Here is a 57,671-nt window from a genome sequence, read left to right on the forward strand (position 1 = left end):
CGCCGAGCTCTATGATGGCCTCGAAGCGGCCAGCCAGAACCGCTGGCCGTCGCTCAACTTCGACGTCATGTCGGTCAACCAGCTGTTCGCGCCGATCTTCGTCGCCGGCTTCTACTACAAGACCTTCATGTGGCCGGCGAAGTTCTGGGAAGCGATCTACGAACCGGCGATCCGCCGCGCCGCCGGCCTCGGCCGTGCCGCCGTGGTTCCCGACCCCGACCACTATGACAAGGCCTGGGCGCATTGCGACGTAGTGATCGCCGGTTCGGGGCCGGCCGGCCTGGCTGCGGCTTTGGCTGCCGGTCGCAGCGGCGCGCGGGTCATCCTGTGCGAAGAGGATTTCGTGCCCGGCGGCCGCCTGCTTGCCGATGGCGGCACGATCGACGGACTGCCGGCGGCAGAATGGCTGGCGCGAACGCTAGCCGAACTCGCCTCGCTGCCCGACGTGCGCATCATGAGCCGCACGACGCTGTTCGGCGTCTATGACGGCGGCACATATGGCGCGATCGAGCGGGTCAACGATCATCTGCCGCAGCCGCCCGAGCATCAGGTGCGGCAGCGTCTGTGGCGGATCGTGGCCAAGCGCTGCGTCGTCGCGGCAGGTGCGCTCGAACGGCCAATCGTCTTTGCCGGCAACGACACGCCCGGCGTCATGATGGCGTCCGCGATGCGCAGCTACATCAATCGCTACGCCGCAGCGCCGGCCAAGCGCATCGCGCTGTTCGCCAACAATGAGGATGGCTGGCGCACGGTCGAGGTAGCACTCGGCGCCGGATTGCAGGTCGCGGCGGTGATCGACGCCCGTGCGGAGATCTCGCCGGCGCATCGCTCGCTTGCCAGCAAGGGCGGTTTCCCGGTGCTGCACGGCTCCGTCAGCGGCGTCGACGGCGGCAAGACCGGCGTGCGCAAGCTTTCCGTTTCGCTGGCCGGCGGCGCACGTGCCGAGGTCGAGGCCGACGGACTTGCCGTGTCCGGTGGCTGGAACCCGACGGTCGGGCTCACCTCCTACCATCGAGGCCGGCCGAAATGGCGCGACGACATCGCCGCCTTCGTGCCAGATGGCGCCCCGCCCGGCATGGTTGCCGCGGGTGCCGCCAACGGTGCCTTCGGCCTCGGCGCCTGCCTTCGCCAAGGGTTCGAGGCTGGTGCTGCCGCCGCGCGCGATGCTGGACGCAGCAGCGGTGCGGGATCGATGCCGGTCGCCGACGACGAGGCCTTTTCGCTGACGCCTCTGTGGCATGTCGCAGGCAAAGGCAAGGCGTTTGTCGACCAGCAGCATGACGTCACCGCTTCCGACATCGAGCTGGCGCAGCGTGAGGGCTTTGAATCGGTCGAGCACCTGAAGCGCTACACCACGCTCGGCATGGCGACCGACCAGGGCAAGACCTCCAATGTCGCCGGCCTCGCCATCATGGCGGCGGTCACGGGCAAATCCATTCCCGAGACCGGCACGACCATCTATCGCCCGCCTTACGTGCCCGTCGCCATCGGTGCCTTTGCCGGCCACCATCGCGACGAGAATTTTCATGCGACGCGGCTGACGCCGTCGCATCACTGGGCAGCCGAACAGGGCGCTATCTTTGTCGACACCGGTTTATGGAAACGGGCACAGTGGTACCCCCGCGCGGGCGAGAAGGACTGGCTGGAATCGGTGACCCGCGAGGTCAAGGCTGTGCGCGGCGGCGTCGGCTTCTGCGATGTCTCGACACTCGGCAAGATCGACGTGCATGGCGCGGACGCCGGCGCCTTCCTCGACCGCGTCTACATCAACACCTTCTCCAATCTTGCCGTCGGCAAGGCGCGCTATGGGCTGATGCTGCGCGAGGACGGCATCGTCTATGATGACGGCACCACGTCGCGGCTGGCCGAGGACCACTATTTCCTGACCACCACGACGGCCAAGGCCGGGCTGGTGATGCAGCACCTCGAATTCTGCCGGCAGGTGCTGTTTCCGAAACTCGACGTGCAACTGACTTCGGTCTCCGACCAGTGGGCGCAGTTCTCCATTGCCGGACCCAAGACCCGCGACCTGTTGAAAGAGATCGTCGATCCTTCGGAAGATCTCTCCAACGAAGGTTTCCCCTTCATGGGCGTGCGCGAAGTCGCGTTGCGCGGCGGCGTCAAAGCGCGGCTGTTCCGCATCTCCTTCTCCGGTGAAATGGCGTTCGAGATTTCGGTGCCGGCGCGCTACGGCGAGGCGATGGCGCGCAATCTGATGATTGCGGGCCAGCCGTTCGGCGTGACGCCTTACGGCACCGAGGCGCTCGGCGTCATGCGCATCGAAAAGGGCCATGTCGCCGGGCCGGAACTCAGCGGCACGACAACCGCGGCCGATCTCGGCCTCGGCAAGATGATGTCGACTAAAAAGGACTTCATCGGCCGCGTCATGGCCGGCCGCGAGGCGCTAGTGGCGCCGGACCGGCAGGTGGTGGTCGGCATCAAGCCGACCGACAAGGCCCGGCGCTTGCGTTCCGGGGCGCACATCATTCCGAAAGGCGAGATCGCCGGCCCGGACAATGATCAAGGCTATGTCACCTCGGTCTGCTTCTCGCCGACGCTGGACCAGTGGATCGGGCTGGCGCTCATCGAGCGCGGCCGCGAGCGCATCGGCGAGACCGTGCACGCGCACGATCCGCTGCGCGGCGAGGACTATGATGTCGAGATTTGCACTCCCGTCTTCTACGATCCGGATGGAGGGCGCCAGCGTGGCTGAGTTTTCCTGGGAGACCCGCGGCCCGCTTGATCGCGCGCTCGTCACCGGCCGCCACGGCGCGCAGGGTGACGCCGGCGTGTCGCTGACCGAGATCCGCGATTTCGATCTCGTCCAGGTGATGGCGCGGCGCGGCAAGGCGGGGGAGATGGCCGAGGCAGCACAGGTGCGGTTCGGCGTCGCGGGGCCGGAGACGCCAAAGGCGGTCGGCACGGCGGACGCCACGCTGATCTGGTCGGGACCGGATCAATTCATGGTGCTGTCGAAGGGCGGCAAGCACACGATGGAGTCGCTCGCTCCCGTTTTCGCATCCTGCGCCTCGCTGTCGGACCAGTCGCATGCGCGCGTGCTGATCAGCATCTCCGGCGCGAAGGCGCGCGCGATGTTGGCCAAGCTGTCGTCTATCGATCTGCATTCCGATGTGTTTGGCGTGGGTGCCGCCGCAGCGACCTCGATGGATCATACCAGCGTTACGCTATGGCGAGGTGCGGATCGCGACGGACAGGTGGTGTTCAATCTGCTGGTCTTCGCGACTTTCGCCGAGAGCCTGTGGCACACGATGCTGGATTCGGCGGCGGAGTATGGCGTGGCTATCGGGCATTCCGTGGAGCTTTAGCTGCCAATCAGCAGAACTCGGCGCTGCCCCTCACCTGCCTGCCGGCATCTTCTCCCCGTATAGTGACGGGAGAAGGGGCTGTCCGCAACGGCGGCGCTCCGATCTGTGACGTTGGCGATTGGCGAAATCGACGGCGACAGCGCCCTTCGCCCCGTTTACGGGGAGAAGATGGCGGCAGCCAGATGAGGGGCAGCGCTGACGTTCGAAGACCAGGCGACCGGCAAGGATGCACCAAAACGATAGCACCAGTAACGGCGCCTCCGCTTGCCAAACTCACCGACACTGCTATTCTTGTCGCTAAAATAATTTCACACACAGGCAAACTTGTTTCTCGAACCGCAGGGCTGAGATGAGCCAGTCGCCCTACCCCACAGTCGCAGCCGGACCGCCCAGGCCAAGCCTCATCTTGAGGCCCGGCCAGATCACGCTGCCGCCGGGGATGGAACGGTACACGATCCAGGGCAATGGCGCGGTGCTGATCGAAGTCGAGGCCGGCGATACGATTACGGTGCGCAACGTCGAAGGCGGCCAGGCCTGCGAGTTGCTGGCCTGGGACAAGTCAGGCGTCACCGATCCAGGCATTCTCGGCGAGGAACCCAACAGCAATGCCGCCGGCATCAAGGCGCTGCTCGCCGAGGGCGATGACAGCATCGCATCGCTGCGGCGCGGGCTCGAGCGCCGGCAGGTTCAGCTTGATCAGCCCAAGGCGGTGCGCGTATTCGGCGGCTCGACGCCTGCCGGTACCGAGCAAGCGTTTTCCGTCCAGCGCGATGGCGCGATGCTGATTGCCGCGCCCGGCGGGCCGATGCTGGTCGACGGGCATGACACGGCGACGCCGCTCAGCATCATCGTGCGGCGCAACACGATCCGCCTGAAATTAAGATCCCGGCTTGCCGATCCGCTCGCCGATCCGGTGCTCGACCTGCGCGTCCATTCGGCGACGGCGGAATCCTATTTCGTCAAGGCCGGCGATTATCTGCAGATCATCGATGTCGACGGGCGCCAGTGCACCGACTTCCAGTGTTTCTCGGCGCGCAAGCTCGACAAGGGGCTCGACCATCCGCTTGATGTGACGACGACGCGCACGCTGATGGGCGCGAGCTATCCGATGCCCGGCCTGCATTCCAAATACTACGACCAGGACATGGAGCCGCTGGTCGAGGTGGTGCAGGACACGTGCGGCCGGCACGACGCCTTCGCGCTCGCCTGTGCGGCGAAATATTACGACGACATCGGCTATCCCGGCCACACCAACTGCTCGGAGAATTTCAACCGCGCGCTCTCCGATAAGGGGGTGAACGCCCGCGCCGGCTGGATGGCGATCAACTTCTTCTTCAACACGGCGATCGACGCCCATGGCGTGATGGTGTCGGACGAGCCATGGTCGCGCGCCGGCGACTATGTTCTGCTGCGCGCGCTGACCGACATCGTCTGCGTTTCCTCCGCCTGCCCCGACGACACGACGCCGGCCAATGGCTGGGACCTGACCGACATCCACGTGCGGACCTATTCCGGCCAGCACAAATTCTCGCGAGCGATCGCCAGACGCATGACGCCCGATTCGGAACCGAAAATGACCCGCGAGACAGCCTTTCACCAGAGCTTTGCCAAGCACACACGCGACTTCGTCGAGTACAGGGGTTACTGGCTGGCCAATTCCTTCGCCAAGGAAGGACCTATCGCCGAATACTGGGCCTGCCGGCAGGACGCGGTGATCATGGATTTATCGCCGCTGCGCAAATTCGAGGTCACCGGCCCGGATGCCGAAGCCCTGCTGCAATACACGCTGACGCGCGACGTCAGGAAACTCGGCGTCGGCCAGGTCGTCTACTCCGCCATGTGCTACGAGCATGGCGGCATGATCGACGACGGCACGCTGCTCAGGCTCGGCAAGGACAATTTCCGCTGGGTCGGCGGCGACGATCTGTCCGGCGAATGGCTGCGCGAGACGGCGACAAAGCTCGGCCTCAACGTGCTGGTGCGCTCGTCCACCGACCAGATGCACAATGTCGCCGTGCAGGGGCCAAAGAGCCGCGACATCCTGAAACAGGTGATCTGGACCTCGCCGCTGCAGCCCTCGATCGAGGAACTCGAATGGTTCCGCTTCGCCGTGGCGCGCATCGGTGGCGGCAACGGCATTCCCATCGTCGTCTCGCGCACCGGCTATACCGGCGAACTCGGCTATGAGGTCTGGTGCCATCCGCGCGACGCCGAAAAGGTGTTCGACGCCATATGGGAAGCCGGCCAGCCGCATGGACTGAAGCCGATGGGTCTGCAGGCGCTCGACATGGTGCGCATCGAGGCCGGACTGATCTTCGCCGGTTATGAATTCTCCGACCAGACCGACCCGTTCGAGGCCGGCATCGGCTTCACCGTGCCGCTGAAGAGCAAGACCGACGACTTCGTCGGCCGCGAGGCGCTGATCCGGCGCAAGGACCATCCGCAGACGAAGCTGGTCGGCCTAGATATCGACAGCAATGTCGCCGTCGGCCATGGCGACTGCGTCCATGTCGGCCGCGCCCAGATCGGCGTCGTCACGTCGGGCATGCGCTCGCCGGTGCTGAACAAAAACATCGCGCTGGCGCGGTTGGACGTCACCCACGCCGCCATCGGCACCGAGGTCGAAATCGGCAAGCTCGACGGCCATGCCAAGCGGCTGCCGGCGCGGGTCGTCGCATTTGCCCACTACGATCCGCAAAAGACCAAACCACGTTCGTAGAGCGGCAACCCTTGCCTTCTCCCCTTGTGGGAGAAGGCAAGAGCATGTTTCGCAAGCGTGATGTGCACGGTTTCACAAATCGCTTGACGTGAAAGCGCGCCGGATCAATCTTCACTCTTAAGAAAAAAATACGACTGAGTGGAAACACCGCAGCCGGAACGATCATTTGCCGGGGAGCAAGCTTCGCATAGCCGAGGCATCGCTGGCGGGGAACATCGAAAAAGGGGAACTCATCGACATGAGCACGATAAGCACGGTCCTGGACCAGCCTGCCGAAAGCAAGCTGCTCAGGCATATCGACTGGCGCGGCGCCTTCTGGGTGGCGAGCGGCGTTCCGGCACTGGTCCTGTTCTCGATCGGCGGCATCGCCGGCACGACGGGAAAGCTGGCCTTCCTAATCTGGACGGTGTCCATGATCATGGGCTTTCTTCAGTCCTTCACCTATGCTGAGATCGCCGGCCTGTTTCCGAACAAGTCCGGCGGCGCTTCGATCTACGGCGCCACGGCGTGGCTGCGCTATTCCAAGTTCATCGCGCCGCTCTCGGTGTGGTGCAACTGGTTCGCCTGGTCGCCGGTGCTGTCGCTCGGCTGCTCGATCGCCGCGGCCTATATCCTCAACGCGCTGGCGCCGTTGCCGATCTTCACCGACACCTCGCCCGAGGTGGTGGCCTACATCGCCGCCCATGCCGGAACGGTTCCCGCCGATGCCGTCACAGCGGTTACCGCCGCCGCGACGCCGGCGATCCGCAACTGGACGCTGTGGAGCCACACGCTGGGTCCGGTGTCCTTCACGCTCAACGCCACCTTCTTCATCGGCGCGGTGCTGATGCTGATCATCTTCTCGATCCAGCATCGCGGCATCCTGGGCACCGCCAATGTGCAGAAATATATCGGCCTTTTGGTCATCATCCCGATGCTGATCGTCGGCGTCGTGCCGATCGTTACCGGCCAGATCGACTGGGCGAACTTCTCGCCGCTGGTGCCGCTGGCGGCCGCCTACGCGCCGGACCCCGGCTCCTGGAACATCGCCGGCTGGACGCTGGTGCTCGGCGGCATGTTTATCGCCGCATGGTCGACCTACGGTTTCGAGACCGCCGTCTGCTACACGTCGGAGTTCAAGAACCCCGGTACCGACACGTTCAAGGCCATCTTCTATTCCGGCCTGCTGTGCATGCTTCTGTTCATCCTGGTGCCCTTCACCTTCCAGGGCGTGCTGGGCCTGAACGGCATGCTGGCAACGCCGATCGTCGACGGGTCAGGCGTGGCCGATGCGCTGGCCGGCATGGTCGGCGGCGGCAAGATCATCCATAGCCTGCTGGTGATGCTGATGATCCTGGCCCTGGTGCTATGCATCATGACGGCGATGGCCGGCTCCTCGCGCACGCTCTATCAGGGTTCGGTCGATGGCTGGCTGCCGCGCTATCTCAGCCACGTCAACGAGCATGGCGCCCCAACGCGTGCCATGTGGACCGACCTCTGCTTCAACCTGATCGTGCTGGCGATCGCTTCCGCCGACGCGACGAGCTTCTTCTTCATCCTTGCCGTGTCGAACTGCGGCTACATCATCTTCAACTTCCTCAACCTCAATGCCGGCTGGATCCACCGCATCGACAACGGCCATATCGCCAGGCCGTGGCGGGCGCCGTCCTGGCTGCTCGGCATCGGAGCGATCTTCGCCTATGTCAACGCCATCTTCATGGGCGCGGGCGCCAAGGTGTGGAACCCGATGGCGCTGTGGGCCGGCCTGATCACAGCGGCACTGATCATCCCGGTGTTCTGCTTCCGTCACTACATCCAGGACAAGGGCAAGTTCCCCGACCACATGCTGGCCGACCTCGGCATGGCGGGCGCCGATCTTTCGGTCAAGAAGGCGGGCATGCTGCCCTATCTGACCCTGATCGCCGGTGTGGCGGTCATGCTCATCGCCAATTGGGTGTTCGTCATCTGATGGCCTGATCCGCCAGCGGCCCAAGCCGCTGCATCAAAAAGAACCGGCCGGTCGCAAATCGACCGGCCGGTTTTTTCTTATTCCGCCGCCAACGCCAGTTGCGGCCGCTCGATGCCTTCGATCTCTCCTGGCTCCGGCGCCTGCTCATCGGTTTTCGCCTTCTTCGGCTCGCGGCCGAAGAACAGGGCGTAGCCCGCCGGCAGCACCAGGATGGTGAGCACGGTGGCGACCAGGATGCCGCCCATCATGGCGTAGGCGAGCGGACCCCAGAAGACGGCGCGCGAGATCGGGATCAGCGCCAGCACCGCCGTCATCGCCGTCAGCACGATCGGCCTGAAGCGGCGCACGGCCGAACCGATGATGGCCTCCGAGCGTTCCATGCCCCTGGCGATGTCCTGGTCGATCTGGTCGACCAGGATGATCGAGTTGCGCATGATGATGCCGAGCAGCGCGATGACGCCGAGGATGGCGACGAAGCCGAACGGCGCGCCGCTGATCAGCAGAGCGGCGGCAGCACCGATGATGCCGAGTGGGCCAGTCGCCAGCACAAGCATCGCCTTGCCGAAGTTCTGCAGCTGGATCATCAGCAGCACGACGATGATGGCCAGCATGATCGGTGCCTTGGCGGCGATGGAGGCCTGGCTTTCAGCCGAGTCCTCGGCCCCGCCCTGGATCTCGATCTTGTAGCCGGGGGCGAGGCCATCGCGCAGGCCCTGCATGTCCTTGTACATCTTGGTGACGACGTCGTTGGACTGCACGCCGTCGGGCAATGTGGCGCGCACCGAGATGGTCGGCAGGCGGTCGCGGCGCCATTCGATGCCTTGCTCCAGCACAGGCACCACCTTGGCGACCTGCGACAGCGGCACGAAGCCACCGAAATCAGTCGGGATATAGACCGAGTCGACGGAGGACAGCAGGCTGCGGCTGGCGTCCGGCTCGCGGGCGACGATGGACACCGTCTCCTCGCCGTCGCGGAAGTCGTCGAGCGGCGCGCCGGACATAGCGGCCTGCAGCATCTGGCGGATGCGCTGCGAGGTGACGCCGAGCGCACGGGCACGGTCCTGGTCGATGACCAGCTTCATCGCCGGCACCGGCTCCAGCCAATCATCATGCACGGCACCCAGCAACGGATCCTCCCGGAACTTCGCCTTCACCTGGTCGGCGATGCGGCGCACTTCCTGGCGGTCCGGACCCATGATGCGCATCTGTACCGGCCAGCCGGTTGGCGGTCCGAGGAACAGGCGGTCGACCTTGGCGCGGATCGACGGGAAATCCTGGGCCAGGATGGTGCGCAGCTTGACGATCAGCCGCTCGCGCGCCGGTTCGTCATTGGCCATGACAAGCATCTGGGCGAAGTTCGGGTTACGCAGTTGCTGGTCGAGCGGCAGGAAGAAGCGCGGCGCGCCCTCGCCGATATAGGTGGCGATGAACCGCTTGTCCTTGTCGTCCATCATCTTGGCTTCCAGCGTCTTGGCCTGCGCCTCGACCTCCTTGATCGAGGTGCCCTCCGGCAGCCACAGATCGACCAGGATTTCCGGCCGCGACGATTGCGGGAAGAAGTTCTGCGGAATGAACTGGAAGGCCCACAGGCTGGTGCCGAAGGTCACCAGCGTCATCACCAGCACGATGATGCGGTGGCGCACCGCCCAGCCGACGGTCGAGCGAAGCCGGCGATAGAAGCGCGTGTCGAAGGCGTCGTGATGGCTGCCCGCGTGCTTGCGCTGTTTGAGGATCATGTTGCCCAGCCACGGCGTGAAATAGACCGCCACGAACCACGACACGATCAGCGCGATGCCGACAACGTAGAACAGGGTGCGCACATATTCGCCCGCGGTCGAAGCGGCGAAGCCGACCGGGATGAAGCCGGCGGTGGTGATCAGCGTGCCGGTCAGCATCGGGAATGCGGTCGAGGAATAGGCGAAGCTCGCCGCCTCAATCTTGACCAGCCCCTCCTCCAGCTTTCGCTCCATCATCTCGACGACGATCATGGCGTCGTCGACGAGCAGGCCGAGCGCGATGATCAAGGCACCCAGCGAAATGCGCTGCAGATCGATGCCGAGCTCGTACATGATGGCGAAGGTGGCGGCCAGAACCAGCGGTATGGCAATGGCGATGACCAGGCCCGAACGCCAGCCGATCGACAGGAACGAGACGACGAGCACGATCAGCAGCGCTTCGCCGAGCGCATGCATGAACTCGCTGACAGCATCCTTGACGACTTCGGGCTGGTCGGAAATCTGGTCGACCGAGACGCCATAGGGCAGCGCCTCCTCGAAGCGCTTGTAGGTCGCCTCGACATCCTTGCCGACGTCGGTGACTTTAAAGCCCTTGGCCATGACGACGCCAAGCTGCACGCTGTCGTGACCATTGAAGCGGTATTTGCGCTGGAAGGGATCTTCGAGCCCGGAGGTCACGGTGGCGATGTCGCCGAGCCGGGTGACCTGGCCGCCGGCGCGCAGGCGCAATTCCCTGATGTCGGCGGCCTTGGCGACGTCGCCTTCGACGGAGATGCGCACCGAATTGACGCCGGTGTCGACGGAGCCGGCCGGGTCGACATTGTTCTGGCCCTTGATCGCGTTCTGCAGGTCGGTCAGCGTCAGGCCGCGTTCGGCCAGCGCCTTGGACGAGACGTCGATATAGAGTTTTTCCGGCTGGTCGCCGATGATGACGGCCTTTTCGACGCCAGGCGTCGTCAGAAGCATGTCGCGCGCCTGGATGGCGAACTTCTTCAGCTCCGGATAGGAAAAGCCGTCACCGCTGATCGAATGCAGCGTGATGAAGGTGTCGCCGAACTCGTCGTTGAAATAGGGGCCGAGCAGGCCCTGCGGCAGGTCGCCTGATATGTCGCCGACCTTCTTGCGCACCTGATAGAAGGCGTCCGTCACCTCGGCGGCGTTGGTGTCGCCCTTGATCTGCACGGTGATGATGGCGCTGCCGGCGCGGGTGAAGGAACGCACGAAATCGAGATGCGGCGTCTCCTGCAGCTTGCGCTCGATCTTGTTGACGACCTGGTCCTCCATCTCCTGGATCGAGGAGCCGGGCCAGATCGCCTGCACGACCATGACGCGGAAGGTGAAATCGGGGTCTTCCTTCTGGCCCATGCGCATCAGGCCGAGCCCACCGGCGATGATGATCAGCCCGAACAGGAAGCGCGCGATCGAGGGATGGCCGATCGCCCAACGCGACAGATTGAAGGGCCGCTTTTCTTCAGTGGAGGTCGTCATCGGTGCTGGTCCACGTTGCTTGGTTGCCGGCGCTCTTGTGCTTCGAGGAAGGTGCTTCGAGGAAGCGCGGCGCGCGGAACGAAATCATCTGCATTCGATACTGGCTTCCGGGCGGCGAGCTTTCCGAGCGCGGAGACACTCATCGCGGTGGGACGCGAGGATCGATGCGGGGGAACATCGGCCTTGACGTCTCGACCTTCGGGCACGCCGCCCGGAAACCTGCGGCCGCGGGAACGCGCGGCCGACCTGTCTGTCGTCAGCGCAGCTGGCTGGCGTCGTCGCCCTCGGCCGAGGCGGACTGCTGCGTCGTGCCTCCGGCGAGCTTCACCTTCAGATTCTCGGTCATGAACTGCGTGCCGGCGGCGACCACGACATCGCCGGGTTTCAGCCCCTCGGCGACACGCACGCCGTCGGCGGCGAACTCGGCGACCTTGACCGGACGGGCATGAACCGTGTCGGCGCCACGATCGACGGTCCAGACGATCGACTGGCTGCCTTGCTCGGCGAGCGCACTGAGCGGGATGGAGACGAGTTGCTTTTCGTTGGCCGCCGACGCCTCGATATTGGCGGTCATGCCGAGCAGCACGCGCGGGTCGTTGGGCAGGCTGACGCGGACGGCAAAGGTGCGCGACTGCGCATCGGCGCTGCCGGCGACCTCGCGGACCTTGCCGTCGAGCGCCAGCGCCGCGTCGGACCAGAAGCCCGCCTTGACGTCCTTGCCCGGCTTGAACTCCGCGATCTCCATTTCCGGAACCGCGATCAGCACTTCCTTTTCGCCATCGACCGCGACGGTGACCACCGGCGTACCCGAGCCGACCACCTGGCCGACATCGGCATTGACCGCCGTGACGATGCCGTCCCTGTCGGCCTTGAGGTCGGTATAGCCGACCTGGTTCCTGGCCTGGGCGAGCGTCGAGCGGGCGGAGTCGCGCGTGGCGACGGCCTGGTCATAGGTCAGCGTCGCCTGTTCGAGCTGCGATTTCGGCGCGAAATTCTTGGCGAAAAGCTGTTCGGCGCGCTTGCGGGCGAGTTCGACCGTCTCGACCTGCCGTTCGGCGGCATCGAGTGCTGCCTGCGCGCTCTTGACCGACAGTTCGTAGTCGGAGGGATCGACGCGGACGAGCACATCGCCGGGCGCCACGCGCTGGCCAATATCGACGAGACGCTCGGTGATCTTGCCGCTGACGCGGAAACCCAGCGTGCTCTCGGTGCGGGCGCGCACCGATCCGGAATAGGACAGCGTGCGGGTGTCATGCGCCTTTGCGATCTCGACGACCTTGACCGGTCGGATGATGTCCTTCACCTCCGCTTTTTCCTGGGAGCAGCCGGCAAGCCCAAGCGATGCGACGATCAGGCCGGCAACCGGCAGCTTGCGAAGGATGGAACTGGACAAAAACATCTTGGTATTCCCGACTGGAGACGGACTGTCGACACCGGTTGGCGGCGGCTATTTCAAGGCTCTGATGGCGTAATCGATGAGCTCGTCGGGCATCGCCCGGTTGGTCTTGGCGAGGCACTGCGCCACCATCTGCGGATGGCACAGGATGACGGTGGCGGCACCGAAACAGCGCGACGCGATCACCGGGTCCTGTTTCCTGAACTCGCCGGCCTCGATGCCATCGCGGATCGTGTCGGCGAAGAGATCGTGGATGCTGTCGACATGCTTGTCGATGACGCCCCAGTCGCGTTCGAGCGCGACGATGACCATCTCGTGGACCTTCTGGTCGTCGAGCATGACCTCCATCGTCATCTTGTACTGCGCATGCACGTAGCGCCGCAGCCGTTCCTCGGCACTGACCGGCAGGTGCATGATCTCGTAGGCCATCTTGTAGCTGGCGCCGAGCATACGGCCGCAGACGGCCTGGTGGATTTCGACCTTGGACGCAAAGAAACGATAGATATTGGCCGGCGACATGCCGAGTTCGCGGGCAATGTCGGCGACGTTGGTCTTGCCGTAGCCATAGTGCCGGAACAGGCGCTCGGCGCAATCGAGGATGCGCGTCACATTCTCCTGTCGGGCGGCATCGGCGACAATGTTGGCGGCTTCGGACATGGCGCTTTCGTTTGATGAGTGACGAATTTCAATTTTCGTCAGTCGTAAATCGAACGCCTTGAGGAGTCAACGCCAAATCGACGTACACGTATAATTGGTGACAGATGGTGACAGTGACAAGGAGGGCAATGAGCGACGTTGGCGATTGGCCAATGACGCCCGTACCGTCGTCATCCTAGGCGGAGCAAGGAGCGCAGCGGCGCGGCGCAGACCCTAGGATCCATGCCGTGACGTCTGCCGAATAACGAGGCGAATCAAAGAGTTACACAGATCAGCGCCGACAGCCTGCGGGGAGCCGTTGAGCACGGCCGAGAGGCACGGAATGGATCCTAGGGGTTTCCGCGACGTCGCTTCGCGACTGCTCCACCCTAGGATGACGAAGTCACGGAGGTCCGCGGTAAATTGTCGAGGCCATGGCAAGGAGGTCAGCAGAATGACGGTGCAGCTACGCCCCCTTCGCCATTTCCCGGAGCCTAAACTTCTGGATCTTGCCCGTCGAAGTCTTCGGTATCTCCGCAAACACCACTGCCTTCGGCACCTTGAAGCGGGCAAGCAGCGCGCGGCAGTGCTCGAGGATCTCGGCCTCGGTGGCAGCTTTGCCCGGCTTCAGCTCCACGTAGGCGACAGGCACCTCGCCCCACTTTTCATCCGCGCGCGCCACGACGCCGCAGGAGGCGACCGACGGGTGCTTGTAGAGGGCGTCCTCGACCTCGATCGAGGAAATGTTCTCGCCACCGGAGATGATGATGTCCTTGGAGCGGTCCTTGAGCTGGATGTAGCCGTCCGGGTGCATGACGCCGAGATCGCCGGAGTGGAACCAGCCGCCGGCGAAAGCCTCGTCCGTCGCCTTGCGGTTCTTCAGATAGCCCTTCATGACGATGTTGCCGCGGAACATGACCTCGCCGATGGTCTCGCCGTCGGCTGATGTCTCCGTCATCGTCTCGGGGTCCATCACCGTGAGGCCTTCGAGCGCGGCATAGCGCACGCCCTGCCTCGCCTTCTTGCCCGCCCTCGCCCCCTTGTCGAGCGCGTCCCAGCCATTATGCCATTCGTTGACGACAGCGGGACCATAGGTCTCGGTCAACCCGTAGAGATGGGTGACGGCGAAGCCAGCATCGGCCATGCCCGACAGCACCGCCTCTGGCGGCGGCGCGGCAGCCGTGTTGAAGGTGACCGTCTGCGCAAACGCGCGCTTGTCTTCTTCCCTGGCATTGATCAGCACCGACATGACGACCGGCGCGCCGCAGAGATGAGTGACGCCATAATCGGCGATGGCATCATAGATCGGCTTCGGCCGCACCCAGCGCAGGCAGACATGCGTGCCAGCCTGGACGGCGAGCGTCCAGGGAAAGCACCAGCCGTTGCAGTGGAACATCGGCAAAGTCCAGAGATAGACCGCATGCTTGGCCATGCCGGCATGGATGGTGTTGGTGTAGGCCATCAGCGCAGCACCACGATGGTGATAGACGACGCCCTTGGGATTGCCCGTCGTGCCCGAAGTGTAGTTGAGCGAGATGGCGTCCCACTCATCGTCCGGCATCGACCATGCGAAATCCTCGTCGCCCCCGGCGACAAACGCCTCATAGTCCACCTTGCCGATCCGCTCGCCTTTGCGATAAGGCGCGTCGGCGGCGTATTCGGGATCGTCGTAGTCGATGACCAGCGGCTTGACCTTGGCCAGACCGAGTGCTTCTCGCACGACATCGGAAAACTCGCGGTCGACGATCAGCACCTTGGTCTCGGCGTGGTCGAGCTGGAAGGCGATGACCGCGGCATCGAGGCGCGTGTTGAGCGAATGCAGCACCGCCTTGGTCATCGGCACGCCAAAATGCGCCTCCAACATCGGCGGCGTGTTGGAGAGCATGACCGTCACCGTATCGCCCTTGCCGATGCCGTGTTTTGCAAGCGCCGAAGCCAGCTTCAGCGAGCGGCGCCAGAAATCGCGGTAGCTGATGCGCTGACTGCCATGGATGATGGCGATATGGTCGGGATAGGTTTTCGCCGCGCGCTCCAGATAGGTGAGCGGCGTCAGCGGCTGGTGGTTGGCGGCGTTCCTGTCGAGATCCTGTTCGTAGGGATTGGCCATCCCGTCCTCCCCAAAGTCTTTTCGAGCTTTCTAACCCTAGGTTCGTCGTCACGCTATCCCCCCTGAATGGCTGAAAATGCTATGCTGCGCCGACTTGCTGGAATGGTGATCTCGATTGAGACGCGCCGGCGGGAGATCGCTTCCTGCTCATGCAAATTTGACTTTTGTCGAGAGCCGTGACTATTGTCAGCCGAGGAGGCGGCATGGCGATCCGACCGGCAGAACAGCTCATTCACAAGGCGGCCTGGCTTTACTATGCCCATGGGCTTCGCCAGGACGAAGTGGCCAATCAGCTCAATATTTCGCGCGCCTCGGTCGCCATGTATCTGCGCAAGGCGCGCGAGACAGGCATCGTCAACATCTCGACCTCGACGCAGCTCTTCACCGACGACGTCATGGCGCGCAGGCTGGAAGACGCCCTGAAGCTCGACGCCGTCTGGATCGCGCCTGAAAACGCCTATCTCGCCGACCCGTCGACCGATATCGCGGTGCTGGCGGCAAGCGTGTTCCTGGAACTCGTCGGGAAAGGCGACCGCATCGGCGTCGCCTGGGGCCGCACCGTCTACACCATCGCCGACATCATGTCCTATGCCGACCTGCAGGACGTCACCGTGGTGCAGCTCTGCGGCAATCTCGGCGCACCGTATTCCTACCGGCCCGATCAATGCACGATGGAAATCGCGCGACGGCTCAATGCCAAGGGCCTCAACTTCTACGCGCCCCTGGTGCTGTCGACCGAGGAACTGGCGCAAGGCCTGCGCGCCGAGCCGGTGATCCGCGACCAGCTTGCCGGGATCAGCGACTGCGATCTTGCGCTCTACTCCATCGGCGCCGTCGATGCCGACAGCCATCTGGTGAAGTGCGGCGCGCTGACGGCGGCCGAGATGGCGGCGCTGCGCAGGGAAGGTGCCGCGGGTGTTATTGCCGGGCAGATCATCGATGCCGGTGGCGAGTTGCTCGACTGCAGCTACAACCGGCGGGTCATCTCGGCGGGGCTTGCTTCACTGCGCGTCATCGGGAAGCGGCTGATGGTCGTGCAGGAAGACAGCAAGTTCGAGCCGCTGCTCGCGGCGATCGCCGGCGGCCTCTGCACGCATCTGGTGGTCGGCGCGCATATGGCGCAGCGGCTGCTCGATCATGCCGGAGCGTCAGCAGAAAAGGCATCCTGAAAAACCCTTTGCCGACGCATTGTCATCAAGGCGTCGCGGCATTCCTGTTTCACCACCTAAACACAGCAACTGGACGAAGCGAACATGAAGAATCTGTGGAACGACGACACGGCCGAAAAACTCGTTGCCGACTATGCGAAGAAAGGTATCGGCCGCGACCTCGCCTTGCGCGTCTACACGACACGGCTTCTCGGTGGCGTGCCGCAACTGGTCCTGCATGGCGGCGGCAACACCTCCTGCAAGATCAAGGCGACCGACCTTGTCGGCGACGAGTGGGACGTGCTGTGCGTCAAGGGCAGCGGCTGGGACATGGCCATCATCGAGCCGCAGGGCCTGCCGGCGGTCAAGATGGGCGCCCTGCTCAAGGCGCGCAAGCTGGACAGGCTTTCCGACGAGGACATGGTTGCCCTGCAGCGGGCAAACCTGATCGACCCCGCCTCGCCCAACCCTTCGGTCGAGACGCTGCTGCATGCCTTCCTGCCGCACAAATTCGTCGACCACACCCACTCGACCGCTATCCTGGCCATTGTCGACCAGGAAGACAGCAAGCCGCTGGTGGCAAAGGTGTTCGGGACGAAGATGGGCTATGTGCCCTACATCATGCCGGGCTTCGATCTCGCCAAGGCGGCGGCCGATGTGTTCGACACCGACCCAACGGTAGAAGGCCTGATCCTCGACAAGCACGGCATCTTCACCTTCGGCGACGATGCCAAGCAGGCCTATGACCGGATGATCCACTACGTGAACGTGGCGGAAGACTATGTGGCCAAGCACGCCAAGCCGCGGCCGGCCAAGGCAGCATTGCCGGCAAGGCTGGCGACGCCGGCTTCCATCGCGCCCATGCTGCGCGGCGCTGTCGCGGCACCACGCGGCGAAGGCCGCTTCGACCGCATGATCAGCGATTTCCGGACCTCGGACGCGATCGTCGATTTCATCAATTCGGCTGACATCGCCGACTATGCCGGGCGTGGCGTGTCGACGCCGGACCTGTCGATCCGCATCAAGACCGGACCGATGGCCGTGCCGGCGCCCGATGCCGACAAGGCCGGCGACTACAAGGCCGTCATCAAGAGCCATGTCGACGCCTTCGCCAGCGATTACCGCGCCTATTTCGAGACCAATGACGCGCGCGACGACGTCAAGCGCATCATGCTCGATCCGATGCCGCGGCTGACGCTGGTTCCGGGGCTCGGCATGTTCGGCCATGGCCGCACGCTGAAGGATGCCAGGATCGCATCCGATGTCGGCGAGATGTGGATCGAGGCGGTGCGCGGCGCCGAGGCTGTCGGCCGTTTCCATCCGCTCTCCAAGGCCGACCTGTTCCCGCTCGAATACTGGTCGCTGGAACAGGCCAAGCTCGCCTCCAACAAGCCGAAGCCGCTGACCGGCCAGGTCGTGCTGATCACCGGCGGCGCCGGCGCGATTGGTGCGGCGACCGCGAAACTGTTCGCCGACAATGGCGCGCATGCGGTGGTCGTCGATCTCGACGCCGAAAAGGCCGCCGATGCCGCCAAGAAAGCCGGCAACAATTCAATCGGTGTCGGCGCCGACATCACCGACCCAGCCCAGGTTCGTGCTGCCTTCGACAGCGCGGTCGTCGTGTTCGGCGGCGTCGACATATTGGTGTCCAATGCGGGCGCGGCCTGGGAAGGCCGCATCGGCGAACTTGACGATGCGCTGCTGCGCAAGAGCTTCGAGCTCAATTTCTTCGCCCACCAGTCGGCGGCGCAGAACGCGGTGCGCATCATGCTGGAACAGGGAACGGGCGGCGCGCTCCTGTTCAACACCTCCAAGCAGGCGATCAATCCAGGCCCGAAATTCGGTGCCTATGGCATACCGAAAGCGGCGACGCTGTTCCTGTCGAGGCAATACGCGCTCGACTACGGCGCCCATGGCATCCGCTCCAACGCCGTCAACGCCGACCGCATTCGCTCCGGCCTCTTGACCGACGCCATGATCGCGAGCCGTTCCGGCGCGCGCGGCGTATCTGAGAAGGAATACATGTCCGGCAATCTGCTCGGCCAGGAAGTGACGGCGCAGGACGTGGCTCAGGCCTTCCTGCATCACGCGCTGGCCGATCGGACGACCGCCGACGTGACGACGGTCGACGGCGGCAACATCGCCGCGGCGCTGCGTTAGGCAAAACGTTGCCGCTCACTACCTCCTGCACGTGGCAGGGGGTAGTGAGGCCCTAACAAAGATTGTTAGCTTTTGTGGGGCGTGATATAAGGCTGGGATGAAAACCGAACCGATGCGCACCTTGACCATATCGCTCACGCCTCAGCAGGCCGCCCGCCTGCAGAGGGCCGTTGACGCTGGCGGATACGCCTCCAACAGCGAGGTTGTTCGCGAAGCCTTGCGCCTGTGGGAGCAGCGCGAAGAGCTGCGTGTCCTTGAACTCGATCAGTTGAAACGTGCCTATGCCGACGGCATGGCCAGCGGCAAGCCGGTGGATGTCGAACCGGCTGAATTCTTGCGCAGCCTGAAGGCAGAACGCCGCGCCCGTGGCTAGATACCGGCTCACTCCGCGCGCTTCGCAGGATTTGCGGGACATCTGGAACACAATTGCAATCGACAATGAAAAGGCAGCGGACAAGCTGCTGATACGCATCTTCGACAAACTAGAACTGGCGGCAGAGCATCCCAGGATGGGAACCGCCCGGCCCGAGTTGAGCGTGACCGCCCGCGTGCTCATCGAGGGCCGCTATATCGTCATCTATGAACCGCAGACAGATGGCATCCTGGCCGTGGCGATTGTCCACGGGATGCGCGATCCGGAACACTGGCTGTAACCGGAAAGGCTGCGCGTCAAGCAAAAAGGGCGGCTCGTGGCCGCCCTTTTGCTTTCCTATTGGAGCCGCGCTTACTTCGCGTTCGGGTTCGGCATCCAGGCCGGCATGGCGACATCGGCATGGGCGAACTGCGGCAGTTTGGCCGACAGGTCTTCCATGTTCTTGATGTCCTTGTCGATCAGCTCTTTCTGCGTGATCAGCGTCGGCGGCACGATGACGTTGTGGCCGGGATCTTCACCGGCGAGCAGTTGCGCCAGAGCGCGCACCGAGACCTGGCCGACGACGGCCGGGTTGGTTGCGGCGGTCGCCGCCCAGGCGCTGTCGGGCTCGCGCATCGCTGATATGTCGGACGTCGAAATGTCGGCCGAATAGATCTTGATCTTCTTGTTCAGGCCGGCTTCGTCGACCGCGATCTTCACGCCCTTGGCGAATTCGTCATAGGGCGCGAACATCACGTTGATGTCGGGGTGCGCCGACAGCACAGAGCGCGCTTGGTTGGCGACCGAATTGGCGATCGGATTGTCCAGCGTGCCGAACATCGCGGCTTCCTTGATGCCGGGATATTTCTTCTTCACGTCGACCCAGGTCTCGTTGCGGCGGTCGAGCGGCGCGATGCCGGCGACATAGACATAGCCGGCGTTCCAGCTTTCGCCATTGTCCTTCACCGCCTGCTCGAGGGCGAGCCGCGCCAGATCCTTGTCCGACTGTTCGATCTGCGGAATTTTCGGGTTTTCGACGTTGACGTCGAAAGCCACCACCTTGATGCCGGCGTCGACGGCGCGCTGGGCGGCATCCTTCATCGATTCCGTCAGGCCGTGCTGAATGATGATGCCCTGCACGCCAAGCGCGATGGCCTGGTCGACCATGTCGGACTGGAGGGCGGCGTCCTGGCGGCTATCGAGCACGCGCAGGTCGATGCCGAGCGCCTTTGACTGCGCCTCGACGCCCGACAGATAGGCCTGGAAGAAGTCGCCGGTCGAGAGATAACGCACCAGCGCGATCTTGACGCCGGGCTTGTCGAACGGCGCCGGCTTGTCGGCGGCCAACGCCGGGACCTGCATCAGCATGGTTGCGCCGGCCAGCCCGAGCGCCACTTTCCCCAGAAGTCGTCGTGTGATGTTCACCTTGTTTTCCTCCACTTTTGTTGAGCCCAAAATCAATCCGGCCGAATGCTAGCCCCTGCCCCTGCCCGAAAGGGCAAAGGTGAAGACAAGGGCGACGACCAGAACCACGCCCTTGACGAAATCCTGCGTGTAGTAGGGCGCGTTCATCATCGTCAGGCCCTGCAGCAAGATGCCGACGAACAGCGCGCCGACGGCGGTACCGAAGGCGTTCGGCTTGGCGGCGCCAAGCACCGCGTAGCCGATCAGCGCCGCGGCGACCGCATCGAGCAGCAGATTATTACCCGAGGCGATGTCGCCGCGTCCAAGCCGGGCAGCGAGCAAAATGCCGCCGATCGAGGCAAAAACGCCTGAAATAACGTACGCCCAGATCTTGTATGCCTTGACAGGCGCGCCGGCGAGTTCGGCGGCGCGCTCATTGGAGCCGACGGCATACATCATGCGCCCGAAGCGCGTGTATTCGAGGAAGAACCAGATCAGCAGCGCCAGCACCAGAAGCACGACCACCGACACCGGAATGAGGTTCGGGATGAAGAAGTCGAAGCGGTGGCGACCAAGCGCCAGGAAGGCGTCGGAGAACTTGCCGTTGGCGACCGAACCATCGGGCATGGTCATGCCGGTGGCGATCGAGCGGCCTTCTGTCGGGATACGCTGCAGGCCGACCAGCAGGAACATCATGCCGAGCGTCGCCAGAAGATCGGGCACGCGCATGTAGACGATCAGCCAGCCATTGATCAGGCCGACAAGAGCGCCGATCAAGAGACAGGCGATGACCGCGACGAGAGCGTTCTGCTCCAGCACCACCATGACATAGGCCGCCGCCATCATGGCCGAGGTCGCGACCGAGCCGATCGACAGGTCGAAGCCGCCGACCACCAGCGTGGCGGTGACGCCGAGCGCCAGCACGCCGGTGATGGCGACCGACTGGAAGATGAAGACAGCACTTTGCGGCGAGACGAACCCGTCGGCGGCGATCGCGAAATAGGCGACCAATCCGAACAGCAGCACGATGAACCCATAGCGGATGGCATAGTCGCGCAGCGTCATTCAGCGCACCCCAGCGCCGCTGCCGTTTTTACCCAACTCGAAGCCATTGTCTCTCCATTCCAATTCCGTTCACCGCCACGCTCAGGCAGCGTTGTGCAGCGGTCCGCCGGCGACCTCGGCCAACAGGCGGTCGAGGTCGACATCGGCATTGCGGTGCTCGCCGACGATCGTGTGCTCCGACATCACCAGGATGCGGTCGGCCGTCTCCAGCGCCTCGTCGAGTTCGGTGAGGAACAAAAGCGTGGCGCGGCCATTGGCGCTTGCCCTCAGCTTGGCTGCGATGTCGCGCCTTGCCGAAATGTCGACGCCCTGGAACGGCTCGTCTAGGATGAACAGCGCGGCATTCTGGGCCATCCAGCGGGCGACCATCACCTTCTGCTGGTTGCCGCCTGATAGCGCCGACATCTCGTCCTTCTCGGAACGGCAGACGATGCCGAGTTGCTCGATCTGCCGGCGCGCGGTGGCGCGCTCGAGACGGCGTTTGAGCACGCTGAAATTCGACATACGCTTCAGGAACGGCAGGCTGACATTGCGCTCGATGTTGAAGCCACCGATGATGCCGCTGGTGGCGCGATCCTTGGCGACGAGGAACACGCCGGCGGCGATCGCGTCGCCCGCCGAGCGCGGCGCGTAGGGCTTGCCGTTCATCGTCATGGCGCCATCGAGCGGTCGGCGCACACCGAACAGCGTTTCGGCAAGAGCGGTCTTGCCGACACCGACGAGACCGGTGATGGCGACGACTTCACCATCACCGAGCGTCAGCGAAATCGGCTTGGCGCCGTGGGCGATGCGCAGCCCTTCGACGCTCAGGACCGCCCTGGCCGAACTCCTGGCGACGATCTGGTCGAGATGGATCTTGCGGCCAAGCATGGCGTTGACCGCGCCTTCATAGTCGAGCGGCTTGGTGTCGAAGGCGCCCGAGACGACACCATCGCGCATAGAGACGATGCGGTCGGCGAGCCGCCTGATGTCCGACATGCGGTGCGAGATGTAGAGGATCGCCACACCCTGCTCGCGAAGGCGGTCGACCAGCGCGAACAGCCGGTCAGCCTCGGCACTGGAGAGCGAGGAGGTCGGCTCGTCGAGGATCAGCACCTTTGGCTGATGGGCGAGCGCACGCGCAATCGCCACCATCTGGCGGTCGGCCAGCGACAGATCGCTGACGCGCGCCTTGAGATCGATGGCCAGTCCCATACGGTCGGCGACCGCCTTGGCCTCGCGGCGCACGCGGGCGGGATTGAACAAGGTTGGCGCGCCACGGCCGCTCAGCCTGTCCAGAGTGAGATTGGTGGCGACATCAAGGTCGGCGACAACACCGTCATTGATGTTCTGGTGCACGGTGACGACGCCTGCGCGGATCGCTTCCGCCGGCGTGTTCGGCGCGAACTCCGCACCCGCCAGGGTCATGGTGCCGCCGCCACGCTCGTAGACGCCGCTGACGATCTTGACCAGGGTGGATTTGCCGGCGCCGTTGGCGCCCATCAGCACGGTCACTTCACCGGCATGGAGGTCCAGCGCGATGCCGCCAAGCACCTCGTTGCGGCCAAAGGATTTCCTCAGTCCCTCTACGCGGAACACGGCATTGCCGACCATGCGTTCCTCCCTGACGCCGACGCTATGGTCAATATCGGCAATTGTCAACACGATTGACAATTGCCAGACAGCTTCCTAGCTTGGCCCCGCCGCCAAGGCTCCCCTATGATCGGAGCACACAGGCGGGAGGGACGAGGATGACTGGAAAATTGCCGTTCGAAGCATTGTCGGTGGAGACGCTCGCAACGCGTCTCGGCACGAACGAGGCGTTGTGCGCGAAGATCGGCAAGGACGCGAGCGCCTGGAAAGTCCGCGAAGTCGGGGACGGCAATCTGAACCTGGTGTTCATCGTCGAAGGCGCCAGTGGCGGCGCCATAGTCAAGCAGGCCCTGCCCTATGTCCGCCTCGTCGGCGACAGCTGGCCCCTGCCGCTGAAGCGCTCTTTCTTCGAATACCACGCTTTGACCCGGCAGGAGCGCAGAGCGCCCGGCTCGGTACCGGCGATCTATCATTTCGACGAAGGCCAGGCGCTGATCATCATGGAGTATCTGGCGCCGCCGCACATCATCCTGCGGCGGGCGCTGATCGAGGGCCGGCAGCTGCCCAACATCGCCAGGGATATCGGCCTGTTCATGGCCCGCACGCTGTTCCGCGGCTCGGACCTGTCAATGGTGGCTCGGGAGCGCAAAAACGACCTGGCGTTGTTCGCCGACAACGTCGAACTCTGCGACATCACCGAGAACCTGGTTTTTTCCGATCCCTATTTCGATGCCAAGCTGAACCGGCACACATCGCCGCAACTCGACGGCCTCGTCGCCGAACTGCGCGCCGACCGCGACCTCAAGGTGGAGGCGCAGCGGCTGAAGCATATCTTCGCCGCGAACGCGGAGACGCTGCTGCATGGCGACCTGCATTCGGGCTCGATCATGGTCACCGATACCGAGACCCGGATGATCGATCCGGAGTTCGCCTTCTACGGCCCGATGGCGTTCGACGTCGGCATGTTGCTCGCCAATTTCTGGATGTCCTTCTTCTCGCAGCGCGGTCATGAGCAGAACGGCAAGCGCGATGCCATGCGCGCCTATCTGCTCGGCGTCACGACCGAAACCTGGGCCGTGTTTCGCGCCGAGTTCTCGCTGATGTGGCGCACCGAGCGGGACGGCATGCTCTATCAGAAGAGCCTGTTCGAGGATCAGGGCGACAGGCTGGGGTCCGAGCAGGCGCTCGACAATGTGCTGCACCAGATCTGGGAGGATCTGCTCGGATTTGCCGGCATCGAAGTGCATAGGCGCATCCTCGGCCTCGCCCACAATGCCGACTTCGAAGCCATTGCCGATGAAGATGTGCGCGCCACTTGCGAGGCGAAGGCACTGAAATTCGGCCGTCACATCGCCGTCAACCGGCGCCAGATTCACAGCATCGACGAGGTCAACAACCTGGCCGCGCTGATCGAACAGGAGAGCAGCATTTGAACGTCGGTGACCGCCACTACCGGACCATCTGGCTGAGCGACGACGGGCGCTCGGTCGAGATCATCGACCAGCGCTGGCTGCCGCATGAGTTCCGCATCGAGAAGCTCGGCACGGTCGCCGCCATCGCCACCGCGATCCGCGACATGTGGGTGCGCGGCGCGCCGCTGATCGGTGTCACCGCGGCCTATGGCGTCGCCATGCAGATGGCCGTCGATCCTTCCGATACAGCTCTCGACGACGTCTGGGAAACGCTGCACGAGACGCGGCCGACGGCGATCAACCTGCGCTGGGCGCTGGACGAGATGCGGCGTTTCCTCAAGCCGCTGCCAATGGAGCAACGCACCGCGGCCGCCTATAAGCGCGCCAGTGAAATCGCCGACGAGGACGTCGGGCTGAACCGCGCCATTGGCGAGAACGGCCTTGAAATCATCAAGCAGATCGCGGCGCGCAAACAGCCGGGCGAGACGGTCAATATCCTGACCCACTGCAATGCCGGCTGGCTGGCGACGGTCGACTACGGCACGGCCACGTCGCCGATCTATCTCGCCGTCGAAGCCGGCATTCCGGTTCATGTCTATGTCGATGAGACACGCCCGCGCAACCAGGGTGCCCAGCTCACCGCCTGGGAAATGGCCGGCCACGGCGTGCCGCACACGCTGATCGTCGACAATGCCGGCGGCCATCTGATGCAGCGTGGCGCGATAGACATGGTCATCGTCGGCACCGACCGCACGACGGCCGATGGCGATGTCTGCAACAAGATCGGCACCTATCTCAAGGCGCTCGCAGCCGCCGACAATGACGTGCCGTTCTATGTGGCGCTGCCCTCGCCCACCATCGACTGGACGGTGGGCGACGGGCTTGCCGAAATTCCGATCGAGGAACGCTCCGGCGACGAGGTCTCGCTGGTCTGGGGCAAGACATCAGACGGCAAAATCGCGCAGGTGCGCGTCTCGCCCGAAGCAACGCCGGCGGCGAACCCGGCTTTCGACGTGACGCCGGCGCGGCTGGTGACCGGGCTGATCACCGAGCGCGGCATCGCCAGGGCGTCGCGCGAAGGGCTGAAGGCGATGTTCCCCGAGCGGGGATAAGCGGACCGCGCTCACGGCTCGACGTTCGGGACCTCCAGCGCGTTCACGAAATCCAGCGAGCGCCGCAAGGTGCTCCGAATGGTGGCGATGTCGACGGGTGCACTTCCGCGCTGGGGGTCGCGGCGGCCCGGGCGCTTCAGTCGCAAGGGCAGTTCGACGCTGACCGGCAGCGTGGCGGGCAGCATCGCCCAGTAGGATGCATAGTCGACAGAGCCGTCGCCGATGGCGCAGAACGCCCATCCCGCCCCGCTGACGACATCTTTCAGATGCGCGTGGCCGACCATGTCGATGGCATCGGCGATGTCTTGCGTCGGCTGCATCGTCTCGCCGCTGTAGGTGAAAATGTTGCCGGCGTCGTGGTTCATGCGGACGTGCCGCGATCCGATTTCCCTGACGAAGCCGGCCCCGGATCGCGCGCTGCCGAGCAGATCGCCGCTGCCATGTCCAGGGTTCTCGAGCGCCAGAACGATGTCGGCCTGTTCCAGCCTCGGCAGTACGGCTTCGATCGTCGCGCGGATAGCAGCCCGGTTCGCCGCCGGGCCGGCGTTGGTAATCAGGAAGGATGCGCCGAGACCGGCGGCAAAACCGATGCGTCGGGACAAGGCCTCGATGGCATCGGGCCCCGACAGGTCGAGATGGGCCGACACGGCATTGATGCCAAGCCCGGCATTTTGCGCCGTCCGGCGCAGCTTGAGGCCATTCGCCTCGGCAAACATGCCCTCATCGAAATCGACATAGCCGCTGATAAAGGCCGGCTCGACATGGGCAGCACCCGCCGCCGCAATCTCCTCGAGGGCCAAGTCCATGGAATAGCCGTCGAAGAGCGCGGTCGATACCGATATAATCCGCGAAGGCAGGGCTCAGGCTCCCTTGCCGTAGACGATCAATTCGGAGGCTTCCTTGACCTTGGCCGGCGAGAGCGCCTCGCGCCAATCGTCACGAACCACGACGCCCTTGGCGAACCGCATCAGGCGCAGCGCAGCATCCGACGGCACTTTCGGCGAGAAGCCGAACCACATGGCGATCTCGACATTCAGATGGCCGATCAGGAAATCGAGCGCGGCTTGCCTCGGAATCCCGTATTCGCGCTCGCACTCCTCGACCGCCTCGACCATGGTGTCGACGAAAGGCATGGCGATCATTTCGGACAGGCCTGGTTCCAGGATCGCCAGTTGCTCGACCGTGACGCGATGGCTGTCGATGATCGGCGACCACATCGCCTTGCACACCTCCTCGCCAAGCGCGTAGTGCTCCTCAGGACCCTGCATCAGGGCGCAGACGATCGACTGCCTGGCGATGCCGCCATGATAGTCGCGCCGCGCGGCCCATTCCGTTTCGTCGCCGAACAAGGGCGGATGGCAGGGATGGCCGACGAAATAGGTGAGATCCGGCCGGTCCTTCGGCAGGTCGCCGGCATAGGGTGCGGCGGCATCCAGAACGAGGATCATGGTGCCCTTGGCCAGCATCGGCGAGATCTGGCGCGTCACCTGGCCGATGATGTTGTCCGGCAGGGCCATCACCACGACCCTGGCGCCGGGGATGCCCTCCTCCATGGCGACGGCGGCGATGCTGGCCTCAGCCAAACGCTTGCGGCCCGGCTCGCCGACCTCGACGGCACGGACGTCATAGCCCGCCCCGATCAGCTTGCCAGTGACGCGGAAGCCCATCTTTCCGCCGGCGCCCAGCACAGCTACGGATATTGTCATTTTTTTCTCCCATGTTGATGGCGCGCCGTTGGCGCCGGTTCAGCCGAACGTCAGCAGCGCGGCTTCGAGTTCTGGATGCGTGGCGGCATAGTCGCGCGCGGGAATGCCGGCGGCCGCGGCTTCGAAAGCATCATGCAGGCTTCGAACGCCGGCGGCCGGCCCGCCGGGATGCGCCATGATCCCGCCGCCGCAGCAATAGATGAAGTCGTTGGAGCCGAGCCTTGCATAGGTCTCGCCTGCCTGCACCGCGGTCTGTCCGGACGAAAAAACCGGCATGACCGTATCGGGACGGTCGGCACGGCCGAACATCGGCGTCAGGCAGGCATGGGCCGAGGCCATCACCGAATCGTCAGGCTCGCAGAATTTGTTGGACAGCCCGTTGACGTGCATGTGGTCGATGCCGGCCAGGCGCCAGAACTTCTGGTAGGCGAGATAGCTCATGCCGAGATCAGGCGATCGGCCGAAGAGGCCCCAGCCGGCCCGATGACCGTGTAGCGCGACAGTGGAATGCCGGCGCATCTCGACGACACCCGAGAGGCCGACGGAATTCAGGACCAGCATGGCGCAGGTGCCGCCACGGCGCTCGATCAGATCCAGCTGACGGCGCATGGGGTCGATATCGCCGGAAATGTTGGCCGCGTACATGACCTTGCGCCCGGTCCTGTCGGCGTGCCGGTCGATGACAGCCATGACCGCCTCGAACCGCTGCTCGAACGGCGAATGCGGGGGATCTCCCATCAGTTCGTCGTCCTTGATGAAGTCGAGGCCGGCTGAGATCATCGTATCGGCAAGCCGTGCCGTCTCTTCCGGCGAAAGGCCGACGCTCGGCTTGACGATCGTGCCGATCAGCGGGCGCCACTCGACACCAGTCAGCCGACGCGTCCCTCCGACGGCGAAGGCCGGGCCCGGATAGGCATCCGCGAAGGCGTCGGGAAAGCTGACGTCGAGCAGGCGCATGGCCGAGAAATGATGCAGCTCGAACAGATTGCCGAGGACCGTCGACCAGACCGAAGCCAGCACGGTACCCGTATTCTCGATGTTCCAGGAAAGACCCACTTTGGCCCTGCGCGGTCTGGTGGCGGTCGCATTTTTGGGCGCACGCGAAAACGGCAGCGCCTCACCTTCGACCTCGCCAATATCCTCGATGAATTCGACGCGCGCCCCAAACCTGCGCAGCAGTTCCGGTGTCTCTCCCGGTATGGCACGGAACGTCCCGCTCGATTGCTCGCCGGCCATCGCAGTTGCGGCAGCCTCCAACGGGTAGCGGGTTTCGATCAGATAAGTGGCGCTGAGGCGACCGGTCAATGCAGAGGTTCCGGCTGGAATGATCTTCATGGCGGGAGCGATAGCACCAAAAAGATATCATGTCATCACATGAGTTTTCCTCGTCAAAAATTTTGTACGCTGTCAGCCCCCGCCGCCACCAGCCAGTTTCGAATAGAGTTCATTGGCGCGGCCGATGTGGTCGGCCATGGCGGCGCTCGCGCCTTCCGCATCGCCGCTGGCGATCGCCTTGTAGATCCGTTCGTGCTCCTCGACGGTCAGACGCTCGGCGCCTTTCACAGCCACGAGATCGCGCTTGAAGCGGGACAGCCATTCGAGCATGCCCTTGGCCACGGCCGCGATCATCGAATTGCCGCTCATCTCCGCGATGACGGCGTGGAATTCCATGTCGGCGGTTACAAATCGCGCCTGATCGCCCTTTGCGTCGCGCAAGTGGCGCAAGGTCTCGGCAAGACGTTCCAGGCTCTTAGCCGTGGCGCGCCGCGTCGCTATCCGAACCAGGCCGGTTTCCAGCAAGAGCCTGACTTCCTTTAGTTCTTCCAGCCCGCGAGAATTCGTTGCCAGCATCATCACCATCGCCGCGGAGACCTGATCGACGATCACCTCCGGCGTCGGATTGATGACGCGCGCACGCTCGCCGTGCGAAATCCGGATAAGCCCCATCTGCTGCAGCGTCAGCATCGCTTCCCGGATCGACGGGCGCCCGACGCCGATCATCGTCATCAGTTCCTTTTCCGACGGCAATTGGGAACCGGGCGGAAATTCGGACGTCGAGATCGCCGCCATCAACCGGTCAAGCACCTCGACATACAACTTCTTCTTCTGGACCGGTTCCATCCGCATCTCTCCTGATCATTCCCAGGCATACCCGATCCCGAGTCGCACCGACAGGCAAAATCCCGCCATTAATTGACATTACATATATGATGACCTAACGTCCAGCCATCGGTCGACGGCAACGCGGTTGTCGGAACAGGCCAGCCGACTGACCAGGGTGAGGACAGACGAACCGGCGGGCCGCGCCTGGCTGACGTCGACGCAATCAAACGGGTTCCGGACCGGCTTGCCTATTTGGTATGCTGGTATAACATGTAGATGGTATGGTGTCTTTCGGAAGAGGCGCCATAACGAAATGACAGACGGGCCGATCAGGGTCGGCTGGTGTTTTTTGGGAGGAGACAACATGAAGTTTTCTATTGTAACGGCGCTTGCCGGCGCCGCGCTGGCCAGTGTTTCGGTTTTGCCGGCGATGGCATCGTCGGACAAGCCGGTGATCGCACTCGCCAACGCCTATTACGGCAACACATGGCGCCATCAGATGGTGGAGGCTTTCGAGGCCTCGGCCAAGGAAGCCAAGGCGGCCGGTCAGATCGCCGACTACATCGTCATGAACGGTGACGGCTCGGTGGCGCAGCAGAACAGCCAGATCGCCGAACTGATCCTCAAGAAGGTCGACGTGCTCGCCGTCGACGCCGCCTCGGAAACCGCGGTCAACGGCATCATCGAAAAGGCCTGCAAGGCCGGCATCATCGTCGTTTCCTTCGATTCGGTTGCTTCGGCGCCCTGCAACTACCAGCTCAACTTCGACTTCAAGGGCTACAAGGCGGCCCAGGCCGAGGCCGTCTTCAAGATGATCGGCGGCAAGGGCAACGTCATACAGGTGCGCGGCGTGAAAGGCTCGGCGCCAGACAACGACATGTTCAACGCGCAGCAGTCGGTGCTGGCGAAATATCCCGACATCAAGGTTGTCGCCACCGTCTACGGCCAAGCGACAGCCTCGGTCGCGCAGGCGGCGATCGCCAATGTGCTGCCCTCGCTGCCGCATGTCGACGCCGTGCTCGGCCAGGGCGGCAGCGACGATGTCGGCATTGCCCAGGCCTTCGTCCAGTATGGCGGCGACTATGCCGGCAAGATGCCGATCATCGAAGGCGGCGGCGGCACCGACTTCGTCAAATGGTGGGCCGACGAGAATGCCAAAAACGGCTACCAGACGGTCTCGATGAACACCACGCCGGGCATTGGCGGCGCGGCGTTCTGGCTCGGCCTTTCCTTGCTCAAGGGCGGCAAGGCGCCGAAGCTGATGATCATGCCGGTGGCGACCGTCGATGCCAGCAATCTCAAGGAGTATGCGAAACTGCCGGGCGGCCAGATCATCAGCCCCAGCTATTCGCTCGACTGGGTCAAGCAGAACCTCCTCACCAAGTAAGGTCGCGAATGCCCAAGGACCGGGCGCCGCCAAACGGCCGCGCCCGGTCCTTGCCCGTACAGAAACGGAGGACGAATGTCCCATCTTGCCGTAGCCGACCCGGAAGATGCCGCCGCCACGATGCCGGCCGCGCGGTCGGACGTCGTCTCGCTGTCGAAGATCACCAAGAGTTTCGGGCCGACCTTGGCGAATGCGGCGATCGACCTCGCCGTCTCGGCCGGCGAAATCATCGGCCTGGTCGGCGGCAACGGCGCCGGCAAGTCGACGCTGATGCGCATCCTGTGCGGGGCGACGTCGCCGACCCTGGGCTCGATCTCGTTCGCCGGCCAGGATGTGAGCTTCGTCGACTACGACACGGCGGAGGCGCAACGGCGCGGCATCCGCATGGTGCACCAGGAACTGTCGCTGTGCGCCAACCTTTCCGTCGCCGAGAACTTCTTCCTGGAGACGCCTGGCGAGGCGGCCAACCGGCCCGGCTGGCGCGCACTCTACCGGGCTCGCGCCCGCGCGGCGCTTGACGCCGTCTTTCCCGCCAACGGCATCGACGTAAATGCCGAGGTCGGCCACCTCTCCATCGCCGAGCGGCAGATGGTCGAGATCGCGCGCGCCGCCGCGACGCCCGGTGTCAAGCTGATCGTACTCGACGAGCCGACCTCCTCGCTCGACCTCGACCGCTCCAGGCAGTTGCGGGCCTTCATCCGCGAACGGGCCAGATCCGGCCTCGCCTTCATCTTCATCAGCCACAAGCTGCAGGAAATCATTGATATCGCCACGCAGGTGATGGTGCTGCGCAACGGCCGCACCGCCTGGCGCGGCGATGTCGCCACCACCTCGATCGGCCAACTTGTGCAACTCATGGGCGGCGACGCCAATTCGATCCACCAGCACAGTGCCGCCGCCGTCAGCAGGGGCGAGGCGCTGGTCAGATTGTCGGGGTTCCTGACAGCGGGACTCGGCCACGACATTGCGATCGGACGCGGTGAGATCATCGGGCTGGCGGGGCTTGAGGGCAGCGGCCAGAAGGAGCTGCTGCACACCATCTTCGAGCCGGATACCGCCAGGGGTGCCGCGGTGACCAGGAGCGGTGACGCCGGTTTCATCGCTGGCGACCGCCAGAAGGAAGGCGTGTTCCCGCTGTGGAGCGTGCTTGGAAACATCAGCATCGGCAGCCTTGCCCGCCGTCCGGCACTGGGCCTGGTTTCGGAGCGCGCCAACCGCGAGGCGGCGGCTGATGCGGCCGGCCGGCTGCGGCTCGACGACAAGCGTTTCGGCTCTAACATCCTCGAACTCAGCGGCGGCAACCAGCAGAAGGCGCTGGTTGCCCGCGCGCTCGTTGCCGACACGCCGATCCTGCTGCTCGACGATCCGACACGCGGCGTCGACATCGCCACCAAGCAGGATTTCTACAGGCTCTGCAACGACATCGCGCGCGGCGGGCGCACCCTGATCTGGCACACGACCGAAGACGCCGAGCTTTTGGCCTGCGACCGCGTGCTGGTGTTTTCGGGCGGACGCATCGTCAAGGAATTGAGCGGCGAGGCGATCACGGAATCGGCCGTCGTTGGCGCCTCCTTCGCCCAGCAGGCGGACACCCGCGTCGGCGCCGGGAAAAGCGCCCCCGGCGCCGGACTTGCCCGCCGGCTGGTCAACGCGGCCCCCTTCATCGGTCTCGCCGCCGTGCTGGCGGTGATGATCTCGGCCAATCCGGCGGTCGCCTCTATCTTCGGGATCGACCTGCTCCTGATGCCGGCGCTGTCGCTGGTGCTGGTGACGGCGGCGCAGATGTTCATCGTCGGCGGCAGCGAGATCGACCTCGGTGTCGGCGCCTTTGCCGGCCTGGTCAGCGTGCTCTCCGCCACGCTGCTCTACGATCAGCCATGGCTCGGCGCGCTGACGCTGGCGGCGGCGGTCGCCGCCTATGCCGGGCTTGGCGGCTTGATCCAGGCGCGCAAGATCCCGGCCATCGTCGTCACGCTCGGCGCCTCCTTCATCTGGATGGGACTGGGCTACGCCTTGCAGCCGACACCCGGCGGCGCCAGCCCCGAATGGCTGTCGGCCATGTTCAACTGGTCGCTTGGCTTCCTGCCCACCTCCATCATCCTCATCGCCGCGGTCGCGCTCGTGGTGTTGGTGATCGACCGGCTGCCGCTCGGCGTGGTGCTGCGCGGCTTCGGCAACAATCCGACCGCGATGGTCCGCTCCGGCTGGTCGCCGACCCGCTATGCGCTGGTGCGCTACCTCGTTGCCGGACTGTTCGCGGCCGCCGCCGGCCTGTCGCTGACGGCGATCAACACGGCAAGCGACATCAATTCCGGCAGTTCGTTCACGCTGCTTAGCGTCGCCGCCGTGGTCATGGGCGGCTGCTCGCTGCTCGGCGGCGTCATCTCTCCGGTCGGCGCCATCGCCGGAGCGGTCACCTTGTCGTTGATCGGCGCCCTGCTCGGCACGCTGAACGTGAGCAGCGACTTCAACGCCGCGACGCAAGGGCTGGTGCTCATCGCCCTGCTGACGCTGCGCAGCCTGACCGCCGACCGCAGGAGCGAACAATGAACGGCCTCGCCGCCTTCAGCCTCTGGGCGCAGAAGAACCGCTGGGTCTGGTCGGCCATTGGCGTGCTGGTCCTTTGGTTGGTGCTGTCGGTGGTGACCAATCGCTTCAGCCTCAACAGCCTGTCGGGCATCATGCTGTCGGCCTCGTTCCTGACCGTCGTCGGCATCGGCCAGATGTTCGTCGTCACCACCGGGCGGGGCAATATCGACCTTTCGGTGGCCTCGGTCATTACGCTCAGCGCCTTCGTCGCGCTGCTCACCATCAAGGGCCAGGACGCCAACCTCGCCATCGGCGTCGGCGCGGCGATCCTGCTCGGCCTCGCGGTCGGTGCGCTGAACTCGCTGCTCGTGGTAGGGCTCAACATACCGGCCATCATCGCCACACTGGCGACCGGCTATGTGCTGGCGACGGCAACGTTGCTGTCGAACCGCGCCATATCAGGCTTTGCCGTCAGCCCGCTGTTGAAGACGCTGGCGACGGGCCGCGTCTCCGGCGTGCCGATCATGGCCGTCATCGCCATCGCCGGCGTGGCCGCGACCGCCTTCGTGCTGCGCTACACGGTGTTCGGACAATTGCTGTCGGCGGTCGGCCAGAACCGCGCCGCCGCGCGGCTGGCGGCGATCCGCAACAACCGCGTCATCGCTTCGGCCTTCATCATCTCGTCGGTGCTGGCCTCGCTCAACGGGCTGCTGCTCGGCGCCTATATAGGCGGCGCCTTCCTCGAAATGGGCCAGCCTTATCTCCTGCAGTCGATCGCCGCGGTGGTGCTGGGCGGCACGCTGATCTTCGGCGGCTCGGCAAGCGCCGTCGGCACGCTGTTCGCCAGCATCCTTTTGATCCTGATCGTCACCACCATGCAGATCGTCGGCCTGCCGCCAGGCGCGCAGGACATCGTGCAAGGCATCGTCGTGATCTTCGTCCTGGCGCTGGCCGGCCGGCAGGTACTGTCGCGACGAGCCGCCGTCGATCGCGCAGGCGACGACGGCACGCTGAAACCCGAACAAAGTGCCGTGGCCATCCGACCGGAATGACACCATGGATGATGATTTCTCTTGCCAATCTATGGTAGAGTGATCATACCAGTAGACAAGGTGACGATCGGCAACGCCAATCGTCCAGCACAGGGAGCAAGGGCTAGATGACGACGATCGCGCTGTTCGGTGCCGGCGGCAAAATGGGCTACCGCCTTTCAACCAATTTCCGCGGCTCGCCCTACACCATCCGCCATGTCGAGGTCAGCGAGGCCGGGCGTGAGCGGCTGAAGACCGGATTGGGCTTCGACACGGTCAGCGCCGACGAGGCGCTGAAAGGCGCCGAGGTGGTGATCCTGGCGGTCCCGGACACCCATATCGGCAAGGTCGCGACCAGCATCGAGAGCAAGCTTGCGCCGGGCACGATGGTCATCGTGCTCGACGCGGCAGCACCCTTCGCCGGCCATCTGCCCGACCGTCCCGACCTGACCTACTTCGTCACCCATCCCTGCCATCCGCCGATCTTCAACGACGAGACCGACATGGCGGCCAAGAAGGACTATTTCGGCGGCGTCAAGGCAAAGCAGCACATGGTCAGCGCGCTGATGCAGGGACCGGAAGCCGACTACGCCAAGGGCGAGGCCATCGCCAAGATCATCTGGGCGCCGGTGATGCGCTCGCACCGCGTTTCCGTCGAACAGATGGCGCTGCTCGAGCCCGGCCTTTCGGAAACGGTGTGCGCCTCGCTGCTGGTCGTCATGAAGGAAGCGGTCGACGAGGTGGTGGCGCGCGGCGTCGACCAGCAGGCGGCACTCGACTTTCTGCTCGGCCACATGAACGTGCTCGGCGCCGTCATCTTCGGCGAAACCAAGGGCGTGTTCTCCGACGCCTGCAACAAGGCGATCGAATTCGGCAAGCCGGTGCTGATGCGCGACGACTGGAAGCGCGTCTTCGAGCCCGAAGAGATCGCGGCCAGCATCCAGCGGATCACTTGAGGCATCTCAGGTACATATCACCTGAATTTGTGGTTGACTCATTATACCAGTTGGCTAAGTTGTTGCTGGCTTGGATCGGGCACGCTTCGCTGGGAGTTCGCAGCTCGGACGAGTGGAGGATGGCGGGGAACGGGAGTGCTGATCGGCTCTGAAAAAGCCGATCGACGGCTTGAGCCGAAGTGGTCCGCATTCTCCGCAGCCTGACGAATTCAGACGCAGACAGCGGCCTTGATCGATCAAGGCATTTTTTCAACGGGAGGACTTCATGAAACTGACACGCAGAATGACGCTTGCCGCCTTCGCCGGCGTGCTGGCACTCGGCACGGCGATGCCCGCCTACGCGGCGGACCTGATCGCCATCATCACTCCCTCGCACGACAATCCGTTCTTCAAGGCGGAAGCCGTCGGCGCCGAGGCCAAGGCCAAGGAACTCGGCTACGAGGCGCTGGTGCTGGTGCATGACGACGACGCCAACAAGCAGTCCGAACTGATCGACACCGCGATCGGCCGCGGCGCCAAGGCGATCATCCTCGACAATGCCGGCGCCGACGCGACCGTCGCCGCCGTGCAGAAGGCCAAGGATGCAGGCATTCCCTCCTTCCTGATCGACCGCGAGATCAACGCCACCGGCGTTGCGGTGGCGCAGATCGTCTCCAACAACTACCAGGGCGCCCAGCTCGGCGCGCAGGAGTTCGTCAAGCTGATGGGCGAGAAGGGCAATTTCGTCGAGCTGGTCGGCAAGGAATCCGACACCAATGCCGGCATTCGCTCCAAGGGCTATCACGACGTCATCGACGACTATCCGGACCTGAAGATGGTGGCGCAGCAGTCGGCCAACTGGAGCCAGACCGAGGCCTATTCCAAGATGGAATCGATCCTGCAGGCCAATCCCGACATCAAGGGCGTCATCTCCGGCAACGACACGATGGCGATGGGCGCTTATGCGGCGCTCGCGGCAGCGAACCGCAAGGACGTCATCGTCGTCGGCTTCGACGGTTCGAACGACGTGCGCGATTCCATCACCTCCGGCGGCATCAAGGCGACAGTGCTGCAGCCGGCCTACGCCCAGGCGCAGATGGCGGTCGAGCAGGCCAACGACTTCATCAAGAACAAGAAGTCGCCAGAGAAGGAAAAGCAGCTGATGGACTGCGTGCTCATCAATGGCGACAATGCCGCCAAGCTCGAAACCTTCGCGCTGAAGAACTGAGCCGGCGCGATATGATTGCGAGGGGTGGACCTCCGGGTTCGCCCCTCGCCTGACTCTTTGTTTTGACGCGGTTCCGGACGGAAAAACCGTTCCACATTTTTCCTGGAATTGCGCGACTTCACGTTCCGGGTGCTTTTGACCGCCATGCCGAAGACATTGACCTGGCAGACCCCTTTTAGCTGGCTGGCGCTTGCCGCGCTCGCGGGCCTTGGCCTTGGCGGCTGCAAGATCCTGCCGACGCCCGTGGCGCAGAGCGAAAACAGCGCGCCTGCCTTCAATCCGGACAAGATGGTCGAGGACATCTGGGCCTCGAAGGTCATACCCTATCTCAACCAGAAGGCCGGGCCGTTCGCAGAGGTCCAGGCGCTGGCGAAAACCGATCCGGCGGCGGCCGGCGCCAAATACGGGAACCCCAGGAAGCAGGCGAACTCGCCATGGACCTTCGCGGTCCGTGTCGAGGGCAAGATCGTCGTCGCCAACACGCAGTCGCGCGCGGGCACGATGGATATCGACGTCGACGGCGACGGCAAGGCCGATGCGCGCATCCAGATCGGGCCGGCGATGCGCGGCACGGCGCTGCGCGACAGCCTCGATTTCGTCCAGTTCAACGACTTCACCAACCAGATCGACTTCGCCCAGTTCGGCAAGGCCTTCAACGCCTATGCCGGCAAGACCGTGCTCTCCAAACTGCCGCGCGAGGCACTCGAGGGCCGCACCGCCAAGGTGCTCGGCGCCTACACGATCGAAGGCGGCCAGGACCTGCCGTTGGTGACGCCGGCGGAGGCCGAGATCGGGCCCAAGCCATGAGCCCCGCTCACGATGTCATCCTCAAGCTGGAGGATGTCTCGAAGGTCTATGCCGGCACGGTCGCGGTCAAGCAGGCAAACTTCGAGGTTCGCAAGGGTGCCGTCAACGTGCTTGTCGGCGAAAACGGTGCCGGCAAGTCGACGCTGATGAAGATCATCGCCGGCGTCGAGCAGCCGACCGCCGGCCGCATCCTGCTCGAAGGCGAGGCGGTTTCCTTCTCCTCGTCTGGAGACGCGGTGGCGCGCGGCATCGGCATGGTGTTCCAGGAGTTGAACCTGTTCGGCAACATGACCGTCGCCGAGAACATCTTCGCCACGCGCGAGATCACCAACCCGCTGGGCAAGATCGACCGCAAGGCGCAGGAAAAGCGGGCGGGCGAATTCCTCGACCGGCTCGAAGCCGGCATCCGGCCGGACATGCTGGTCGAGGATCTGCGGATTGGCCAGCAGCAGCTGGTCGAGATCGCCAAGGCGGTTTCGCTCGATGCCAAGATCCTGATCATGGACGAGCCGACCTCTGCGCTGAGCGCGGCGGAAGTCGAGATCCTGTTCAAGGTGATCGCCGACCTCAAGGCGCGCGGCGTCGCCATTGTCTACATCTCGCACCGGCTGGAAGAGCTGATCCGCATCGGCGATTACATCACCGTGCTGCGCGACGGCCGCATCACCGGCCAGGAAGAGATGAAGAACGTCGACACGCAGTGGATCGTGCGGCAGATGATTGGCTCGGACGCCAAGGATTTCGCCAAGGCCGACGGGCATCAGCCCGGCGAGGAAATCTTCCGCGCCGAGGAGATCTGCCTGCCGCGCGTCACCGGCGGACTGGCGGTCGATCATGTCTCGCTGTCGCTGCGCGCCGGCGAAATCCTCGGCATATACGGGCTGATGGGCGCCGGGCGCAGCGAGCTGTTCGACTGCATCATGGGCCGTCACGGCCATGCCAGCGGCAAGATCTTCATCGCCGGAAAGCTGGTGAAGGAGCGCGATACGACGCGACGCATCCGGCGCGGGCTTGCCTTGATCCCCGAGGACCGCCAGCGCGAAGGGCTGGTGTCGATCCTCTCGGTCGCCAGCAATCTGACGCTGGCGAGCCTGTCGCGCTTCGTGCGCCTGTTCCATATCCGGGGCGCCGCCGAGCGGCAGGCCGTCGTGCGGATGGTGCGGGAACTGGCGATCAAGGTCGCCGATCCGGCGCAGGAAGTCTCGTCGCTGTCGGGCGGCAACCAGCAGAAGGTGGTGATCGGCAAGGCATTGCTCACCGGACCGAAAGTGCTGTTGATGGATGAGCCCAGCCGGGGCATCGATGTCGGCGCCAAGGCCGACGTCTTCCGCACCATGCGCAAGCTGTCGCGCGACGGGCTCGGCATCCTGTTCGCCACCTCCGATCTCGACGAGGTGATGGCGCTGTCCGACCGCATCGCGGTGATGAGCAACGGCAGGCTGACCGGCATGTTCGACCGCGCCGAAGCGACGGAAGCGGCGATCGTCGCGGCGTCGGCGCTGGGCCACGGACCGGCACATCTTGCCCCCGTACATCTTGCCCCCGTACATGGAGAGCAACGCTGATGACTGACATTCCGGCCAAGGCGGCCGCTCCCTCCGCCTCCGGCGGCTCCGCGCTGCTGACGTTGATGAAGCTCCGGACTTTCATCGCGCTGATTGCCGTGCTGGTGTTCTTCTCGATCGCGGCGCCCAACTTCCTGTCGGCCGCCAATCTGATCCTTATGGCCAAGCACGTCGCGCTCAACGCCTTCCTCGCCATGGGCATGACCTTCGTCATCATCACCGGCGGCATCGACCTTTCGGTCGGCTCGATCGTCGGCCTGTGCGGCATGGTGGCCGGCTATCTCGTGCTCAACGGCATCGACCTGCAGATCGGCTACACTGTGTATTTCAACGTGGTCGAGATCGCCCTGATCACGCTTCTGGTCGGCATAGCGATCGGCGCGGTCAACGGCCTGCTGATCACCAGGCTCAACGTCGCGCCCTTCATCGCCACGCTCGGCGTACTCTATGTGGCGCGCGGTTTCGCGCTGCTGTCCTCCGACGGCCGCACCTTCCCCAACCTGGTCGGCAAGCCGGAACTCGGCACCACCGGCTTCGGCTTCCTCGGCGCCGGCCGGCTGCTCGGCCTGCCGGTGTCGATCTGGATCCTGATCGTGGTGGCGCTGGGGGCTGCCTATCTCGCCCGCTACACGCCGCTTGGCCGCCACATCTTCGCCGTCGGCGGCAATGAGCGCGCGGCGCGCATCTCGGGCGTGCGCGTCAACATGGTCAAGATGTTCGTCTACATGTTCTCCGGCTTCTGCGCGGCGATCGTCGGCCTGATCATCTCGTCGGAGCTGATGGCCTCGCATCCGGCGACCGGCGAAAGCTTCGAATTGAACGCCATCGCCGCGGCGGTGCTCGGCGGCACCTCGATGTCTGGCGGGCGCGGCACGATCGGCGGCACCATCGTCGGCGCCTTCGTCATCGGTATCCTGTCGGACGGCCTGGTGATGATGGGCGTCAGTTCCTTCTGGCAGATGGTGATCAAAGGCCTGGTCATCATCGTCGCCGTCGTCGTCGACCAGGCGCAGCGCCGGCTGCAGCAGCGTGTTACCCTGATGCAGATGGCAAAGGCGGGTTGAGAATGGCTGCGTTGCGTGGAGCGCTGATCGGCTGCGGCTTCTTCGCCGTCAACCAGATGCATGCCTGGCGCGACATCGAAGGCGCCATGATCGTCGCCATCTGCGACCGCGATCCGGAACGGCTCAGGATCGTCGGCGACCAATTCGGCGTGGCGCGGCGCTACGCCGATGCGGCGGCGATGTTCGCGGCGGAGAAACTCGACTTCGTCGACATCGCCACCACGGTGGGCAGCCATCGTGCGCTGGTCGAAATAGCAGCCGGCCACCGCGTCCCTGTCATCTGCCAGAAACCCTTCGCGCCGACGCTCAGCGATGCCAAGGCGATGGTGAAGGCTTGCGCCGATGCCGGCGTGCCGCTGATGATCCACGAAAACTTTCGCTGGCAGTCGCCGATCCAGGCGGTGCGCGCGGTGCTCGACAGCGGCGAGATCGGCACGCCCTTCTTCGGCCGCATCTCGTTCCGCTCCGGCTATGACGTGTTTTCCGGCCAGCCCTATCTGGCGACGGGCAAGCGTTTCATCATCGAGGATCTTGGCATCCACATCCTCGACATAGCCCGCTTCCTGCTCGGCGACGTGTCGAGCCTCACCGCCCGCACGGCGCGCATCAACCCGGCCATCGCCGGCGAGGATGTCGCCACGATGCTGATGGACCATGGCGGCGGCGCCACTTCCATCGTCGATTGCAGCTATGCGACGAAGCTTGCCGTCGAGCCATTTCCGGAAACGCTGATCGAACTCGACGGCGGCGACGGCACGATCCGGCTGGCGCAAGGGTACCGGCTGACCGTCACCGGCAAGAGCGGGACCAAGGTGAGCGATGTCTCGCCGCCGCTGCTGCCCTGGGCCTCGCGGCCATGGCACAACATCCAGGAAAGTGTGCTGGCGATCCAGAAGCACTGGATAGACCGCCTTGCATCAGGCAAGGAACCGGCGACCTCGGGCGCCGACAATCTGAAAACCTTTGCGCTCGTCGAAGCCGCCTATGCCGGCGCCGCCAGCCGCGAACCGGTGCAAATCGACGCCTTGCTCAGATGACATCAGACGCTTTCGATCTTTACGGCACACGGACGGCGGAAGCGGCGCCGATCCTGCTGCAGGCGGGCGCATTGAGCGCGGAGCTGGTCAACGGCAATCTGCGCACCATCCGCCATGGCGGAACCGAAGTGCTGCGCGCCATCGCCTATATCGTGCGCGACCGTGACTGGGGCACGTATGAGCCTGAGCTGACGGAGCTGACCATCGACCAGAGGGACGACCGTTTCGCCGTCGGCTACGCGGCAAGCTGCCTAGGCCCCGCCGGCAGCCGGCTTGGCTTCCACGCGACGATCGAAGGCTTTGCCGACGGGCGGCTGATCTTCGATGTGACCGCGCTTCCTGAGAGCGACTTCGAGACCAACCGCTGCGGCTTCTGCATCCTGCACCCGATCGCCGGCCTCGCCGGCAGCCCGGTAACGGTCGAGCACACCGACGGCAGCGTGGTCGAGACGGAACTGCCCGATCTGATCGACCCGTGGCAGCCCTTCAAGGATTTGCGCGCCATCACGCATAGGGTGCGGCCCGGCGTTACCGCGCAATGCCGGATGGAAGGCGACACATTCGAGATGGAGGACCAGCGCAACTGGTCAGACGCCTCCTACAAGACCTATGTGCGGCCGCTGGCGCTGCCATGGCCCTATATGCTGCCGGCCGGAGAGCCAGTGCGCCAGACGATCAGCTTGCGCATTGCCGGCGACGCCAATGTGGCTGCCTCGGCAGCGGCGGCCGAACCGGTCCGCGTCGAACTCGGCGAAGCCGGCTCGAAGCTGCCTGACATCGGCGTGGTGATCTATCCCGAGGATGTCCAGGCAACCCTTGCCGACCTGCCGTTGCTGGCGAGGCTCGGTTCCCGGCAGTTGCTTTTCCATTTCGATCCGACGCGCGGCCATGGCCTCGACGCGCTGCGTGCCCATGCCCGGCTCGCCGCCGCCTATCCCGTTTCGACGACGCTGGAATGTGTGCTCGCCTGCACCGGCGACCTCGACGCTGAACTTTCCGACGTCGCCGACATGGCGCGTCACGCAGGGTTGCGGCTCGACGCCATCGCGGTGTCGCCCGCGGTCGACCGTCAGTCGACACCGCCGGGCAGCGCCTGGCCGGCATGTCCGCCGCTCGATGACGTCTACGCGGCGGCGCGGCGCGCCTTTCCCGGCCTCCGCCTTGGCGGCGGCATGTTCAGCTATTTCACCGAGCTCAACCGCAAGCGCGTTCCGGCTAGCCAGCTCGATTTCATCACGCACTGCACCAACCCGATCGTGCATGCCGCCGACGATCTCAGCGTCATGCAGTCGCTGGAGGCGCTGCCCTTCATAACCCGGTCAAGCCGGGCGATCTTCGGCACAAAGCCCTACCGGATCGGGCCATCGACGATCGCCATGCGCCAGAACCCCTATGGCGGCGCGACCAAGGACAATTCGCGGGGACAGCGCATCGCCATGGCCAACCGCGATCCCCGCCATGCCGCGCAATTCGCCGCCGCATGGACCATCGGCTACGCCGCGCGCGTCGCGCCGGCGGGGCTGGAGATGCTGACACTGTCCAGCTTCGCCGGGCCTTTCGGCGTGGTCGCGGGACCGGGCGAACCCGTCGCAGAGGGAACGCCGCGGCCGATCTTCCAGGCCATCGAAGGGCTTTGTGCGTTGGCTGGGCTGACGCATGTTTGCGCCACGACGAGCGACGAGACGCGGGTGCTGGCGCTGGCCGGCCGCTCTGTCTCGGGCGAGACCATCGTCTGGCTGGCGAACCTGACGGCGAACAATGTCCCAGTCGATGTTTCCGTGATTGGCCAGGGCGATCTGGTGATGTCGCCCTACGCCATTGCCCGCGTCGGCTAGGGCATCACTTCTCGGAATTCATCACATAGAGCGCACGCGAGCGTTCGAGGTGCTTGATCATCGCCTTCTCGGCGCCGTCGGCATCCCGTTGCTCGATGCGGTCGATGATCTCCTCATGCTCGGTCAGCGTGTATTTTTCCTTGCCGGTCCAGATCAGCATTTCGGTGTGGTATTCCTTCAGCCAGCCCAGCGTGGCTTCGCTGACGGCGACATAGATCGGATTGCCTGAAATGGTCGCGATCTGGGTGTGAAACTTCATGTCGGCGGAGATGAAGCCTTCGGAATCGCCGCGCGCGGCGCGCTGCTCGGCCACGGTCGCCTTCAGCAGTTGCACATCCTCCGATGTAGCCTTTTCCGCCGCTTCCCTGACCATGCCGCGCTCGAAGAAGATGCGCGCGGTCTTCAGGTGTTCCAGCGTGTCCCTGGACGAGGACAGGATGATCTTGGCCGCGCCGTCGACCTGCTTGATGATCGACTTGGCGGTCAGTTGCAGCACCTTGGCGCGCTCGCCATGCGAGATGGCGACCAGCCCCATATTGCTCAGCGCCTGCATGGCCTCGCGGATCGCCGGCCGGCCGACCTCGAAGCGCTCCATCAGTTCGCGCTCGGACGGCATGTCGTCGCCCGGCTGCAATTCGCCGCTGGTGATCAGCCGCTTCAGTCTTGCAAAGACTTCGTCGGAAAGTTTGCGCCGGACGATCGGCTCCGAACGGTTCATCGTGACGAATCACTCCCTGGCCCGGTTCCTGTTTAGCATTCCCGGCGGGATTACCGGAATGCCCGCGCCTGGAGCGGGGTCGCTCCAGCCCTGTGGCCTCACACAATTCCGAACGGAAACCGTTGTACAGTTTTCCTGGAATTGCCGCAGCCCGTCCGCTCTTGTCGAGGCGAGGATATTTCTTGCAATACTTATGTACTCATTATACCAGATTTCCTGCGCGACGAAACTTTTTTCGAACCCTTTTCGAGCGGCCGGCCAACCATGATCACGCTTACCTATCGCATCGAAACCCCTGGCAACATCGAGGCGCTGGCCGCCAAGATCGCCAGCGACCAGTCGACCGGCACCTTCGTCGCGCTGCCGAGCGAGACCGAGGAGCTGAAGGCGCGCGTGGCGGCGCGCGTGCTGGCGATCCGGCCCCTGTCCGATGCCGGGCAACCATCACTGCCCGGGTCCGGCAACGGCCCCTTCCGGCGCGCCGACGTCGACATCGGCTTCCCGTTCGATGCCATCGGCACCGATCTTTCGGCGTTGATGACCATCGCCATCGGCGGCACCTATTCGATCCGGGGCCTGTCCGGCATCCGCGTCATCGACATGAAGCTGCCGGAACAATTCAGGGGCGCCCATCCGGGCCCGCAGTTCGGTGCCGCCGGCAGCCGCAGGCTGACCGGGGTCGAAGGCCGCCCGATCATCGGCACCATAGTCAAGCCGGCGCTGGGTCTCAGGCCGCACGAGACGGCCGAAATGGTGGGCGAACTGATCGAGGCCGGCGTCGATTTCATCAAGGACGACGAGAAGCTGATGAGCCCGGCCTATTCGCCGCTTGCCGAGCGGGTGAAGGCGATCATGCCCCTCATCCTCGACCACGAGCAGAAGACCGGCAAGAAGGTGATGTATGCTTTCGGCATCTCGCATGCCGATCCCGACGAGATGATGCGCAACCACGATCTGGTGCTCGAAGCCGGCGGCAATTGCGCCGTCGTCAACATCAACTCCATCGGCTTCGGCGGCATGGCCTATCTGAGAAAGCGCTCCGGGCTGGTGCTGCATGCCCATCGCAATGGCTGGGACATCCTGACACGCCATCCCGGACTCGGCATGGATTTCAGCGTTTGGCAGCAATTCTGGCGGCTGCTCGGCGTCGACCAATTCCAGATCAACGGCATCGGCTCAAAATACTGGGAGCCGGACGATTCCTTCATCCGCTCCTTCGAGGCGGTGACGACGCCGCTGTTTTCGCCTGAGGATTGCGCGCTGCCGGTGGCCTGCTCCGGCCAATGGGGCGGTCAGGCGCCCGAAACCTATGAGCGTACCGGCCGCACGCTCGATCTCCTCTATCTCTGCGGCGGCGGCATCGTCAGCCATCCGGATGGCCCCGGCGCCGGCGTGCGAGCCGTTCTGCAAGCCTGGCAGGCGGCGGTCGAGGGCATCGCGCTGGCGGACTATGCCCGCGATCACCCCGAACTGGCGAGATCGATCGAGAAATTCGGCGACGGCAAGGCGGCATGAGCATGGCCGCGCGGAACCTGCTCCTCAGTTACTATGGCGACGACCTCACCGGCTCGACCGACGTGATGGAGGCGCTCGAACTCGGCGGCGTGCCGACCGTGCTGTTCATGCGCCAGCCAGACCCGTCCCTGCTGGCGCGGTTTTCCCATTGCCGCGCAATTGGCCTGGCGGGCACCAGCCGCAGCGAAACGCCGCAATGGATGGAGGAAAACCTGACGCCGGCCTTCGAATGGCTGAAGGGCCTCGGCGCGGCGCTCTGCCACTACAAGATCTGTTCGACCTTCGATTCCAGCCCGGCGGTCGGCAATATCGGCCGCGCCATCGAGATCGGCCGGCGCATCTTCGGCCAGAGCAGCGTGCCGATGGTGGTCGGCGCGCCGCAGCTCAAGCGCTACACGGCCTTCGGCAATCTTTTCGCGGCGTTCCGCGGCGCCTATTTCCGCATCGACAGGCATCCGGTGATGAGCAGGCATCCGGTGACGCCGATGAACGAGGCCGACCTGCTCGTCCACCTTTCGCGCCAGACCAGCCTCAGCTCGGGCCTCATCGACCTCGCGACATTGCAGGCGGACGATCTCGCGCAAACGGTCGACCGATTGCTGCAGGACAAGGACGTCGTCCTGTTCGACGTCGACAGCCGTGAGACGCAGAAACGGGTCGGCGAACAGCTTTGGCGCATCCACGGGACGGGCCATGGTTTCGTCGTCGGATCCTCCGGCGCCGAATATGCCTTGCTTGCCGAGTGGGCCGCCAAGGGCATCGTGTCGGGGCATGCCACATTCGCACCGCCCGGCCCGGTCGATCGGCTCGCCGTCGTGTCGGGCAGCGTCTCGCCGACCACGGAAAAGCAGATCCGCCACGCCCTTGCCCATGGCTTCGACGGTGTCGACATGGATGCGATGCGACTGGTCTCGGAAAGTGCGGGCGAAGCGATCGAGCAGGCGGTCGCCGCCGGACTGGCGAGCCTGGCCAATGGCCGCAGCGTCATCCTCTACACCGCGCTCGGTCCACAGGCCGATCGCGGCGTCGAGATCGACCGGATCGAGGGCGCCCGGAACACGCTCGGGCGGGCGCTGGGGACGATCCTGCGCCGGTTGATCGCCGAGCAGAAACTCAAGCGCGCGGTGATCGCCGGTGGCGACACGTCGAGCCACGCGCTCGGACAACTGGCCATCGACGCGCTGACCGTGCGCATGCCGCTGCCGCAATCGCCGGGATCGCCGCTCTGCGTCGCTCATGGCGGCGGCGCGATCGACGGCCTGGAGATCGCGCTGAAGGGCGGCCAGGTCGGCACAGACGCCTATTTCGAGACGATCCGGCTGGGGAGCTAGTACAGCGGCTTGGCCATATGCCTTGGCGATGGCCACTGCGTCGTGATGCCGGGCTGCACCGGCCGTTCGAGATAGGTCGCCAGAACCACGTAGCTGCGCGTCGAGGTGACGCCGGGGGTCTCGTAGAGACGCAACAGCAGTCCTTCAAGCGCCTTGGTGTCCTCGGTACGTACCTTGAGCAAGACGCATGTGTCGCCGGCGACGGTGTGGATTTCCTCGACTTCCGGGTATTGCGAGATCGCCATCAGTTCCGGGGTCTTCCCCCAGCCGCTGGTGTCGATATGGACGAAGGTGAGCAGCGGCTTCCGCACCGCGTTTGGATCGATGATGGCTGATGTGCTGCGGATGGCGCCGCTGCGCCGAAGCCGCTTGACCCGCTCATGCGCTGCCGGCGGCGACAGGCCGACGCGATCGCCGAGTTCGGCATAGCTGACCGTCGCGTCATCGACCAGAACGCCTAATATTTTTCGGTCGATCGCGTCGACATCCCGAGCCGCCGACCTGTTCCGCGGAATGCCATCTGTTTCTTCATCCATAGCGGTATTCCCGATTGTCACGGAATTTAATACGGCCATTATGCTGATATGTCGAACAACGATCAAGCCGCAACCTTGAGCGCGAACACAAGGCCGTCCATCCCGGCGCTGGCCTATCTCCTGACCGGATGCATCGCCGTGATCGGCTCGAATTCGCTGGTGCTGGGTCCGATCGCGCCGGCCGTGGCCGTATCGTTTTCGACCAGCGTTCCCATGGTGATGATGGCGGCTGCGGCCTTCGGCCTCGGCACGTCGGCGAGCGCCCTGTTCCTGGCACGCCATATCGACCGGGTAGGCGCCCGCCGGATGTTGCAGGCAGCCCTGCTTCTGCTGGCATTGGCATTGGTCGCCAGCGCCGCGGCGCCGACGGTGACCGCGCTGGTTGCGGCACAGCTTGTCGCCGGGATCGCCGCCGGCATCGCCATGCCGGCAATCTACGCCAGTGCCGCGGCCATCGCTCCGCCCGGCCGCGAAAGCGGCACGATCGGCGTGGTGCTGACCGGCTGGACGCTCAGCATGGTGGCCGGCGTTTCCCTGTCGGCGGTGCTTGCCGATCTCGTCCACTGGCGCGCCGTCTTCGCCGCGGTGGCGCTGCTGGCCGCGCTGGCGCTCGGCGGCCTCACGGCATCGTCGCTGCCGGATGTCAGGAAGGCTGGACCGGCGCCTGCCCCGCTCGCGGCGCTGAACATCCCCGGCATCGTGCCGCTTCTCATCGCCTGCGGCGCGTTCATGACCGCCTTCTACGGTGTCTATGGCTATCTCGGCGACCATCTCCACAGCGGGCTTGGGCAGCCGGTCAGCGCCAACGGCCTGGCCGCCCTTGCCTATGGCGCGGGGTTCGGCACGGCGGCGCTCTTCGACGGCGTCATCGATCGCCTGGGCGCCCGGCGCGTCATGCCTTTTGCCTATCTGCTCGTCGCCATCGTCTATGTGGCGATCGCGGCGACCAGCGGCAGCTATGGCCTCACCCTCGCGATGGTCGCGGCTTGGGGGCTTGCCAACCATTTCGGGCTGAATGTGCTGGTGATGCGCCTGTCGGCGCTCGACCCCTCGCGGCGCGGCACGGTCATGGGGCTGAACAGCGCGGTGACCTATCTGGCGGTCTTCGTCGGCACCACCGGCTTCGGGCCGCTCTATTCCGGCTTCGGCTTTGCCATATGCGCGGCAGTCGCGGCCTTGCTGATGCTGGTTGCCGCTTTGGCTGCAGCCTGGCGCACCCGCTAGAACGATCCGCTTGCCGCGTTGCTCCAGTCGGCAAAACGTGATTGGCCAATGGCCCCTGCCGCGTTGACAGCAGCACCCCTGCCCTTCCATACAGAGCCGTTAATGTTCTCAGGGCGGGGTGAAAGTCCCCACCGGCGGTAAGGGTTTCGGCCCAAGCCCGCGAGCGCTTTCCGAGACAATTGGAAAGGTCAGCAGATCCGGTGTGATTCCGGAGCCGACGGTCAGAGTCCGGATGAAAGAGAACGAAACGGAAAACGGACCGCCCCGGCGGGCCGGATTTCGTATCGTGCGTCCTGATTCTGGTTCGAAACGGAAGGATGGACCCATGAATCAGCATTCCCCCAAAGACTATGAAACAATCCGCATCGCCGTCATCAGGGCGCGCTGGCACGCCGATATCGTCGACCAGTGCGTGAAGGCGTTCGAGGCGGAACTGGCCGAGATCGGCAAAGGACGCTTTGCCGTCGACGTCTTCGACGTGCCCGGCGCCTACGAAATTCCGCTGCATGCCAAGACGCTAGCCGGGACCGGCCGCTATGCCGCGATCCTCGGCACGGCGTTCGTCGTCAATGGCGGCATTTACCGGCATGACTTCGTCGCCGGCGCCGTCATCGACGGCATGATGAACGTGCAGCTGTCGACCGGCGTGCCGGTGCTTTCGGCGGTGCTGACGCCGCACAATTTCCACGACAGCGCCGAGCATCATCGCTTCTTCTTCGAGCACTTCACGGTCAAGGGCAAGGAGGCGGCCAACGCCTGCGTGGAGATTCTCGCCGCGCGAGAAAAGATCGCGACCTGAAGCAACGAAGCCGGGTGGAAATCCCGGTAACAGCCTGTAGTATCTCGCGAAATACGCAAGTTCGGGAGGATGCCGGTGCAGACCAAGAAGATCATCAATGACGGCAACCGCGCCGTCGACGAGATGCTCGAAGGGATCCTCGCCGCGCATCCTCGCCATCTCAGGAGCGTAGACGGCAGCCCGCGCTCGATCATCGCCCGCGATGGGCCACGGCCTGGCAAGGTCGGGCTGGTGATCGGCGGCGGCTCCGGCCATGAGCCGACCTTTCTCGGCTTTGTCGGCAAGGGGCTGGCGGACGCGGCGGCCGTCGGCAACGTCTTTGCCTCGCCGCCGCCTGATCCCATCCTCGAATGCGCCAAGGCGGTCAGCGGCGGCGCCGGTGTCTTGTTCATGTACGGCAACTATGCCGGCGACGTGATGAATTTCGACATGGCGGCCGAGATGGCCGGCATGGACGACATCGAGGTGCGCACCGTGCTGACCACCGACGACGTCGCCTCGGCGCCGCTTGACCAGCGACAGAAGCGCCGTGGAGTCGCCGGCAATTTCTTCATCTTCAAGGCGGCCGGTGCGGCCTGCGACCTCATGCTCCCCCTCGACGAGGTCGAGCGCGTCGCCCGGAAGGCCAACGACCATACCTTCACCATGGGCGTGGCGCTGTCGCCATGCTCGCTGCCGCAGACGCGGCGGCCGAATTTCGAGATCGGAGGCGACGAGATGGAGATCGGCATGGGCATCCATGGCGAACCCGGCATCGCGCGCGGCAAGCTCAAGACCGCCGATGAGATCACCGACGAGATGCTGGACAAGATCCTCGCCGAGATGGCGCCGAAGCGTGGCGACAAGGTCGCGGTGCTGGTCAATTCGCTGGGATCGACGCCGCTGATGGAGCTCTACATCATGAACCGCCGGGTCAAGCAGAGATTGGACACAATCGGGGTTTCCATCCATGCGAGCTGGGTCGGCAATTACTGCACGTCGCTGGAAATGGCCGGCGCCTCGGTGACGCTTTTCCATCTCGACGAAGAATTGCAGGCGATGCTCGGCCACCCCTGCGATTGCGCCATGTTCCGTGCCGGCTGAGGAGCGCTCCATGACCATCGGCGCCTCCGACCTGAAGAGAATGTTCGACGCGATCGCGGTGGCGATCGAGGCCGACAGGGACCGGCTTTGCCAGCTCGACGGCGTGATCGGCGACGCCGACCACGGCATTGCCATGGCGCTCGGCTTCAACGCCGTGCGCGATGCACTGGCATCGCTCGACCTGGCGGCGACCGAACCCACGGGCTTGCTCAACACAGCCGCGAAATCGTTCCTCAACGCCGTCGGTGCGTCGTCGGGCCCGCTCTATGCCACGGCCTTCATGCGCGCCGCCGCCGCCGTCCGGGGCAAGGCCGAGTTGGCGGATAGCGATGTCGTCGCCCTGTTCCAAGCGATGGCGCAAGGCATCAGGGATCGCGGCAAGGCCGAGACCGGTGAAAAGACCATGGTCGATGCTTGGCAACCCGCGGCCGAAGCGGCTGGCGCCAGCAACGCAGCGGGAAAAAGTCTTGCCGAAAGCCTGCAGGCTGCCCTCGCCGCCGCCGAGCGCGGCGCCGAAGCGACCAAGGACATGATCGCCGCCAAGGGCCGCTCGTCGCGGCTCGGCGAACGGTCGCTCGGGCACATGGACCCGGGCGCGGCCTCAGCCGTCACCGTCATCGGCGCGATGCAGAAAAGTCTCGCTTAGCTCTTTGCCGCGTCGAGCTTGTTGATCGCCTGGACGTTGCTGGCCGAGGGCCCCTTCTCGTCGAACTCCGAGGCCAGCCAGGCGTCGACAATGGCCTTGGCCAGTTCCGGCCCGATGACGCGCGCGCCCATGGTGATGATCTGGGCGTTGTTGGATTTCGCGGCGCGCTCGGCCGAATAGGTGTCGTGGGTGAGCGCGGCGCGGATGCCCGGCACCTTGTTGGCCGAGATCGAGACGCCGATGCCGGTGCCGCAGAACAGGATGCCGCGCTCGTTCTCGCCGTCGACGATCGTCTGGGCGAGTTTCTGCGACAGGTCGGCATAGAAGCCTGCCTGGCTGAGGTCGCTGACGGTAAGGCCGGGCTTGGTTGCGAGGTGAGCGGCGATAACGTCGAGCAGCGGCTTGCCGGCGCTGTCGGCTCCAATGGCTATTTTCATTTTTTATCCTTTCCAGTTCGATTGATTCAGATCGCGGCCGACGCCCGTCGGAGGATGTCGATGTAGCCTTCGGTCTGCCAGGCGGAGCGGCCGATGAACAGGCCGTCAATGTTGGGCTGGCCGATCAGCTCGGCGGCATTGCCGGGATTGACGCTGCCGCCATAGAGCACCGGCGGCACGGACGGCAGCAGACCGCCGGCGACCTGCTTGATCAACGCCTGCTGCCTGTCGGCATAGTCGGAGCTCGCCGGAATGCCCTTGTCGCCGATCGCCCAGACCGGTTCGTAGGCGAACAGGATCTTTGCGCCTTTCGCCTCGCCTTCGAGGAATTGCAATGCACCCTCGACTTGGGCGCTCAACACCGCATCGGCCTTGCCGCTTTCGCGCTCGGCCAGCGTTTCGCCGACGCAGATCAGTGGTATCAATCGATGCCTGACCGCCGCTGCGGTCTTCAGCCCGACCGTTCGGTCGGTCTCGCCGAAATGCTCGCGCCGCTCGCTGTGGCCGAGTTCGACCAGGTCGAGCCCGCAATCGTTCAGCATCACCGGCGAGATCTCGCCGGTCCAGGCGCCGGCATCGGCCCAATGCATGTTCTGCGCACCGACCTGGATGCGTGTCGCCGACAACGCCCGCTTGACCTCCCGCACGGCCGTGAAAGGCGGGATGACGAAAGGCTGGATGCGATCGTCGAAACCCGGCACGAAGCCGGCCAGCGCGCCTGCAAAATCAAGCGCCTCGGCGAGCGTCTTGTTCATCTTCCAGCTTGTACCGACCCAGTAAACCACGCGTGCTCTCCTTGATCCTCAATCCTTGTCGGCGACCACGGTCAGCAAAACCCCGGCCGCATCCAGCGTGGCGCGCATTCCGGGCTCCGGCTCGCGCCCGGTGAAGACGGCGTCGAACGCGTTGAGATCGGTCAGGAAATGCAATGCGCTGCGACCAAACTTGCCGTGATCGACCAGCAGATATTTGCGCGTCGCCGCCGCCATCATCAGCCGCTTGGCCTGCACCACTTCCTGGTCCTGATGGAAGGCCGAGGCGCCATGGATGGCGGATGACGACAGGAAGGCGACGTCGGCACGCAGCGATCGCAGCGAGGCCTCCGCGAGCAGGCCGAAGAAGCCGTGGAATTTCTTCGAGTACTGGCCGCCCAGCGCGATCAGGTTGATGCCGCCGGCACCGGCCAGATCCTGGATGACGGCGAGGTTGTTGGTAATCACCGTCAGCGGCCTGAGATCCGCCAAATGGCGCGCAATGCCGCCCGCCGTCGAGCCGTCGTCGATGATGACGGTCTGGCCGGGTTCGATCATGGTCATGGCCGCCGCCGCAAGGCGCTGCTTTTCCCCGATCGCCTGCTTCTGCCGGTAACGGAAATCGCTTTCGAACAGGCTGCTCGGCTGGATCGAGGCGCCGCCGCGCACCTTGCGCAGGAAGCCGCTTTCCTCGAGTTCGTCGAGGTCGCGGTGCACAGTCATCCGGGAGACGCCAAAGCGGGAGGCAAGATCGTCGACGCTTGCCGCGCCGGCGTCCACCAGAAAATCCATTATGCCTTGCCGCCTGTTGTCGCTCTTCATGCCGCCGACCCGCCAAAGCAGAACCCTGGCGCCTTGATCGAGCTCAGATATGACAGATATCGTCGCACAAGTATCATTATTTTTGTGATAATGAGATATTTCCTTGGGATATTTCGTCGGCTTTTATCGCGACGCTGTAACAAGAATTGCGGCCGGGACGGTCTGTCACGGTTGCGGTTGCGCGGAATTCCGGCCAGAACCATCGGTGGGCTGGACGATGCGCGGACAGCTCGCAACCACGGGTTCGAAACCAGATACGGGAGACTAATCGTTGGCTCGCATCACACTGAGACAATTGCTCGATCACGCCGCCGAACATGGCTACGGCGTGCCGGCCTTCAACATGAACAACATGGAACAAGGCCTTGCCATCATGGAGGCGGCGGAGGAGACCAAGTCGCCGGTCATCCTGCAGGCGAGCCGCGGCGCGCGTGCCTATGCCAATGACGTGGTGCTCGCCAAGCTGATCGACGCGCTGGTCGAAATCCACCCCGACATCCCGGTCTGCATGCATCTCGACCACGGCAACAACGAAGCCACCTGCGTCACCGCCATCCAGTACGGCTTCACCTCGGTGATGATGGACGGCTCGCTCAAGGAGGACGGCAAGTCGCCGGCCGACTATGCCTATAATTCCGGCATCACCAAGCGCGTCGTCGACATGGCGCATTGGGGCGGCGTCTCGGTGGAAGGCGAAATCGGCGTGCTGGGTTCATTGGAGAGCGGCGGCGGCGAGCAGGAAGACGGCCACGGCGTCGAAGGCGCGATCAGCCACGACCAGCTCTTGACCGATCCCGAGCAGGCGGTGCAGTTCGTCAAGGACACGCATGTCGATGCGCTGGCGGTGGCCATGGGCACCAGCCACGGCGCCTATAAATTCTCGCGCAAGCCCGACGGCGCGGTGCTGGCGATGAACGTCATCGAGGAAATCCATCGCCGCCTGCCGAACATGCACCTCGTCATGCACGGCTCGTCCTCGGTGCCGGAGGATCTGCAGGAGATCATCAACAAATATGGCGGCCAGATGAAGCCGACCTGGGGTGTGCCGGTGGAAGAGATCCAGCGCGGCATCAAGCATGGCGTGCGCAAGATCAACATCGACACCGACAACCGCATGGCGCTGACCGGTGCAATCCGCAAGGTGCTGACCGAGAACCCGAGCGAGTTCGACCCGCGCAAATACCTGACGCCGGCCATGGCGGCGATGAGGAAGCTCTGCAAGGAGCGCTTCGAGCAGTTCGGCACCGCCGGCAACGCGCCGAAGATCAAGCCGCTACCGGTCTCGGAAATGGCCAAGCGCTACAGATCGGGCAGCCTCGATCCGAAATTCGGCTGAACGACCGCTGCCCCGGGGCGGTTCAGCGATTCTGTCAAACGGTGGACCGCCTTAGGCCCGCCGCGCCGACTGCCAGGGAAATCGGTCATGTCCCCGCAGCTCCGACACGGTCGGCAAGCCGCGCGCTTCCTGCGCGGCGAAGCCCAATCGTGCCAGACAGGCTCGCGCCAAGGCCGCATTGCTGTCGATGACGACCAATCCGTTTGTATCGTCAAGGCTGGCGGCCACGACCGACAGTTCGGTACAGCCGAGAAGGGCTGTGTCGGCGCCCGCCGATCGCGCGATCTCGAGCGCGCGCCCGGTCTCGGCTGCGGCCTCCGCGATCGAACCCGCCTTGACGAGGCCGATCGCGCTGTCGACGCGCTCCTGAAATTCCGTGCTCGCGGGAAAGCAGAGTTCAAATCCCGCCGCCGACATCCTGTCCTGATAAAAGCCGGAGACCAGTGTGCCCCGGGTCGCGAGAATCGCGACCTTGCCTCGGTCCAGGCCGCGACGGGTTTCCGCCACGACCGCATCGCCGATGTGGATGATCTCGGCTCGCGAGATCGCCGTCAGCTGGCCATACCAGTGGTGGGCCGTGTTGCACGGAATTGCGATACAGGCGACGCCGAGCGTGTTGAGTGTCGAGACTGCGGCTTTCAACGACGCCAGCGGCCCGTCATGGCCCGCAAGGATAGCCTCGGTCCTGTCGGGCAGCTGTGGCACGCTGAGGATGACGGCGGGCACATGTTCGTTGTCGCGGACTGCCTGCGTCATCCGGGTCAGCTTCAAGTAGAAGTCGGCCGATGCCAGCGGCCCGAGGCCGCCGATGATGCCGAGTTGAAGGCTGGTCCCTTGGTCGGTCATCGGACGGACTCGGCTTCAAGCTCTCCGGGAACTGCTTCGGCAGGCTGCGTTACCTCCCTATGGCCCGGCGCGATCATTGCCGTGCTCGCCGCCACGGTGCAGACGCTGGCCAGCGTCATGAACGTGTCCACGACCGCATCGACGGCGACGAACAGGGCAAATGCCGCCTCGAAGGGAAGCTTCAGGTAGCCGCAGACGATAGACATCTGGGACAGGATGAGCAGGCTTCCCATGCCGCCGGTGGTGAGCGCCAGAAGCGCCGAGACAATGCCGACGAGCAGCAGATCCGGGATTGCGAGCGGATGGCCGTAGAGCTGCGCGATGAACAGGGCGCCCGAGGTGTAGACCAGCGCCGGACCCGTCCGCAGCAATGCCGCCTGCAGCGGCACGAGCAGTTCGACGACCACCAGGTTGAACCTCAACCGCTCGCTCAACAGGTTGATGACCCATGGAAGCGAGGCAACCGAGGAGCGCGTGGTTATGGCCACCATCAGAAGGGGCTGACAGGTCTTGATCGTGGACCAGTAGCTTCGGCGCGACCGGATGGCGATAATGGCGAATGCGCCGGCGAGGAATGTCAGGCAGGAAAGCCCCATCACCAGCAGATAGCCGCCCATCAGCGTCAGCGGCTTGGTGCCGGTCGACGCGGTCTGGTCGGCGATCAGGATGAAAGTTGCAAAGGGCAATCCCCAGATGAACCAGTTGGTCAGCACGGTGCAGGCGCGGTAGACCGCGTTGAGCGCCTGCGTCAGGCTCATCGACGAGGGCTGGGGGATCTTGCCCATCGCGAGCCCGAAGAGCAGGCAAAACAGCAGGACCTGGATGGTCTGGCCCGAGGCCAGCGCGTTGAAGACATTGTTCGGCACCAGATCCAGGAAGATCGAATGTCCGCTATTTGGGTCCGCGTTGGATGGCGGCGGCTGGAACGGGAATGCGAGATCGGTGGATACGCTGCCCTGGGAATTGATGAACTCGCCAAGCTCGATGCGCGACTGAGGGTTCTCGATCTGGCCCGGCTGGAGGATCAGCGAATAGGTGCCGCTCACCAGCACGGCCAGGAACGACACGACCAGCACGGCGATGCCGACCTTGCCCAGGTAGCGGACCGATTTCGGGTCCTGGACCATGGCGGCGATCGAGAAGATGACCGACGAGACCAGATAGGGCAGGACGACCATCTTGAGGAAATTCAGATAGAGCTGCGCGATCGGGCTGATCGCATGAGAAAACTCCGGATGGTAGAGACCGCACAGGATCCCGGCCGCGATCATCGCGATCGTCGTCACGGGCGAGCGCAATACGCGCCTTGCCGCCAGGCGCCAATCGAAAGACAGGTGTCCGGCTACCTCCGAGATAGCCATCGTCAGGCTTTGCTCCCCAATCGATAGCGGGCGATGATCTCATCGGTGTTGAGAACCTGCTGCCCGCGCGCGAGATCGAGATAAAGGTCGATAAAGGCAGCGAGATGCGGATTGTCCGGCCGCACGCCGATTGCGATCGTGTCCACCTTGTCCGTCAGCGTGATCGAGCGCGCGGCGACCGTCATCGACGGATCGTCGACCATCAGCTTCTTGATCTCGAAATCGTCGCGATAGGCCATGTCAATCGTCCCGTTTCGGATCGCATCGACAACCATGTCCCAGCCTGCAAAACGATGTAGTTGCGCATGCGGAAAGGTTTTGGCGGCATAGGTAGCGAATGAAGAGCCCTCGATCACGCCGAGATCGCCCGAGAAATCGCGGATGATCTGCTCGGGCGGCTTGCCTTGCGTGATGCGCGCCAAGCTGAGACGGTTCGCCAGCAGCCCTTGGTGCAGCACGGCGTAAGGTCGGGAGTAGAGGATTGATCGACCACGGCGAAGGGTGCGGCTGAGCTTGCCGATCGCGATGTCCGCCTTGCCCGATGTCAGCTGTTCCACCATGCCGTCGAACGTTACGGCGGATCGGTCGAACACCGGCTCGACGCCAAGCTCGCCAGCTATGCCGCGGGCCAGTTCCATGTCTATACCGGTGTCCCCCGATCCATCGGCCGGGAAAAATGGATTGGCGGCAAAGGCCGGCATTGCGATGCGCAGCGCATTATTGCTCACAACGGAGGCGTTCTCAATTTGCTGTCCCGGAGTATTGGCCGCCCGCGCCTGCGCGACCAGCAATCCGACGCCTCCGGCCGTGAGCAATGTGCGACGTGTAACCGACATACGAATTCTCAATTCGGGCGGGAAAGCCGGACAAGCAAATCTGGCCAGTTCGCAGTATGCATGGCGAAGTTAAACAAAAGTATCTTTTATAGTTTGCCTTTGCTCATAGTTAAGCTTCGCAGGCCGACAAAACATTCGACCTGCCTAATATACATTCGCTAAAGGGTGCATTCCTTTCCGCCGGCGGGCGGGCGGTTGGATCGTCGGAATATTTCGAGCCGTGGCCTCTTCAAACGGGTGGGACTGTATCGGCTCCTGCCCGATTTCTAACCAGCCTTCGGCAGCAGGTCAGGCCTGCCGGCGTCGATGAACGGCGCCCAGTAATCGACCGACTCGCGGATCATGGCGACCACCTGATGGTCGACCGGCTCGCGCTCGCGAAACGACAGTTCGAGGCAGATTTCGTTGTCGGTGCCGCCGCCGCGCCGCACGGTCTCCAGGAGCTTCTCAGGCGTGATGCGGCCGTCCTTGTTGTGGGCTGCGGTGAACGGCCAATGGCCACCCTTGTTCATCGACGACTGCTTGATGTGGATGATCGGCGACTTCAGGGGGAAGGCCTCGGCCCAGGCATAGGGATCGACGTCTGCCGGGTTGGAGGACGTGACGTCGCCATGGTCGATG

Annotated in this window: 47 protein-coding genes and 1 riboswitch (2 of these 48 running past the window's edge); of the genes, 27 read left to right on the forward strand and 20 right to left on the reverse strand. The window is 64.3% G+C overall.

Annotated elements, in window-relative coordinates; genetic code table 11:
- The 4 genes from LB569_RS16730 to LB569_RS16745 all read left to right on the forward strand — a co-directional run.
- On the forward strand, positions 1-2,713 hold the 3' portion of the coding sequence (locus LB569_RS16730; RefSeq protein WP_224693297.1) for a sarcosine oxidase subunit alpha. 266 nt of this gene lie to the left of the window's left edge; 2,713 of the gene's 2,979 nt are visible here — the last part of the coding sequence; its start codon lies off the left edge, out of view; its stop codon occupies positions 2,711-2,713.
- A complete protein-coding gene (locus LB569_RS16735; RefSeq protein WP_224693242.1) occupies positions 2,706-3,326 on the forward strand; it encodes a sarcosine oxidase subunit gamma in 621 nt (206 codons plus the stop codon). The genes LB569_RS16730 and LB569_RS16735 overlap by 8 nt, the downstream gene beginning before the upstream one ends.
- Before the next feature lie 349 nt (positions 3,327-3,675).
- The gene (locus tag LB569_RS16740; protein ID WP_224693243.1) at positions 3,676-6,045 is read left to right on the forward strand and encodes a DUF1989 domain-containing protein; all 2,370 of its coding nucleotides are present in this window, start codon (positions 3,676-3,678) and stop codon (positions 6,043-6,045) included.
- 238 nt (positions 6,046-6,283) lie between these two features.
- Positions 6,284-7,993, forward strand: a complete 1,710-nt coding sequence (locus LB569_RS16745) for an APC family permease (protein WP_224693244.1) — start codon at positions 6,284-6,286, stop codon at positions 7,991-7,993.
- Positions 7,994-8,070: 77 nt separating this feature from the next.
- On the opposite strand, the gene LB569_RS16750 is transcribed toward LB569_RS16745, so the two are convergent.
- The 4 genes from LB569_RS16750 to LB569_RS16765 form a co-directional block, all read right to left on the reverse strand.
- The gene (locus LB569_RS16750) at positions 8,071-11,217 is read right to left on the reverse strand and encodes an efflux RND transporter permease subunit (RefSeq protein ID WP_224693245.1); all 3,147 of its coding nucleotides are present in this window, start codon (positions 11,215-11,217) and stop codon (positions 8,071-8,073) included.
- 256 nt (positions 11,218-11,473) lie between these two features.
- Entirely contained in the window at positions 11,474-12,616 is a 1,143-nt protein-coding gene (locus LB569_RS16755; RefSeq protein WP_224693246.1) for an efflux RND transporter periplasmic adaptor subunit, read from the reverse strand.
- Positions 12,617-12,664: 48 nt separating this feature from the next.
- Positions 12,665-13,270 (reverse strand): TetR family transcriptional regulator, encoded by a 606-nt coding sequence (locus LB569_RS16760; RefSeq protein WP_224693247.1) that lies wholly within the window; start codon positions 13,268-13,270, stop codon positions 12,665-12,667.
- A gap of 445 nt (positions 13,271-13,715) precedes the next feature.
- On the reverse strand, positions 13,716-15,356 hold the full coding sequence (locus LB569_RS16765; protein WP_224693248.1) for an acyl-CoA synthetase: 1,641 nt from the start codon (positions 15,354-15,356) through the stop codon (positions 13,716-13,718).
- A gap of 203 nt (positions 15,357-15,559) precedes the next feature.
- Between LB569_RS16765 and LB569_RS16770 the strand changes: the two genes are divergently transcribed.
- The 4 genes from LB569_RS16770 to LB569_RS16785 all read left to right on the forward strand — a co-directional run bounded on the left by LB569_RS16770 (position 15,560) and on the right by LB569_RS16785 (position 19,317).
- Positions 15,560-16,525 carry a sugar-binding transcriptional regulator gene (locus tag LB569_RS16770; protein WP_224693249.1) on the forward strand — a complete coding sequence of 322 codons (966 nt, stop codon included), beginning with the start codon at positions 15,560-15,562 and terminating at the stop codon, positions 16,523-16,525.
- Between the two features lie 84 nt (positions 16,526-16,609).
- A complete protein-coding gene (locus LB569_RS16775) occupies positions 16,610-18,664 on the forward strand; it encodes a bifunctional aldolase/short-chain dehydrogenase (RefSeq protein ID WP_224693250.1) in 2,055 nt (684 codons plus the stop codon).
- Positions 18,665-18,761: 97 nt separating this feature from the next.
- Positions 18,762-19,037 carry a type II toxin-antitoxin system ParD family antitoxin gene (locus LB569_RS16780; protein WP_140705629.1) on the forward strand — a complete coding sequence of 92 codons (276 nt, stop codon included), beginning with the start codon at positions 18,762-18,764 and terminating at the stop codon, positions 19,035-19,037.
- The gene (locus LB569_RS16785; RefSeq protein WP_140705627.1) at positions 19,030-19,317 is read left to right on the forward strand and encodes a type II toxin-antitoxin system RelE/ParE family toxin; all 288 of its coding nucleotides are present in this window, start codon (positions 19,030-19,032) and stop codon (positions 19,315-19,317) included. Before LB569_RS16780 ends, LB569_RS16785 begins: the two co-directional genes overlap by 8 nt.
- Positions 19,318-19,388: 71 nt before the next feature.
- Here LB569_RS16785 and LB569_RS16790 read toward each other — a convergent pair whose 3' ends face one another.
- The 3 genes from LB569_RS16790 to LB569_RS16800 all read right to left on the reverse strand — a co-directional run bounded on the left by LB569_RS16790 (position 19,389) and on the right by LB569_RS16800 (position 23,078).
- On the reverse strand, positions 19,389-20,441 hold the full coding sequence (locus LB569_RS16790) for a substrate-binding domain-containing protein (RefSeq protein WP_140705625.1): 1,053 nt from the start codon (positions 20,439-20,441) through the stop codon (positions 19,389-19,391).
- 48 nt (positions 20,442-20,489) lie between these two features.
- Positions 20,490-21,485 (reverse strand): ABC transporter permease, encoded by a 996-nt coding sequence (locus LB569_RS16795; RefSeq protein WP_140705623.1) that lies wholly within the window; start codon positions 21,483-21,485, stop codon positions 20,490-20,492.
- 81 nt (positions 21,486-21,566) lie between these two features.
- Positions 21,567-23,078, reverse strand: a complete 1,512-nt coding sequence (locus LB569_RS16800) for a sugar ABC transporter ATP-binding protein (RefSeq protein ID WP_224693251.1) — start codon at positions 23,076-23,078, stop codon at positions 21,567-21,569.
- Between the two features lie 137 nt (positions 23,079-23,215).
- Between LB569_RS16800 and mtnK the strand changes: the two genes are divergently transcribed.
- Complete coding sequence (gene mtnK / locus LB569_RS16805; RefSeq protein ID WP_224693252.1) at positions 23,216-24,490, forward strand: S-methyl-5-thioribose kinase; 1,275 nt, start codon at positions 23,216-23,218, stop codon at positions 24,488-24,490.
- On the forward strand, positions 24,487-25,581 hold the full coding sequence (gene mtnA, locus LB569_RS16810; protein WP_224693253.1) for an S-methyl-5-thioribose-1-phosphate isomerase: 1,095 nt from the start codon (positions 24,487-24,489) through the stop codon (positions 25,579-25,581). The genes mtnK and mtnA overlap by 4 nt, the downstream gene beginning before the upstream one ends.
- Before the next feature lie 11 nt (positions 25,582-25,592).
- Here the strand turns inward: mtnA and LB569_RS16815 are convergent, their stop codons facing one another.
- The 4 genes from LB569_RS16815 to nanR all read right to left on the reverse strand — a co-directional run bounded on the left by LB569_RS16815 (position 25,593) and on the right by nanR (position 29,408).
- A complete protein-coding gene (locus LB569_RS16815) occupies positions 25,593-26,387 on the reverse strand; it encodes a sugar phosphate isomerase/epimerase family protein (protein ID WP_224693254.1) in 795 nt (264 codons plus the stop codon).
- Positions 26,388-26,441: 54 nt separating this feature from the next.
- Positions 26,442-27,287: a phosphogluconate dehydrogenase C-terminal domain-containing protein gene (locus tag LB569_RS16820; protein WP_224693255.1), complete on the reverse strand. Its 846-nt coding sequence runs from the start codon at positions 27,285-27,287 to the stop codon at positions 26,442-26,444.
- Between the two features lie 39 nt (positions 27,288-27,326).
- Positions 27,327-28,622, reverse strand: a complete 1,296-nt coding sequence (locus tag LB569_RS16825; protein ID WP_224693256.1) for a ribulose-bisphosphate carboxylase large subunit family protein — start codon at positions 28,620-28,622, stop codon at positions 27,327-27,329.
- 72 nt (positions 28,623-28,694) lie between these two features.
- Positions 28,695-29,408 carry a transcriptional regulator NanR gene (gene nanR, locus LB569_RS16830; RefSeq protein WP_224559168.1) on the reverse strand — a complete coding sequence of 238 codons (714 nt, stop codon included), beginning with the start codon at positions 29,406-29,408 and terminating at the stop codon, positions 28,695-28,697.
- A 346-nt stretch (positions 29,409-29,754) separates the two neighbouring features.
- Between nanR and LB569_RS16835 the strand changes: the two genes are divergently transcribed.
- From LB569_RS16835 to LB569_RS16880, 10 genes are all read left to right on the forward strand, one after another.
- Complete coding sequence (locus tag LB569_RS16835; protein ID WP_140705611.1) at positions 29,755-30,777, forward strand: ABC transporter substrate-binding protein; 1,023 nt, start codon at positions 29,755-29,757, stop codon at positions 30,775-30,777.
- A gap of 75 nt (positions 30,778-30,852) precedes the next feature.
- Positions 30,853-33,327 (forward strand): ATP-binding cassette domain-containing protein, encoded by a 2,475-nt coding sequence (locus LB569_RS16840; protein ID WP_224693257.1) that lies wholly within the window; start codon positions 30,853-30,855, stop codon positions 33,325-33,327.
- Positions 33,324-34,358, forward strand: a complete 1,035-nt coding sequence (locus LB569_RS16845; protein ID WP_224693258.1) for an ABC transporter permease — start codon at positions 33,324-33,326, stop codon at positions 34,356-34,358. The genes LB569_RS16840 and LB569_RS16845 overlap by 4 nt, the downstream gene beginning before the upstream one ends.
- A gap of 107 nt (positions 34,359-34,465) precedes the next feature.
- Positions 34,466-35,293 (forward strand): phosphogluconate dehydrogenase C-terminal domain-containing protein, encoded by an 828-nt coding sequence (locus tag LB569_RS16850; protein WP_140705607.1) that lies wholly within the window; start codon positions 34,466-34,468, stop codon positions 35,291-35,293.
- A 265-nt stretch (positions 35,294-35,558) separates the two neighbouring features.
- Positions 35,559-36,500: a D-ribose ABC transporter substrate-binding protein gene (locus tag LB569_RS16855; protein ID WP_015318943.1), complete on the forward strand. Its 942-nt coding sequence runs from the start codon at positions 35,559-35,561 to the stop codon at positions 36,498-36,500.
- Positions 36,501-36,644: 144 nt separating this feature from the next.
- Positions 36,645-37,307: a DUF2291 family protein gene (locus LB569_RS16860; RefSeq protein WP_224693259.1), complete on the forward strand. Its 663-nt coding sequence runs from the start codon at positions 36,645-36,647 to the stop codon at positions 37,305-37,307.
- A complete protein-coding gene (locus LB569_RS16865; RefSeq protein WP_224693260.1) occupies positions 37,304-38,872 on the forward strand; it encodes a sugar ABC transporter ATP-binding protein in 1,569 nt (522 codons plus the stop codon). Before LB569_RS16860 ends, LB569_RS16865 begins: the two co-directional genes overlap by 4 nt.
- Positions 38,872-39,936 carry an ABC transporter permease gene (locus tag LB569_RS16870; RefSeq protein WP_224693261.1) on the forward strand — a complete coding sequence of 355 codons (1,065 nt, stop codon included), beginning with the start codon at positions 38,872-38,874 and terminating at the stop codon, positions 39,934-39,936. The genes LB569_RS16865 and LB569_RS16870 overlap by 1 nt, the downstream gene beginning before the upstream one ends.
- Before the next feature lie 2 nt (positions 39,937-39,938).
- The gene (locus tag LB569_RS16875; RefSeq protein WP_224693262.1) at positions 39,939-40,973 is read left to right on the forward strand and encodes a Gfo/Idh/MocA family protein; all 1,035 of its coding nucleotides are present in this window, start codon (positions 39,939-39,941) and stop codon (positions 40,971-40,973) included.
- Positions 40,970-42,808 carry a hypothetical protein gene (locus LB569_RS16880; RefSeq protein ID WP_224693263.1) on the forward strand — a complete coding sequence of 613 codons (1,839 nt, stop codon included), beginning with the start codon at positions 40,970-40,972 and terminating at the stop codon, positions 42,806-42,808. The genes LB569_RS16875 and LB569_RS16880 overlap by 4 nt, the downstream gene beginning before the upstream one ends.
- Before the next feature lie 4 nt (positions 42,809-42,812).
- Here LB569_RS16880 and LB569_RS16885 read toward each other — a convergent pair whose 3' ends face one another.
- A complete protein-coding gene (locus LB569_RS16885; protein ID WP_224693264.1) occupies positions 42,813-43,526 on the reverse strand; it encodes a transcriptional regulator NanR in 714 nt (237 codons plus the stop codon).
- A 264-nt stretch (positions 43,527-43,790) separates the two neighbouring features.
- On the opposite strand from LB569_RS16885, the gene oiaX reads away from it, so the two are divergent.
- Both oiaX and LB569_RS16895 read left to right on the forward strand, forming a co-directional pair.
- Complete coding sequence (gene oiaX, locus LB569_RS16890) at positions 43,791-45,041, forward strand: 3-oxo-isoapionate-4-phosphate decarboxylase OiaX (protein ID WP_224693265.1); 1,251 nt, start codon at positions 43,791-43,793, stop codon at positions 45,039-45,041.
- Between the two features lie 2 nt (positions 45,042-45,043).
- Entirely contained in the window at positions 45,044-46,372 is a 1,329-nt protein-coding gene (locus tag LB569_RS16895; RefSeq protein ID WP_224693266.1) for a four-carbon acid sugar kinase family protein, read from the forward strand.
- Here LB569_RS16895 and LB569_RS16900 read toward each other — a convergent pair.
- Positions 46,369-46,908, reverse strand: a complete 540-nt coding sequence (locus LB569_RS16900; RefSeq protein ID WP_224538193.1) for an Lrp/AsnC family transcriptional regulator — start codon at positions 46,906-46,908, stop codon at positions 46,369-46,371. The two genes, LB569_RS16895 and LB569_RS16900, sit on opposite strands and share 4 nt — an antisense overlap.
- A gap of 48 nt (positions 46,909-46,956) precedes the next feature.
- Between LB569_RS16900 and LB569_RS16905 the strand changes: the two genes are divergently transcribed.
- The 4 genes from LB569_RS16905 to dhaL all read left to right on the forward strand — a co-directional run bounded on the left by LB569_RS16905 (position 46,957) and on the right by dhaL (position 50,660).
- On the forward strand, positions 46,957-48,132 hold the full coding sequence (locus LB569_RS16905) for an MFS transporter (RefSeq protein WP_224693267.1): 1,176 nt from the start codon (positions 46,957-46,959) through the stop codon (positions 48,130-48,132).
- A 100-nt stretch (positions 48,133-48,232) separates the two neighbouring features.
- Positions 48,233-48,380: riboswitch (FMN riboswitch) on the forward strand.
- 77 nt (positions 48,381-48,457) lie between these two features.
- On the forward strand, positions 48,458-48,931 hold the full coding sequence (locus LB569_RS16910; protein WP_224693268.1) for a 6,7-dimethyl-8-ribityllumazine synthase: 474 nt from the start codon (positions 48,458-48,460) through the stop codon (positions 48,929-48,931).
- Between the two features lie 69 nt (positions 48,932-49,000).
- Positions 49,001-50,014: a dihydroxyacetone kinase subunit DhaK gene (locus tag LB569_RS16915; RefSeq protein WP_224693269.1), complete on the forward strand. Its 1,014-nt coding sequence runs from the start codon at positions 49,001-49,003 to the stop codon at positions 50,012-50,014.
- Positions 50,015-50,024: 10 nt separating this feature from the next.
- Positions 50,025-50,660, forward strand: a complete 636-nt coding sequence (dhaL, locus tag LB569_RS16920) for a dihydroxyacetone kinase subunit DhaL (RefSeq protein WP_224693270.1) — start codon at positions 50,025-50,027, stop codon at positions 50,658-50,660.
- Here the strand turns inward: dhaL and LB569_RS16925 are convergent.
- From LB569_RS16925 to LB569_RS16935, 3 genes are read right to left on the reverse strand one after another with little or no spacing between them, the layout of a single operon-like run.
- Positions 50,657-51,097, reverse strand: coding sequence for an RpiB/LacA/LacB family sugar-phosphate isomerase (locus LB569_RS16925; protein ID WP_224693271.1), 441 nt, complete (start codon positions 51,095-51,097; stop codon positions 50,657-50,659). The genes dhaL and LB569_RS16925 overlap by 4 nt on opposite strands.
- A gap of 26 nt (positions 51,098-51,123) precedes the next feature.
- Positions 51,124-51,882, reverse strand: a complete 759-nt coding sequence (locus LB569_RS16930) for a triose-phosphate isomerase (protein WP_224693272.1) — start codon at positions 51,880-51,882, stop codon at positions 51,124-51,126.
- A gap of 18 nt (positions 51,883-51,900) precedes the next feature.
- Positions 51,901-52,671, reverse strand: a complete 771-nt coding sequence (locus tag LB569_RS16935; RefSeq protein WP_224693273.1) for a DeoR/GlpR family DNA-binding transcription regulator — start codon at positions 52,669-52,671, stop codon at positions 51,901-51,903.
- Positions 52,672-52,942: 271 nt separating this feature from the next.
- On the opposite strand from LB569_RS16935, the gene fba reads away from it, so the two are divergent.
- On the forward strand, positions 52,943-54,007 hold the full coding sequence (gene fba, locus LB569_RS16940) for a class II fructose-bisphosphate aldolase (protein ID WP_224693274.1): 1,065 nt from the start codon (positions 52,943-52,945) through the stop codon (positions 54,005-54,007).
- A 51-nt stretch (positions 54,008-54,058) separates the two neighbouring features.
- On the opposite strand, the gene LB569_RS16945 is transcribed toward fba, so the two are convergent.
- The 4 genes from LB569_RS16945 to LB569_RS16960 form a co-directional block, all read right to left on the reverse strand.
- On the reverse strand, positions 54,059-54,853 hold the full coding sequence (locus LB569_RS16945) for an aspartate/glutamate racemase family protein (protein ID WP_224693275.1): 795 nt from the start codon (positions 54,851-54,853) through the stop codon (positions 54,059-54,061).
- Positions 54,850-56,214, reverse strand: coding sequence for a dicarboxylate/amino acid:cation symporter (locus LB569_RS16950; RefSeq protein ID WP_224538229.1), 1,365 nt, complete (start codon positions 56,212-56,214; stop codon positions 54,850-54,852). Before LB569_RS16950 ends, LB569_RS16945 begins: the two co-directional genes overlap by 4 nt.
- 2 nt (positions 56,215-56,216) lie before the next feature.
- Entirely contained in the window at positions 56,217-57,005 is a 789-nt protein-coding gene (locus tag LB569_RS16955; protein ID WP_224693276.1) for a substrate-binding periplasmic protein, read from the reverse strand.
- A gap of 311 nt (positions 57,006-57,316) precedes the next feature.
- On the reverse strand, positions 57,317-57,671 hold the final stretch of the coding sequence (locus LB569_RS16960) for a sugar phosphate isomerase/epimerase family protein (protein ID WP_224693277.1). It continues 587 nt past the right edge of the window; the window shows 355 of its 942 coding nt (coding positions 588-942); its start codon lies beyond the right edge, outside the window; the stop codon is at positions 57,317-57,319.

Origin of the sequence: Mesorhizobium sp. BH1-1-4 (assembly GCF_020165665.1) — a bacterium.
Taxonomy (GTDB): domain Bacteria; phylum Pseudomonadota; class Alphaproteobacteria; order Rhizobiales; family Rhizobiaceae; genus Mesorhizobium.

Bases quoted from the DNA above. Each gene is read 5' to 3' on its own strand.
- LB569_RS16740 (WP_224693243.1), top strand. From the start codon at position 3,676: ATGAGCCAGTCGCCCTACCCCACAGTCGCAGCCGGACCGCCCAGGCCA.
- LB569_RS16745 (WP_224693244.1), top strand. From the start codon at position 6,284: ATGAGCACGATAAGCACGGTCCTGGACCAGCCTGCCGAAAGCAAGCTG.
- LB569_RS16750 (WP_224693245.1), bottom strand. From the start codon at position 11,217: ATGACGACCTCCACTGAAGAAAAGCGGCCCTTCAATCTGTCGCGTTGG.
- LB569_RS16755 (WP_224693246.1), bottom strand. From the start codon at position 12,616: ATGTTTTTGTCCAGTTCCATCCTTCGCAAGCTGCCGGTTGCCGGCCTG.
- LB569_RS16760 (WP_224693247.1), bottom strand. From the start codon at position 13,270: ATGTCCGAAGCCGCCAACATTGTCGCCGATGCCGCCCGACAGGAGAAT.
- LB569_RS16765 (WP_224693248.1), bottom strand. From the start codon at position 15,356: ATGGCCAATCCCTACGAACAGGATCTCGACAGGAACGCCGCCAACCAC.
- LB569_RS16770 (WP_224693249.1), top strand. From the start codon at position 15,560: ATGGCGATCCGACCGGCAGAACAGCTCATTCACAAGGCGGCCTGGCTT.
- LB569_RS16775 (WP_224693250.1), top strand. From the start codon at position 16,610: ATGAAGAATCTGTGGAACGACGACACGGCCGAAAAACTCGTTGCCGAC.
- LB569_RS16780 (WP_140705629.1), top strand. From the start codon at position 18,762: ATGAAAACCGAACCGATGCGCACCTTGACCATATCGCTCACGCCTCAG.
- LB569_RS16795 (WP_140705623.1), bottom strand. From the start codon at position 21,485: ATGACGCTGCGCGACTATGCCATCCGCTATGGGTTCATCGTGCTGCTG.
- LB569_RS16800 (WP_224693251.1), bottom strand. From the start codon at position 23,078: ATGGTCGGCAATGCCGTGTTCCGCGTAGAGGGACTGAGGAAATCCTTT.
- mtnK (WP_224693252.1), top strand. From the start codon at position 23,216: ATGACTGGAAAATTGCCGTTCGAAGCATTGTCGGTGGAGACGCTCGCA.
- LB569_RS16815 (WP_224693254.1), bottom strand. From the start codon at position 26,387: ATGGACTTGGCCCTCGAGGAGATTGCGGCGGCGGGTGCTGCCCATGTC.
- LB569_RS16820 (WP_224693255.1), bottom strand. From the start codon at position 27,287: ATGACAATATCCGTAGCTGTGCTGGGCGCCGGCGGAAAGATGGGCTTC.
- LB569_RS16825 (WP_224693256.1), bottom strand. From the start codon at position 28,622: ATGAAGATCATTCCAGCCGGAACCTCTGCATTGACCGGTCGCCTCAGC.
- nanR (WP_224559168.1), bottom strand. From the start codon at position 29,408: ATGGAACCGGTCCAGAAGAAGAAGTTGTATGTCGAGGTGCTTGACCGG.
- LB569_RS16835 (WP_140705611.1), top strand. From the start codon at position 29,755: ATGAAGTTTTCTATTGTAACGGCGCTTGCCGGCGCCGCGCTGGCCAGT.
- LB569_RS16840 (WP_224693257.1), top strand. From the start codon at position 30,853: ATGTCCCATCTTGCCGTAGCCGACCCGGAAGATGCCGCCGCCACGATG.
- LB569_RS16845 (WP_224693258.1), top strand. From the start codon at position 33,324: ATGAACGGCCTCGCCGCCTTCAGCCTCTGGGCGCAGAAGAACCGCTGG.
- LB569_RS16850 (WP_140705607.1), top strand. From the start codon at position 34,466: ATGACGACGATCGCGCTGTTCGGTGCCGGCGGCAAAATGGGCTACCGC.
- LB569_RS16855 (WP_015318943.1), top strand. From the start codon at position 35,559: ATGAAACTGACACGCAGAATGACGCTTGCCGCCTTCGCCGGCGTGCTG.
- LB569_RS16860 (WP_224693259.1), top strand. From the start codon at position 36,645: ATGCCGAAGACATTGACCTGGCAGACCCCTTTTAGCTGGCTGGCGCTT.
- LB569_RS16865 (WP_224693260.1), top strand. From the start codon at position 37,304: ATGAGCCCCGCTCACGATGTCATCCTCAAGCTGGAGGATGTCTCGAAG.
- LB569_RS16870 (WP_224693261.1), top strand. From the start codon at position 38,872: ATGACTGACATTCCGGCCAAGGCGGCCGCTCCCTCCGCCTCCGGCGGC.
- LB569_RS16875 (WP_224693262.1), top strand. From the start codon at position 39,939: ATGGCTGCGTTGCGTGGAGCGCTGATCGGCTGCGGCTTCTTCGCCGTC.
- LB569_RS16880 (WP_224693263.1), top strand. From the start codon at position 40,970: ATGACATCAGACGCTTTCGATCTTTACGGCACACGGACGGCGGAAGCG.
- LB569_RS16885 (WP_224693264.1), bottom strand. From the start codon at position 43,526: ATGAACCGTTCGGAGCCGATCGTCCGGCGCAAACTTTCCGACGAAGTC.
- oiaX (WP_224693265.1), top strand. From the start codon at position 43,791: ATGATCACGCTTACCTATCGCATCGAAACCCCTGGCAACATCGAGGCG.
- LB569_RS16895 (WP_224693266.1), top strand. From the start codon at position 45,044: ATGGCCGCGCGGAACCTGCTCCTCAGTTACTATGGCGACGACCTCACC.
- LB569_RS16900 (WP_224538193.1), bottom strand. From the start codon at position 46,908: ATGGATGAAGAAACAGATGGCATTCCGCGGAACAGGTCGGCGGCTCGG.
- LB569_RS16905 (WP_224693267.1), top strand. From the start codon at position 46,957: ATGTCGAACAACGATCAAGCCGCAACCTTGAGCGCGAACACAAGGCCG.
- LB569_RS16910 (WP_224693268.1), top strand. From the start codon at position 48,458: ATGAATCAGCATTCCCCCAAAGACTATGAAACAATCCGCATCGCCGTC.
- LB569_RS16915 (WP_224693269.1), top strand. From the start codon at position 49,001: ATGCCGGTGCAGACCAAGAAGATCATCAATGACGGCAACCGCGCCGTC.
- dhaL (WP_224693270.1), top strand. From the start codon at position 50,025: ATGACCATCGGCGCCTCCGACCTGAAGAGAATGTTCGACGCGATCGCG.
- LB569_RS16925 (WP_224693271.1), bottom strand. From the start codon at position 51,097: ATGAAAATAGCCATTGGAGCCGACAGCGCCGGCAAGCCGCTGCTCGAC.
- LB569_RS16935 (WP_224693273.1), bottom strand. From the start codon at position 52,671: ATGAAGAGCGACAACAGGCGGCAAGGCATAATGGATTTTCTGGTGGAC.
- LB569_RS16945 (WP_224693275.1), bottom strand. From the start codon at position 54,853: ATGACCGACCAAGGGACCAGCCTTCAACTCGGCATCATCGGCGGCCTC.
- LB569_RS16950 (WP_224538229.1), bottom strand. From the start codon at position 56,214: ATGGCTATCTCGGAGGTAGCCGGACACCTGTCTTTCGATTGGCGCCTG.